Annotated in this window: 53 protein-coding genes and 2 pseudogenes (1 of these 55 only partly in view); 14 read left to right on the top strand and 41 right to left on the bottom strand. The window is 71.2% G+C overall.

The annotated features are described in order from the left end of the window. From ACIBF8_RS22665 to paaA, 12 genes and pseudogenes are all read right to left on the bottom strand, one after another. Positions 1 to 517: the 5' portion of an NADH-quinone oxidoreductase subunit B family protein gene (locus tag ACIBF8_RS22665; RefSeq protein ID WP_145785918.1), read on the bottom strand. Its footprint begins 161 nt before the window's first position; 517 of the gene's 678 nt are visible here — the first part of the coding sequence; it begins with the start codon at positions 515 to 517; its stop codon lies beyond the left edge, outside the window. A gap of 14 nt (positions 518 to 531) precedes the next feature. Next, the gene (locus tag ACIBF8_RS22660) at positions 532 to 897 is read right to left on the bottom strand and encodes an NADH-quinone oxidoreductase subunit A (protein WP_007454588.1); all 366 of its coding nucleotides are present in this window, start codon (positions 895 to 897) and stop codon (positions 532 to 534) included. Positions 898 to 1,031: 134 nt separating this feature from the next. Then, positions 1,032 to 2,309 (bottom strand): geranylgeranyl reductase family protein, encoded by a 1,278-nt coding sequence (locus tag ACIBF8_RS22655; RefSeq protein WP_396785371.1) that lies wholly within the window; start codon positions 2,307 to 2,309, stop codon positions 1,032 to 1,034. A 139-nt stretch (positions 2,310 to 2,448) separates the two neighbouring features. Next, positions 2,449 to 2,673 carry a hypothetical protein gene (locus ACIBF8_RS22650; protein ID WP_030334118.1) on the bottom strand — a complete coding sequence of 75 codons (225 nt, stop codon included), beginning with the start codon at positions 2,671 to 2,673 and terminating at the stop codon, positions 2,449 to 2,451. Positions 2,674 to 2,791: 118 nt separating this feature from the next. Then, on the bottom strand, positions 2,792 to 3,502 hold the full coding sequence (locus ACIBF8_RS22645; RefSeq protein WP_396785370.1) for a demethylmenaquinone methyltransferase: 711 nt from the start codon (positions 3,500 to 3,502) through the stop codon (positions 2,792 to 2,794). Positions 3,503 to 4,188: 686 nt separating this feature from the next. Next, positions 4,189 to 5,244 (bottom strand): annotated as a pseudogene (locus ACIBF8_RS22640) (cell wall anchor protein); the annotation flags it as partial. A gap of 374 nt (positions 5,245 to 5,618) precedes the next feature. Beyond that, a complete protein-coding gene (gene mqnC, locus ACIBF8_RS22635; RefSeq protein WP_396785368.1) occupies positions 5,619 to 6,809 on the bottom strand; it encodes a cyclic dehypoxanthinyl futalosine synthase in 1,191 nt (396 codons plus the stop codon). Positions 6,810 to 6,899: 90 nt separating this feature from the next. Beyond that, positions 6,900 to 8,009: a 1,2-phenylacetyl-CoA epoxidase subunit PaaE gene (gene paaE, locus ACIBF8_RS22630; RefSeq protein WP_396785366.1), complete on the bottom strand. Its 1,110-nt coding sequence runs from the start codon at positions 8,007 to 8,009 to the stop codon at positions 6,900 to 6,902. After that, positions 8,006 to 8,527, bottom strand: a complete 522-nt coding sequence (gene paaD / locus ACIBF8_RS22625; RefSeq protein WP_396785365.1) for a 1,2-phenylacetyl-CoA epoxidase subunit PaaD — start codon at positions 8,525 to 8,527, stop codon at positions 8,006 to 8,008. The genes paaE and paaD overlap by 4 nt, the downstream gene beginning before the upstream one ends. Next, complete coding sequence (gene paaC / locus ACIBF8_RS22620) at positions 8,524 to 9,249, bottom strand: 1,2-phenylacetyl-CoA epoxidase subunit PaaC (RefSeq protein ID WP_396785364.1); 726 nt, start codon at positions 9,247 to 9,249, stop codon at positions 8,524 to 8,526. Before paaC ends, paaD begins: the two co-directional genes overlap by 4 nt. Then, entirely contained in the window at positions 9,246 to 9,566 is a 321-nt protein-coding gene (paaB, locus tag ACIBF8_RS22615; RefSeq protein ID WP_396785363.1) for a 1,2-phenylacetyl-CoA epoxidase subunit PaaB, read from the bottom strand. Before paaB ends, paaC begins: the two co-directional genes overlap by 4 nt. Next, positions 9,563 to 10,639, bottom strand: coding sequence for a 1,2-phenylacetyl-CoA epoxidase subunit PaaA (gene paaA, locus ACIBF8_RS22610; RefSeq protein WP_396785362.1), 1,077 nt, complete (start codon positions 10,637 to 10,639; stop codon positions 9,563 to 9,565). The genes paaB and paaA overlap by 4 nt, the downstream gene beginning before the upstream one ends. Positions 10,640 to 11,011: 372 nt before the next feature. On the opposite strand from paaA, the gene ACIBF8_RS22605 reads away from it, so the two are divergent. Both ACIBF8_RS22605 and ACIBF8_RS22600 read left to right on the top strand, forming a co-directional pair. Continuing rightward, positions 11,012 to 12,001 (top strand): hypothetical protein, encoded by a 990-nt coding sequence (locus tag ACIBF8_RS22605; protein ID WP_396785361.1) that lies wholly within the window; start codon positions 11,012 to 11,014, stop codon positions 11,999 to 12,001. After that, positions 12,001 to 12,963 carry a hypothetical protein gene (locus ACIBF8_RS22600; protein ID WP_396785360.1) on the top strand — a complete coding sequence of 321 codons (963 nt, stop codon included), beginning with the start codon at positions 12,001 to 12,003 and terminating at the stop codon, positions 12,961 to 12,963. The genes ACIBF8_RS22605 and ACIBF8_RS22600 overlap by 1 nt, the downstream gene beginning before the upstream one ends. A gap of 14 nt (positions 12,964 to 12,977) precedes the next feature. Here the strand turns inward: ACIBF8_RS22600 and ACIBF8_RS22595 are convergent, their stop codons facing one another. The 3 genes from ACIBF8_RS22595 to ACIBF8_RS22585 all read right to left on the bottom strand — a co-directional run bounded on the left by ACIBF8_RS22595 (position 12,978) and on the right by ACIBF8_RS22585 (position 15,892). Further along, a complete protein-coding gene (locus tag ACIBF8_RS22595; RefSeq protein ID WP_396785358.1) occupies positions 12,978 to 13,829 on the bottom strand; it encodes a menaquinone biosynthetic enzyme MqnA/MqnD family protein in 852 nt (283 codons plus the stop codon). 83 nt (positions 13,830 to 13,912) lie between these two features. Beyond that, positions 13,913 to 15,265 (bottom strand): MFS transporter, encoded by a 1,353-nt coding sequence (locus tag ACIBF8_RS22590; protein ID WP_396785357.1) that lies wholly within the window; start codon positions 15,263 to 15,265, stop codon positions 13,913 to 13,915. Between the two features lie 42 nt (positions 15,266 to 15,307). Next, on the bottom strand, positions 15,308 to 15,892 hold the full coding sequence (locus ACIBF8_RS22585) for an ArsR/SmtB family transcription factor (RefSeq protein WP_396785355.1): 585 nt from the start codon (positions 15,890 to 15,892) through the stop codon (positions 15,308 to 15,310). Positions 15,893 to 16,327: 435 nt separating this feature from the next. Here ACIBF8_RS22585 and ACIBF8_RS22580 point away from each other — a divergent pair, with 435 nt between their 5' ends. Beyond that, on the top strand, positions 16,328 to 17,578 hold the full coding sequence (locus ACIBF8_RS22580; protein WP_396785353.1) for a DUF222 domain-containing protein: 1,251 nt from the start codon (positions 16,328 to 16,330) through the stop codon (positions 17,576 to 17,578). 742 nt (positions 17,579 to 18,320) lie between these two features. Continuing rightward, complete coding sequence (locus ACIBF8_RS22575; RefSeq protein WP_396785351.1) at positions 18,321 to 20,555, top strand: HelD family protein; 2,235 nt, start codon at positions 18,321 to 18,323, stop codon at positions 20,553 to 20,555. On the opposite strand, the gene ACIBF8_RS22570 is transcribed toward ACIBF8_RS22575, so the two are convergent. The 4 genes from ACIBF8_RS22570 to ACIBF8_RS22555 are packed head-to-tail and all read right to left on the bottom strand — an operon-like array spanning position 20,544 to position 22,827. Then, a complete protein-coding gene (locus ACIBF8_RS22570; protein WP_396785350.1) occupies positions 20,544 to 21,155 on the bottom strand; it encodes a hypothetical protein in 612 nt (203 codons plus the stop codon). The genes ACIBF8_RS22575 and ACIBF8_RS22570 overlap by 12 nt on opposite strands. After that, on the bottom strand, positions 21,152 to 21,499 hold the full coding sequence (locus ACIBF8_RS22565; RefSeq protein ID WP_396785348.1) for a YbaB/EbfC family nucleoid-associated protein: 348 nt from the start codon (positions 21,497 to 21,499) through the stop codon (positions 21,152 to 21,154). Before ACIBF8_RS22565 ends, ACIBF8_RS22570 begins: the two co-directional genes overlap by 4 nt. A 9-nt stretch (positions 21,500 to 21,508) precedes the next feature. Beyond that, positions 21,509 to 22,435 (bottom strand): WXG100 family type VII secretion target, encoded by a 927-nt coding sequence (locus tag ACIBF8_RS22560; RefSeq protein ID WP_396785347.1) that lies wholly within the window; start codon positions 22,433 to 22,435, stop codon positions 21,509 to 21,511. Then, on the bottom strand, positions 22,432 to 22,827 hold the full coding sequence (locus ACIBF8_RS22555; RefSeq protein ID WP_396785345.1) for a type VII secretion target: 396 nt from the start codon (positions 22,825 to 22,827) through the stop codon (positions 22,432 to 22,434). The genes ACIBF8_RS22560 and ACIBF8_RS22555 overlap by 4 nt, the downstream gene beginning before the upstream one ends. Before the next feature lie 280 nt (positions 22,828 to 23,107). On the opposite strand from ACIBF8_RS22555, the gene ACIBF8_RS22550 reads away from it, so the two are divergent. Next, entirely contained in the window at positions 23,108 to 23,872 is a 765-nt protein-coding gene (locus ACIBF8_RS22550; RefSeq protein ID WP_396785343.1) for a VOC family protein, read from the top strand. A 24-nt stretch (positions 23,873 to 23,896) separates the two neighbouring features. Here ACIBF8_RS22550 and ACIBF8_RS22545 read toward each other — a convergent pair whose 3' ends face one another. The 4 genes from ACIBF8_RS22545 to ACIBF8_RS22530 form a co-directional block, all read right to left on the bottom strand. Continuing rightward, positions 23,897 to 24,700, bottom strand: a complete 804-nt coding sequence (locus tag ACIBF8_RS22545) for an ABC transporter ATP-binding protein (RefSeq protein ID WP_396785342.1) — start codon at positions 24,698 to 24,700, stop codon at positions 23,897 to 23,899. Continuing rightward, entirely contained in the window at positions 24,697 to 25,794 is a 1,098-nt protein-coding gene (locus ACIBF8_RS22540) for a FecCD family ABC transporter permease (protein WP_396785340.1), read from the bottom strand. Before ACIBF8_RS22540 ends, ACIBF8_RS22545 begins: the two co-directional genes overlap by 4 nt. A gap of 13 nt (positions 25,795 to 25,807) precedes the next feature. Continuing rightward, positions 25,808 to 26,737 (bottom strand): ABC transporter substrate-binding protein, encoded by a 930-nt coding sequence (locus ACIBF8_RS22535; protein ID WP_396785338.1) that lies wholly within the window; start codon positions 26,735 to 26,737, stop codon positions 25,808 to 25,810. Positions 26,738 to 27,093: 356 nt separating this feature from the next. Then, the gene (locus ACIBF8_RS22530) at positions 27,094 to 28,971 is read right to left on the bottom strand and encodes a M14 family metallopeptidase (protein WP_396785337.1); all 1,878 of its coding nucleotides are present in this window, start codon (positions 28,969 to 28,971) and stop codon (positions 27,094 to 27,096) included. A gap of 210 nt (positions 28,972 to 29,181) precedes the next feature. Here ACIBF8_RS22530 and ACIBF8_RS22525 point away from each other — a divergent pair, with 210 nt between their 5' ends. Continuing rightward, the gene (locus ACIBF8_RS22525) at positions 29,182 to 30,519 is read left to right on the top strand and encodes a C39 family peptidase (RefSeq protein ID WP_396785336.1); all 1,338 of its coding nucleotides are present in this window, start codon (positions 29,182 to 29,184) and stop codon (positions 30,517 to 30,519) included. Positions 30,520 to 30,600: 81 nt separating this feature from the next. Here ACIBF8_RS22525 and ACIBF8_RS22520 read toward each other — a convergent pair whose 3' ends face one another. The 3 genes from ACIBF8_RS22520 to mqnE all read right to left on the bottom strand — a co-directional run bounded on the left by ACIBF8_RS22520 (position 30,601) and on the right by mqnE (position 32,631). After that, entirely contained in the window at positions 30,601 to 30,927 is a 327-nt protein-coding gene (locus tag ACIBF8_RS22520) for a DUF4229 domain-containing protein (protein ID WP_396785533.1), read from the bottom strand. 73 nt (positions 30,928 to 31,000) lie between these two features. Next, a complete protein-coding gene (locus ACIBF8_RS22515; protein ID WP_396785335.1) occupies positions 31,001 to 31,438 on the bottom strand; it encodes a hypothetical protein in 438 nt (145 codons plus the stop codon). A gap of 23 nt (positions 31,439 to 31,461) precedes the next feature. Continuing rightward, complete coding sequence (gene mqnE / locus ACIBF8_RS22510; RefSeq protein ID WP_396785333.1) at positions 31,462 to 32,631, bottom strand: aminofutalosine synthase MqnE; 1,170 nt, start codon at positions 32,629 to 32,631, stop codon at positions 31,462 to 31,464. A 239-nt stretch (positions 32,632 to 32,870) separates the two neighbouring features. Here mqnE and ACIBF8_RS22505 point away from each other — a divergent pair, with 239 nt between their 5' ends. The 4 genes from ACIBF8_RS22505 (at position 32,871) to ACIBF8_RS22490 (ending at position 38,839) form a co-directional block, all read left to right on the top strand. Next, positions 32,871 to 34,442 carry a C40 family peptidase gene (locus ACIBF8_RS22505; RefSeq protein WP_396785332.1) on the top strand — a complete coding sequence of 524 codons (1,572 nt, stop codon included), beginning with the start codon at positions 32,871 to 32,873 and terminating at the stop codon, positions 34,440 to 34,442. A gap of 114 nt (positions 34,443 to 34,556) precedes the next feature. Beyond that, entirely contained in the window at positions 34,557 to 35,996 is a 1,440-nt protein-coding gene (locus tag ACIBF8_RS22500) for a hypothetical protein (RefSeq protein ID WP_396785330.1), read from the top strand. Between the two features lie 197 nt (positions 35,997 to 36,193). Next, positions 36,194 to 38,116: a DEAD/DEAH box helicase gene (locus ACIBF8_RS22495; protein ID WP_396785329.1), complete on the top strand. Its 1,923-nt coding sequence runs from the start codon at positions 36,194 to 36,196 to the stop codon at positions 38,114 to 38,116. Between the two features lie 102 nt (positions 38,117 to 38,218). Then, entirely contained in the window at positions 38,219 to 38,839 is a 621-nt protein-coding gene (locus ACIBF8_RS22490) for a putative glycolipid-binding domain-containing protein (RefSeq protein WP_396785531.1), read from the top strand. A gap of 34 nt (positions 38,840 to 38,873) precedes the next feature. On the opposite strand, the gene ACIBF8_RS22485 is transcribed toward ACIBF8_RS22490, so the two are convergent. The 4 genes and pseudogenes from ACIBF8_RS22485 to ACIBF8_RS22470 form a co-directional block, all read right to left on the bottom strand. Beyond that, complete coding sequence (locus ACIBF8_RS22485) at positions 38,874 to 39,965, bottom strand: PLP-dependent cysteine synthase family protein (RefSeq protein ID WP_396785328.1); 1,092 nt, start codon at positions 39,963 to 39,965, stop codon at positions 38,874 to 38,876. A 31-nt stretch (positions 39,966 to 39,996) separates the two neighbouring features. Further along, on the bottom strand, positions 39,997 to 40,305 hold the full coding sequence (locus tag ACIBF8_RS22480; RefSeq protein ID WP_396785544.1) for a hypothetical protein: 309 nt from the start codon (positions 40,303 to 40,305) through the stop codon (positions 39,997 to 39,999). A 37-nt stretch (positions 40,306 to 40,342) separates the two neighbouring features. After that, positions 40,343 to 40,564: pseudogene (locus ACIBF8_RS22475) on the bottom strand (SDR family NAD(P)-dependent oxidoreductase); the annotation flags it as partial. A gap of 49 nt (positions 40,565 to 40,613) precedes the next feature. After that, complete coding sequence (locus tag ACIBF8_RS22470; protein ID WP_396785327.1) at positions 40,614 to 41,072, bottom strand: Lrp/AsnC family transcriptional regulator; 459 nt, start codon at positions 41,070 to 41,072, stop codon at positions 40,614 to 40,616. 270 nt (positions 41,073 to 41,342) lie between these two features. Between ACIBF8_RS22470 and ACIBF8_RS22465 the strand changes: the two genes are divergently transcribed. Then, positions 41,343 to 41,609, top strand: coding sequence for a BldC family transcriptional regulator (locus ACIBF8_RS22465; protein ID WP_007454516.1), 267 nt, complete (start codon positions 41,343 to 41,345; stop codon positions 41,607 to 41,609). Between the two features lie 125 nt (positions 41,610 to 41,734). Here ACIBF8_RS22465 and ACIBF8_RS22460 read toward each other — a convergent pair whose 3' ends face one another. Beyond that, entirely contained in the window at positions 41,735 to 42,364 is a 630-nt protein-coding gene (locus ACIBF8_RS22460) for a UbiX family flavin prenyltransferase (protein ID WP_396785326.1), read from the bottom strand. Between the two features lie 150 nt (positions 42,365 to 42,514). Here ACIBF8_RS22460 and ACIBF8_RS22455 point away from each other — a divergent pair, with 150 nt between their 5' ends. Beyond that, positions 42,515 to 43,498: a terpene synthase gene (locus tag ACIBF8_RS22455; protein WP_396785325.1), complete on the top strand. Its 984-nt coding sequence runs from the start codon at positions 42,515 to 42,517 to the stop codon at positions 43,496 to 43,498. Positions 43,499 to 43,552: 54 nt separating this feature from the next. On the opposite strand, the gene mqnP is transcribed toward ACIBF8_RS22455, so the two are convergent. Next, positions 43,553 to 44,527: a menaquinone biosynthesis prenyltransferase MqnP gene (gene mqnP / locus ACIBF8_RS22450; RefSeq protein WP_396785323.1), complete on the bottom strand. Its 975-nt coding sequence runs from the start codon at positions 44,525 to 44,527 to the stop codon at positions 43,553 to 43,555. Beyond that, positions 44,527 to 45,987 carry a menaquinone biosynthesis decarboxylase gene (locus tag ACIBF8_RS22445; protein ID WP_396785321.1) on the bottom strand — a complete coding sequence of 487 codons (1,461 nt, stop codon included), beginning with the start codon at positions 45,985 to 45,987 and terminating at the stop codon, positions 44,527 to 44,529. Before ACIBF8_RS22445 ends, mqnP begins: the two co-directional genes overlap by 1 nt. 277 nt (positions 45,988 to 46,264) lie before the next feature. On the opposite strand from ACIBF8_RS22445, the gene ACIBF8_RS22440 reads away from it, so the two are divergent. Further along, positions 46,265 to 46,624: a hypothetical protein gene (locus ACIBF8_RS22440; RefSeq protein ID WP_396785320.1), complete on the top strand. Its 360-nt coding sequence runs from the start codon at positions 46,265 to 46,267 to the stop codon at positions 46,622 to 46,624. On the opposite strand, the gene ccsB is transcribed toward ACIBF8_RS22440, so the two are convergent. The 6 genes from ccsB to hemL are packed head-to-tail and all read right to left on the bottom strand — an operon-like array spanning position 46,606 to position 52,574. Then, positions 46,606 to 47,577 carry a c-type cytochrome biogenesis protein CcsB gene (gene ccsB / locus ACIBF8_RS22435; protein WP_396785319.1) on the bottom strand — a complete coding sequence of 324 codons (972 nt, stop codon included), beginning with the start codon at positions 47,575 to 47,577 and terminating at the stop codon, positions 46,606 to 46,608. The genes ACIBF8_RS22440 and ccsB overlap by 19 nt on opposite strands. Continuing rightward, a complete protein-coding gene (locus ACIBF8_RS22430) occupies positions 47,577 to 49,202 on the bottom strand; it encodes a cytochrome c biogenesis protein ResB (RefSeq protein WP_396785317.1) in 1,626 nt (541 codons plus the stop codon). The genes ccsB and ACIBF8_RS22430 overlap by 1 nt, the downstream gene beginning before the upstream one ends. Next, complete coding sequence (locus tag ACIBF8_RS22425; protein WP_396785316.1) at positions 49,199 to 50,014, bottom strand: cytochrome c biogenesis CcdA family protein; 816 nt, start codon at positions 50,012 to 50,014, stop codon at positions 49,199 to 49,201. Before ACIBF8_RS22425 ends, ACIBF8_RS22430 begins: the two co-directional genes overlap by 4 nt. After that, the gene (locus ACIBF8_RS22420) at positions 50,014 to 50,583 is read right to left on the bottom strand and encodes a TlpA family protein disulfide reductase (RefSeq protein WP_396785314.1); all 570 of its coding nucleotides are present in this window, start codon (positions 50,581 to 50,583) and stop codon (positions 50,014 to 50,016) included. The genes ACIBF8_RS22425 and ACIBF8_RS22420 overlap by 1 nt, the downstream gene beginning before the upstream one ends. Continuing rightward, positions 50,583 to 51,230, bottom strand: coding sequence for a histidine phosphatase family protein (locus tag ACIBF8_RS22415; RefSeq protein WP_396785312.1), 648 nt, complete (start codon positions 51,228 to 51,230; stop codon positions 50,583 to 50,585). The genes ACIBF8_RS22420 and ACIBF8_RS22415 overlap by 1 nt, the downstream gene beginning before the upstream one ends. 6 nt (positions 51,231 to 51,236) lie before the next feature. Beyond that, entirely contained in the window at positions 51,237 to 52,574 is a 1,338-nt protein-coding gene (hemL, locus tag ACIBF8_RS22410; protein WP_396785311.1) for a glutamate-1-semialdehyde 2,1-aminomutase, read from the bottom strand. Positions 52,575 to 52,752: 178 nt separating this feature from the next. On the opposite strand from hemL, the gene ACIBF8_RS22405 reads away from it, so the two are divergent. Next, the gene (locus ACIBF8_RS22405; RefSeq protein ID WP_278136944.1) at positions 52,753 to 53,088 is read left to right on the top strand and encodes an STAS domain-containing protein; all 336 of its coding nucleotides are present in this window, start codon (positions 52,753 to 52,755) and stop codon (positions 53,086 to 53,088) included. A 13-nt stretch (positions 53,089 to 53,101) separates the two neighbouring features. Here ACIBF8_RS22405 and ACIBF8_RS22400 read toward each other — a convergent pair whose 3' ends face one another. After that, positions 53,102 to 53,656, bottom strand: coding sequence for a two-component system response regulator (locus tag ACIBF8_RS22400; RefSeq protein ID WP_396785309.1), 555 nt, complete (start codon positions 53,654 to 53,656; stop codon positions 53,102 to 53,104). Continuing rightward, the coding region (locus tag ACIBF8_RS22395) for an ATP-binding protein (protein WP_396785307.1) at positions 53,653 to 56,099 on the bottom strand (2,447 nt) is incomplete at its 5' end. The genes ACIBF8_RS22395 and ACIBF8_RS22400, both read right to left, overlap by 4 nt.

The following is a 56,099-nucleotide window of genomic DNA, read 5'->3' as shown; positions in this document are numbered from 1 at the left end:
GAACGTCGCCGCGCTCCTGGCGGGCCGCCAGCATCTTGCGGCCGTTCGGGCCCAGCGGCTCATACATGATCTTCTCGCGGAGCTTGAGGATCGCGTCGATGAGCATCTCCGGCCGGGGCGGGCAGCCGGGCAGGTACATGTCGACCGGCACCACGTGGTCGACACCCTGCACGATCGCGTAGTTGTTGAACATGCCGCCGCTGCTGGCGCAGACGCCCATCGAGAGCACCCAGCGCGGCTCGGCCATCTGGTCGTAGATCTGGCGCAGCACCGGGGCCATCTTCTGACTCACCCGGCCAGCCACGATCATCAGGTCGGCCTGCCGGGGCGACGCCCGGAAGACCTCCATGCCCCAGCGGCCCATGTCGTAGTGCGGACCACCGGCGGCCATCATCTCGATGGCGCAGCAGGCCAGGCCGAAGGTGGCGCCCCACACGGACGACTTCCGGGACCAGTTGACCAGCTTCTCCACCGAGGTGAGCAGGACGCCGGCCGGAAGCTTCTCCTCGATGCCCATCTGACGTTCCTTCCTCAGTCCCAGTCCAGGCCGCCGCGCCGCCACACGTAGGCGTACGCAACGAAGACCGCGACGATGAACAGGACCATCTCCACGAAGCCGAAGATCGGCAGAGCGTCGAACGAGACCGCCCAGGGGTAGAGGAAGATGATCTCGATGTCGAAGACGATGAAGAGCATCGCCGTCAGGTAGAACTTGATCGGGAACCGCCCGCCGCCGACCGGCTGCGGGCTGGGCTCGATGCCGCACTCGTAAGCCTCGAGTTTGGCCTTGTTGTAGCGACGGGGACCGGCGAAGCGGGCGGCGCCAACGGAAAACAGCGAGAACGCCGCGGCGAGGGCGAACAGCCCGATGATCGGTGCGTAAGGCGAGAGCGACATCGTTTTCTCCTGCTCGTCCTTCCCTGCCCTCGGTGCTTGACGAAAATCACACTATTCACGTCCCTCGCAGTGGCAGTCGGCGGGGGTCGATCTTTGTCAGCGTCGGGGCCGTGACCAGCCACGACGCCAGTCATCTAGACGGCTGGCGCGGCCTTCGTCATCGCGTTGATGACCCGGTCCATCGCGTCCCCGCCACGCGGGTCGGTCAGGTTGGCCAACAGCTTGAGCACGAAACGCATCAGCGTTGGGTGCGGCATGCCGTGTTTGGTGGCGATCCGCATGATCTCGGGGCGGCCGATCAGTTTCACGAAGATGCCGCCCAACCGGTAGTAGCCGCCGAGCCGGGCCTTCAGCTCGTTCGGGTACGCCATCAGGGCCCGCTCCCGCTCCGGGCCAGCCGGCCGGGCGAGGGCCTGGACCGCGACCTCGGCGGCCAGCTCGCCGGACTCCATCGCGTACGCGATGCCCTCGCCGTTGAACGGGTTGACCATGCCGCCCGAGTCGCCGACCAGCAGCACACCGCGGGTGTAGTGGGGCACCCGGTTGAAGCCCATCGGCAGCGCGGCACCGAGAATCGGGCCGTCGGCGTTGGTCTCGTCGGTCATCCCCCAGTCTTCCGGGGTGTTGGCGAGCCAGTCGGTGAGCAGCCGGCGGTAGTTGGTCTTGCCGAACGCGGAGGACGAGTTGAGCACCCCGAGGCCGACGTTGACCCGCCCGTCACCGAGGCCGAAGATCCAGCCGTAGCCGGGCAGCAGGTTGTCGCCGCTGTCCTTGCTGCGCAACTCCAGCCAGGACTCCAGGTAGTTGTCGTCGTGCTTGGCCGGCGACCGGTAGTAGCGGCGGACGGCCACCCCGATCGGCCGGTCCTCCCGCTTGGCCAGCCCGAGCGCGAGCGGGAACCGGCCGGAGACGCCGTCCGCCGCGACGACCAGCGGGGCGTGGAAGGTGGTGGGCTCCTTGCCCGGCCCGACCTCCGCCTCGACGCCGACGACGCGGCCGTCGTCGTCCAGCACCGGGCCCAGGACGTTGACGTTGGTCCGCAGCTTGGCGCCGGCGGCCACCGCCCGCTGGGCGAGCAGGTCGTCGAAGTCCAGTCGCGTTCGCACCAGACCGTAGTTGGGGAAGCTGGCGAGCTCCGGCCAGTCCAGTTCGAGGCGTACGCCACCGCCGATGACCCGCAGGCCGCGATTGTGCAGCCAGCCCGCCTCGGGCGAGGTGTCCACACCCATCCGGATGAGCTGGCGCACCGCGCGCGGGGTCAACCCGTCGCCGCAGACCTTCTCCCGCGGGAACTCGGTCTTCTCCAACAACAGCACCCGTACGCCGTGCCGGGCCAGGTGGTACGCAGTCGCTGATCCACCGGGACCGGCGCCCACGACAATGACGTCGGCGTCGTGTTCCACCGCGGTCATTCGCGCCTCCTCCCGCACGCTCGTGAAATGCTTCACAAGCCAGACGGGACGAGTGTATGACCGGCGTCATACCAGCGCAGGATCAGGGGTACCTAACTCGCCGATGTGACAGTCGACGATCGTCCACAGCGGTCAGGTGTCAGGCCGGGCTGGAGGCGTCCAGGCCCGCATCGACGCGAATGGTCTCCGGCAGATGCTCACGGAGCGCACCACCCGCCGCCCGGTCCAGCGCCGCCAACACCTCGGCGACCACCTGCCGGACCTCCACCGGGTCGGCCCCGGCCAACTCGCGCAACTGCGCGATGAGTTCGGCCGCGTCGTCGTCGGTGGCGGCCACCGGGTCCGCCGGGTCTGCTCCGGTCATGCGATCGAGCCTACGGGGCAAAGTGGACTAAAAGCCGATATTCACGAAACCTGAATAATGTCCGTGCTGCGCGGATCCGCCGGGCCTGTCCGGTGGACGAGCTGGCGCGAGCCGTCCGCTACTCGCGGATCCCCCGGTGCAGCGCCACCACGCCACCGGTCAGATTGCGCCACGCCACTCGACCCCACCCGGCGGCGGCCACCCGCCCGGCCAGCGCGGACTGCGCCGGCCAGGCCCGAACCGACTCGGCCAGATAGACGTACGCCTCGGGGTTGCTCGACACCGTGCGGGCCACCACCGGCAACGACCGCATCAGGTACGACAGGTAGACGGTCCGGAAGACCGGGTTGACCGGGGTGCTGAACTCGCAGACCACCAGCCGACCGCCCGGCCGGGTCACCCGGGCCAGCTCACGCAAGGCCGCGTCGGTGTCGTTGACGTTGCGCAGCGCGAAGGAGATGGTCACCGCGTCGAAGCTGGCGTCGGCGAACGGCAGCCGCAGCGCGTCCCCGGCCAGCAGCGGCACCTCGGGGCGGGACCGCTTGCCCGCGTACAGCATGCCCAGCGACAGGTCGACCCCGACCGCGTACGCCCCGGACTGGGCCAGCTCGCGCGTCGAGACGCCGGTGCCCGCGCCCACGTCCAGCACCCGCTCGCCCGGCCGCAGCCCGAGCGCCGCTCGGGTGGCCCGGCGCCAGGAGCGGTCCTGACCCAGCGAGATCACGGTGTTGGTCAGGTCGTAACGCTCCGCCACGCCGTCGAACATCGCGGCGACCTCGTGCGGCTGCTTGTCCAGGCTGGCTCGCTGGCCCTGCGGGGTACGGCTCACCCCTCCACTCTGCCAGCCGCCGGCCAACCGACGCGCGCTGGGTGGTGACGACTCGCACTCGGTACGGGAAGGGGCAGGGTGGTCGCCCACCCCGCCCCTTCCCGTCGTGCCGTTCACCTGCGTCAGTCGGTCGACTTCTCGTCGGTCGGGGAGACCAGGACGACCTTGCGTCGGCGGGAGAGCACCAACAGCGCCCCACCCACGAGCAGGATGATCACGCCGATGCCGCCGATCAGGCCGACCTGCACACCGGTCACCGGCAGGCCGCCACCGCCCGAGCCGCCACCGTCGGAGCCACCACCGGCACCCGGCGAGACGGTCGTGCCCGGCGTCGTCGTACCGCTCGGGGCCGGCGTCGGGGTAGCCGTCGCGGTCGGCGTCTGCGTCGGGGTCGGCGTTGCCGTAACGGTCGGCGTGGGCGTCGGGGTTGCCGTCGGCGTCGGGGTCGGAGTGACCGTCGGCGTGGGCGTCGGGGTAGCCGTCGGCGTCGGGGTCGGCGTCTCCGTCGGAGTCACCGTCGGCGTCGGAGTCGGCGTCTCCGTCGGAGTCACCGTCGGAGTCGGAGTCGGCGTCTCCGTCGGAGTCACCGTCGGAGTCGGAGTGGGCGTCTCCGTCGGAGTCACTGTCGGCGTCGGGGTCGGCGTCTCCGTCGGGGTAGCCGTCGGAGTCGGAGTGGGCGTCTCCGTCGGAGTCGGCGTCACCGTCGGCGTTGGCGTTGGCGTCGGCGTCACCGTCGGCGTGGGCGTCGGGGTCGGGTCCACGGCCAGGTCGACGAAGACGTCGAAGATCGCCTGGTTGTCGCCCTCGTCCACCTCGGTGAAGGTCTTGCGCTGAGCGCTGCTGGCCCGCGCGGACTGCTTCTCGGGCTTGCCGGCGGCCGCGTCCAGACCGTGCGCCACCAGTTCTCCGACCCGCAGCACCTGCTCGGTGACATCCTTGCCGACGGTCACCTTGATGTCCGCCGTGTAGTAGTCGCCGGGCCGGATCACCGCGCCGTCGTCCTGACAGAGCGCCTGGGCGACGCCGAAGGTCTGCGCGGTGCAGGTGACCGGCAGGGTGTCGAAGGTGACGCCCGGCGGGAGGGTGAGCACGTAGGCGAGGCCGGTGGCCTTGCGGCTGCCGTCGTTGTAGACCGCCCAGTCGACCGGCACCGTCTCGCCCGGCCGCACCGGCCGAAGGTCGGGGTCGTCCCCGCTGACGCCGTTCACGACGACGTTCGCGTTGACGTCCTGCACCCAGCTGGTCAGGTCGTACCCGGGCTCGGTGACGGTGATGTCGTGCTCGACCTTGTTGTCTTCCTTGTTGGGGTCCTCGGTGGCGGAGCGGATGGTGACCACCAGAGTGCCCGCGGCGCCCTTACCACCGGTGGAGAAGATCGGGATACCGAAGTCCTCACTGGTGCCGGCGGGCAGGTCGCCGAGGCGGCAGGTGAACTTCTTGCCGTTCACCCGGCAGCCGTCGGGCACCACGACCCGGACCTTGTTCATCTTCAGTTTGCTGGTGTCCACGGTGTAGCTGACACCCTTGGCGTCTTCCTCGCTGCGGGTGTTGTCGACCGTGAACTTGAACGGCTTGCTCTTGGCCTCCGTGACACCCTTGGCCAGGTGGTAGCTGAGCGGCACCAGGGCCAGATCGGCCTGCTCGGCCGCCAGCACTGGGGCGGCCACGGCGGCGATGCCACCGGCCGCGAGCAGCGCCACGACACTGGCGCGCACCAGCGTCGAGCGGTGGAACGCTGTCATCAGTCCCCCGGGGGTAGGGAAGAAAGAATGGTTGCGGAACGAGCGGACGCTATCGAAGGCCGATCTTCCACGCCAGCATGCGGACCCGTTTTCATCCGTCCGGCCCGAGCTGGGCAGACAGTACGGGCGGGATGGTCACCCATCCCGCCCGTACCGCCGTGCGTTATATGAACGACCCGCAACGGGCCGATGGAGGACAGCCCTGTCCGTCGACGGTCGTGACGGATATGAGCCGGGACGCTAGCCGCCGACGATCATCTCCACCAGCCCCGCACCGGACAGCCTGACGCTGTGACGACGGGGACCACCCGTACCGCCGGGGTGAGCCGGCGGGAGCATGAGCGGCGGTCAGCCGAACGGCCGGGCGTCGACCGTCAGCTGACGTCGACCAGGGGCAGGGATCGGCCCGCGCCGCCGCCGGGCAGCGCGATCGAGGAGAAGTGCGAGACCACCCGCTCGTCGGTCGGGTCATCGGCCGGGGTGTGGTGCACGGCGAGCCGGTTGTAGAGGGTGTCGCGCTGCGCGGGGATCCGGTCCGCCGAGCGGATCATGCCGATCAGCTCGTGCAGGTTGGAGCGGTGCCGGGCACCGGCGGAGGAGATGACGTTCTCCTCCAGCATGATCGAGCCGAGGTCGTCCACGCCCATGTGCAGCGCGAGCTGCCCGACGTCCTTGCCGGTCGTCAGCCAGGACGCCTGCAGGTGCGGCACGGTCTCGAAGAAGAGCCGGGCCACCGCGACCAGTCGCAGGTATTCCAGCGTCGTCGCCTGGGTGCGGCCCTTCAGGTGGTTGTTCTCCGGCTGGTACGTCCACGGGATGAAGGACCGGAAACCCCGGGTGCGGTCTTGCACATCCCGGATCATGCGCAGGTGCTCGATCCGCTCGGCGTGCGTCTCGCCGGTGCCCATCATCATCGTGGCGGTCGACTCGATGCCCTGCCGGTGGGCCAGCTCCATGACCTCCAGCCAGCGCTCGCCCGACTCCTTCAGCGGCGCGATGGCCTTGCGGGGCCGCTCGGGCAGCATCTCCGCGCCGGCGCCGGCGATCGAGTCCAGGCCGGCGGTCTTGATCCGGGCGATGGCCTCGTCCAGGCTCACCCCGGAGACCTTGGCCATGTGCAGGATCTCGCTCGGGCCGATCGAGTGGATGACCAGCTGCGGGTACGCCTGCTTAACCGAGGAGAACAGCTCCTCGTAGTACTCCACGCCGTAGTCCGGGTGGTGCCCGCCCTGGAGCATCACCTGGGTCGCGCCCAGCTCGACCGCCTCGCCGCACCGGCGCAGGATCTCCTCGGTCGGGTGGGTCCACCCTTCCTTGTGCTTGGGCGCCCGGTAGAACGCGCAGAACTTGCACGCCGTCACGCAGACGTTGGTGTAGTTGATGTTGCGATCGATCAGGTACGTGACGACGTTGTCCGGGTAGCGCCGCCGGCGCACCGAATCCGCCGCCTCGCCGAGCGCGTGGAAGGGCGCCTCGGTGTAGAGCAGCAGCGCCTCCTCGGGCGTGATCCGCCCGCCGTCCGCGCCGCGCTGCAGGATGTCGTCGATCTCCCGGCTCACCGTCACACCCCGAGCCTACGCCGACGACGCGCCCCTGCCCGGAGGGGTGCTCGGGGCTGTGACTCGCTCCGCACACCCGCGGCTCGGGCGTCGCGGTCAGGCGTCGTAGTCGACCGTGAGCTTGTCCGTGGTCGGGCTGGACTGGCAGGTCAGCACGTAGCCAGCGGCCAGCTCGTCGGGCTCCAGCGCGTAGTTGCGGGCCATCGTGACCGCGCCGTCCACGACCTTCGCCTTACAGGTCGAGCAGACGCCACCCTTGCAGGCGTACGGCAACTCGCCGCGCACCTTCAACGCGGCGTCCAACACCCGCTCCTCGCGCCCCATGGTGAAGCTCGACGACCGGCCGTCCAGCACGATGGTGACGTCGGCTCCGGCACCCGCCTGGTCGGCGGGGCGGCGCATCGGCTCCGGCGGCGCGTCGACGTGGAACAGTTCGGTACGCACCGCCGATTCGGGCAGCCCACGCCCGGTCAGCACGTCCCGGACGTCGACCACCATGCCGTACGGGCCGCAGAGGAACCACTCCTCGATGACCTCGCCCGGGACGATCGTGTCCAGCAGCCGGCTCAGCCGTTCGGCGTCGATCCGACCGGAGAGCAGCGGCGACTCGCCCTGCTCCCGGGACAGCACGTGCACCAGGTGCAGCCGGGTGGGATAGCGGTCCTTCAGGTCGGCCAGCTCCTCGGCGAACATCACCGTGTTCGCCGTGCGGTTGCCGTACACCAGGGTGAAGGTGCTGGCCGGCTCGACGGCCAGGGCCGTCGCGACCAGCGCGAGCACCGGCGTGATGCCGGATCCGGCGACGACCGCGCCGTAGTGCCGCACCCGGTCCGGCGCGAACGCCGTGGTGAAGGTGCCCAGCGGCGGCAGCACCTCGACCGTGTCGCCACCGCGCAACGCCCCGCAGGCGAACGCCGAGAAGGCGCCGCCGGGGATCTCCCGCACCCCGATCCGCAGCCGCCCGTGCCGGGCGAGGTCGTCGGGGGTGGAGCAGATCGAGTACGACCGGCGCACGTCCGCGCCGTCCTCCGCGGCTCGCCGCACGGTGAGGTGCTGGCCCGCGCGGAACGCGAAGGTTTCCCGCAATTCCTCGGGTACGGCGAAGGTCACCGCCACGGAGTCGTCGGTGAGCCGGTCGACGGCGGCGACGGACAGCGGGTGGAAGACCGGCCGGCGGCGGACCGGGCGGGTGATCGTGACAGTCACAGGGCCTTCAGGTGATCGAAGGGTTCGGAGCAGGAGCGGCACCGCCACAGCGCCTTGCACGCGGTGGAGCCGAACCGACTGACCTGCTCGGTGTCCGGCGAGCCGCACTGCGGACAACGGACCGCGAGGGTCAACGACACGGCGCCGGCGGCGCGCACCGGGGCCGGCGGGGCGATCCCGGCGGCGGCGAGCTTCGCCCGCCCACCCGCGGAGATCCAGTCGGTGCTCCACGGTGGGCTGTAGACGGTCTGCACCTGCGCGTCCGGGTGGCCGGCGGCGGCGAGCGCACGGCGGATGTCGGCCCGGATCACGTCCATCGCCGGGCAGCCGGTGTAGGTCGGGGTGATGGTGACGGTGACCCGCCCGCTGGTCGGGTCCTCCTCGACCGCCCGCAGGATGCCCAGCTCGTCGATGGTGATGACCCGGATCTCCGGGTCCACGACGCTCGCGACGGCCTCCCAAGCGCTCGCCCCGTCGGTGCCGTTCGCGACTGCCGGGCTTGCACTTTTCGCGCTCACCAGTGCGCTCCGGGGTGGGCGCGGTGCAACACCTGCATCTCGGCGAGCAGGTAGGCCAGGTGCTCGGTGTGCACACCGGCCCGCCCGCCGGCCGGGACCCAGGCACTGGCCGGCTGGGTGAGCGTCGCCTCGGTCAGCACCGGGCCGACGACCTCGTCGAACGCGGGCCGCAGGGTAGCCGGGTCGACCGGCGCCGCCGGGTCCGCGGCGAACAGCTCATGGGTGTACGGCCACACCTCGTCGACGGCCGACTGCATCCGACGGTGCGACTCCTCGGTGCCGTCACCGAGCCGCTTCACCCACAGCGCGCCGTGGTCCAGGTGGTACGCCGACTCCTTGCGCGCCTTCGCGCCGATCGCGGCCAACCGCTCGTCGGCGCAGCCGGCCAGCGCCGTGTACAGCGGCAACTGGTACGCCGCCAGGAAGAACAGCTTCGCCATCGTCACCGCGAAGTCGCCATTGGGCAGCTCGACCAGGAGTGCGTTGCGGAACTCGCGGTCGTCGCGCAGGTACGCCAACGCGTCCTCGTCGCGGCCGGCGCCCTCCAGCTCACCCGCGTACGACAGCAGCAGGCGCGCCGCGCCAAGCTGGTCGAGGGCGATGTTGGCCAGCGCGATGTCCTCTTCCATCTCGGGGGCGCGGGTGGTCCACTCGGCCAGCCGCTGGGCCGCGATCAGGGCGTCGTCGCCGAGGGCGAGGGTGAAGGCGAAGGGCCCGTTCACAGGTGTGCCACCCCATCCGGCACCTGGTAGAAGGTGGGGTGGCGGTAGACCTTGTCGGCGGCCGGGTCGAAGAAGGCGTCCTTCTCGTCCGGGCTGGACGCGGTGATCGCGCCGGCCGGCACCACCCAGATCGACACCCCCTCCTGGCGGCGGGTGTAGAGATCGCGGGCGTTGCGCAGGGCAAGCTCGGCGTCGGGGGCGTGCAGGCTGCCCACGTGCGTGTGCGACAGCCCGCGCCGGGCCCGCACGAAGACCTCCCACAACGGCGAATGACTCGTCATGCTGGGTTGCTCGGCTTGCTCGCTACGCTCGCTCACGCGGCCACCGTCTCCTTCTGTCCCGCCCGCTTCGCGGCGTACGCCGCGGCGGCCTCGCGTACCCAGCTGCCGTCGGTGTGCGCGGCCCGGCGGTGGGCCATCCGCTCGCGGTTGCACGGCCCGTCGCCGGAGATCACCCGCATCAGCTCGTCGTAGTCCGGCTGGGTGTAGTCGTACGCCTGCCGCTCCTCGTTCCAGCGCAGGTCGTCGTCGGGGATGCGCAGCCCGAGGATCTCGGCCTGCTGAACGCACATGTCCACGAAGCGTTGCCGCAGCTCGTCGTTCGAGAAGCGCTTGATCTTCCAGGCCATCGACTGGGCGGAGTGCGTGGAGTCGCCGTCCGGCGGGCCGAACATGGCCAGCGACGGGTACCACCAACGATCCACCGCGTCCTGGGCCATCGCCTGTTGTCCGGGGGTGCCGTGCGCCAGGGTGTGCAGGATCTCGTAGCCCTGACGCTGGTGGAACGACTCCTCCTTGCAGACCCGGATCATCGCCCGCGCGTACGGGCCGTAGGAGCAGCGGCAGAGCGGCACCTGGTTGACGATCGCCGCACCGTCCACCAGCCACCCGATCGCACCCACGTCGGCCCAGCTCAGGGTGGGGTAGTTGAAGATCGAGCTGTACTTCTGCCGGCCGTCGAGCAGCAACTGGACCAGCTCGTCGCGGCTGATGCCGAGGGTCTCGGCGGCGGCGTAGAGGTAGAGGCCGTGGCCCGCCTCGTCCTGCACCTTGGCCAGCAGGATCGCCTTGCGCTTGAGCGACGGCGCCCGACTGATCCAGTTGCCCTCCGGCTGCATGCCGATGATCTCGGAGTGGGCGTGCTGGGCGATCTGCCGGATCAGGGTCCGGCGGTACGCGTCGGGCATCCAGTCTCGCGGCTCGATCTTCTGCTCGGCGTCGACCACCTCGGTGAAGTACGCCGCCAGGTCCTCGTCCGGCCCGGGTCCACCACGCCGTCCGCGCGCAGCCGCCGCCCGCAGCTCGGCCTCGGCGGCCTCGACCTCGCCCAGCAGGCCGCCGGGCGCCTCTTCCGAGGGACCGTTCGGGGCGGAGAAGTCGTTGCCATACATGAGGCTAAGTGTTACAGCTTGCGCCGCGTTGCACCAGGGGGTGTAACAGGAAAGCGGACGCCCCATCTGTAACCGGATGAGCGCTTTGCGCTACCTGGACGTCGCCATCTCGCCGTGACTTAGGCCACGAAACAAAGGTGAATCCCCACAAGAACCTCATACCGGCCCCATATCCCGCCTTTATCGCAGGTTGCCTAGTGTCGAGTCCTGGCGTCTGGCCGGTCCGGACGTAGACTTCTGCCGGACAACCGATCGAGTGCCACGCATCGACATCTCCACCGAGGCCACCTCCCCCGGCCTCGGCGATCGCACCCGATTCGTCCCGACGACAAGCCGGTCCCCCCGGCCCTGACACCTGGAGCTCACCCACTCATGCGATCTCGCGTGACCCTGGTGCTCGCCATCACGGCGGTCGTGCTCGGCGGCGTCCTACTGGTCCCCACCGCGTACGCCCGACTTGCCAGCGACGACAGCAGCGGAGGCGGCGGAGGCGGTTCGTCGAGCGTCGCCGCGCCCGCACCCACCCCTCCGCCACCGCCCACCCTGGCGGCCGGTCCAGTGTCGGTGAGCTTCAAGGGTGAGTTCTTCTCGTGGGCTCTGCTGGACCGTAAGACGGGCAAGATCTCCGGGTCGCCGAACATGACCGCGACCAGCTCCACCGAGTCGATGATCAAGGCGTGGATCGTCTCCGACTACCTGCGGCAGCTCGGTGACAAGCAGCCGACCGCGACGTTGAAGGAGGCCGCGCGGCTCGCCATCGTCGACAGCAACGACAAGGCCGCCAACGAGGTCTACGCCGCCGCCGGGGGCTCGTACCGGGTACTGCCGAACGGGCAGCCCAGTCCGGTCATCCAGCGGGCGATCAAGATTTGCGGGCTGACCGACACCAAGCGCGGCAACGTACCGAAGTACGAGGGCTACTGGAGCTTCACCCGGATGTCTCCCCGGGACGCGGTCCGGGTCGGCGACTGCATCGCCGACGGCAAGGCCGCCGGCCCGAAGTGGACGAAATGGGTGCTGGACCAGATGAGCAAGGTCACGGGCACCACCGCGGCCAAGGACCAGAAGGCCTCGTCCGGTGGTGGCCGCTGGGGGATCATCGACGGCCTACCGAAGTCCATTACCGCCCAGGGCCCGGTCAGCATCAAGAACGGCTGGACCCCCATCTACGGCGACGGCAACTGGCACGTCAACTGCCTCGCCGTCACCGGCAAGTGGAGCCTCGCGGTGATGCTGCGCTACCCGATCAGAACGGGTCTGGACTACGGCGCGAAGGTCTGCGCCAGTGTGGCCACCCAACTGGTGACCCCGCAGCCGGGCGCCGCGCTCAAGGTGCCGCAGCAGCCGGTCGGGAAGCTCTGATGGCCGGCAACCGTCGGCAGGACCGGCGCGGCGGCGGCGAGGCGTCACCGCTTCGGTTGATCGCCATCGCGGTCATCCTGATCGGGCTGGTGCTGGTGTCGCTGCGGCTGCTGCCCGGCTCACCGTTCGAGTCCCCCGCCGCGGCCAAGTGGGGTGACGCCGGTTCCAGCACGAGCGACCGTCCCACCGGGGCGGGCACCGACCGCAGCGCCCGCCAGCCGTCCTCGCCGTCACCGAGCCCCAGCCCGTCGCTGGAGCCGCTGCCGTTCGTGGCCAAGGACCTCAACCTGGACATCGAGGGCTGGTACTCGTGGAGCGTCCTGGACCGCCGAACCGGAAAGATCATCGGCTCCAAGAACATGGGCGAGACCAGCACGACCGCCTCGATGATCAAGTCCTGGATCGTCGCCGACTACCTTCGTCGCGCGGCTGACGCCGGCCAGACCCCGAGCGACGCGAAGCTCGCCGACGCCACGCGGATCATCCGGGACAGCGACAACACCCGGGCCGAGCAGTTCTACAACCTGGTCGGCCGGGACGCCTCGATCAAGCGGCTGATCTCCATGTGCAAGCTGACCGACAGCAGCGTCGCCCCCGACGGCGGCTGGAGCCGGACGGCACTCTCCCCTCGGGACACCGCCCGGATGGGCAACTGCATCGCCACCGGCACGGCCGCCGGGCCGAAGTGGACCAAGTGGCTGCTCAACGAGATGAAGCTGGTTCGCGGCGCGGGAGACTTCGGTATCCGCAAGGCATTCCCGGCCGCCGAGCAGAAGCAGATCGCCATCAAGAACGGGTGGATCGACCGGACCAGGGAGCAGGAGATGCACATCAACTGCCTGGCCATCGGCGACACCTGGACGATGGGCGTGATGGTCAAGTACCCGATCAACATGGGCTACGACTACGGCATGAAGAACTGCGAGAAGATCACGGAGGCGCTGCTCCGCCCCGGCACCTGAGCCGCCGGCAGCGGTCAGCCGGCGAAGAACTCCGGGCCGCCGTCCGGCAGTGCCGGGGCCTCGCCGATGGCGGCGGCCCGCCGGGCCCACTCGCGCAGCCCGGCGACCTGCCGGTCGCCCAGCGAGAAGTCGAGAGTCCGGAAGTACGTGGCCAGCGTCGCCGCGTCGAACGTCTCCCAGCGGGCCGCCGCCTCGGCGACCTGGTCCAGCTCCGCCAGGCACAGGTCGCGCGAGCGCAGGAAAGCCTCGTGCACCTCCTTGACCAAACCCGGGTGGGCGGCGGCGAAGTCGCGGCGGACCGCCCAGACGGCGAAGACCATCGGCAGTCCGGTCCACTCCCGCCACGCCTGCCCGAGGTCGGTGACGGTGAGGCCCTTCTGCGGCGCCTCGTAGTACGCCCGCAGCGCGACGTCCCCGATCAACACCGCGGCGTCGGCCTCCAGCAGCATCTGGGTCAGATCCGGCGGGCAGCGGAAGTAGTCGGGGCGCACGTCGTACCGCTCGGCGAGCAGCAACTGCGCCAGCATCACCCCGGTGCGCGAGGTCGAGCCGAGCGCCACCCGCGCGCCGTCCAACTCGGCGAGGGGTCGGGTGGAGACCATGTTGACCGAGAGCACCGGCCCGTCGCTGCCCACCGCCAGGTCCGGCAGGAGCAGCAACTCGTCGGCGTGCTTCAGGTACTCCAGCAGCGTGATCGGGCCGATGTCGAGGTCGCCGGCGACCAGTGCCGCGCTCAGCCGGTCCGGCGAGTCCTTGTGCAGGTCGACGTCGAGCAGGGCACCGGAGCGCATCAGACCCCAGTAGATCGGCAGGCAGTTCAGGAACTGGATGTGCCCGACCCGCGGGCGTGCGATGCGCTCAGCCATGGCCCGACGGTATCCCCGGTGTCCGGCTTCGGCTCGGCGGGCCGGCCCGGAGTGGCCAAGCCCGCACCTGACCCGGCTGCTGGTCAGCTGACCCGGCTGCCCGTCGGTGCCTCGACCGACCTGGCCGCCGGCCCCGGCCGGGCTTCGTTCGGGTCGACCAGCGACGACCGTCGTACCACCCGGGTCACGACCGGCACGAAGACCAGCACCACCAGCACCCCGACCAGACCGGCACCGGCGATCAGTGGCCGAGGTGGCACGGCCGCGAGCAACGCGCCGCCGATCAGGAAACCAGCCATCGAACCACCCTGTACCGCCGCGCCATAGCTGGCGTACGCCCGAGCGCGCATCGCTTCCGGCACCCTCCGGGCGGTGAGCAGGTTGGCGAAGACGTTGTCGCCGCCGTTGGCCGCGCCGCCCACCAGCCAGAGCGGCACCAGCACACCCGCCGCCGGTACCGTCGCCGCGAGCAACACCATCAGGCTGCACACGGCCAGGGTGGCCAGCACCCCACGCACCAAGGCGCCGTCGTCGTCGAGCCGCTTGGCCAGTCGGGCGGCGAGCCAGCCACCTGGCAGCATGCCGGCCATCCACGCGGCACTGACCAGGCCGTACGTGGTGGGCGAACCGTCCAACGCCTCCCGGATGAAGAAGACCTCGATCACATTGATCCCGCCGATCGCCGCGATCACCACGGCGGTGCTCACCACCATGACGAGCATCAGCGGGTCGCGTCGCAACCGCCAGTCGAGCTGCGTACCCCCGGGAGTCGCCACGCCGCCCGGCACGGCCTGGCTGATCACGACGGCCCGGCTACTCCCGGCGGTCCGGCTGCTCCCGGCGGCCCGGCTGTCGGGCCGCCGGCCGCCGCGTCGGGTCCGCAGCAGCAGGCCCGCGACCACGAGCGCCAGGTAGGTCGCGGCATCGATGAGCAGCGGTACGCGGGTGCCGAACTGCCCCACCAACAGGCCGGCCAGCACCGGGCCGCCGAGCGCGCCGAGCGAGACGGCGGTCTGACTGATCGCGCTTGCCCTCGGCAGGTCGGCTGGTCGGACCATCGCCGGCAGCAGTGCCGCCAGGCAGGGTTGAGTCACCGCGAGCCCGCAGGCCAGCAGCGCGACGAGCCCGACCACCAGGACCGGTTGCTCGACGACGGCGAGGAGCGCGCAGACCGCGGCCTGCACGACGCCGACGGCCACCAGCAGGGTACGGCTGTCCGCCCGGTCGGCGAGTCGGCCCGCGAGCGGGGCGAGCACCACCAGGGGCAGGGTTGCGGCAAGCAGCAGCCCCGAAACGGCCAACCCCCCGGCGCCGGCACCCTGCAAGGCCAGCGCCAGAGCGGTCGCGGCCAGGAAGTCGCCACAGATCGTGGTGCCCCGCGCGGCGGCCGAGAGCCAGACATCCGACCAACGCGATTCCCCAGTTGCGAAGGACATGCTTCGAAAAGAATCCTTCACAACTGGTTCATGCAAGCTCAGCTATGCCAGCGGCACCGTCCGGTACTGCACAGCGACAGTGCGCGCCCCCGGCGGCACGTCACCCTGCCGGCGTCGCGGGTGGTACGGCCGGATCAGCGCCAGGACCGCCGCGTTCAGCTCGGCCAACTCCTCGGCAGTGAGCAGCAGCAGCGTGTCGTTGAACAGCGCGTTGTCGTACCACTCGGCGGGCTCGTCCCCGGCCCGCCGCGACCAGTCCCGAATCCGTTCCATGGCCCGGACCGCGTGCGCCTCCACCAACGCCTGCTCGGCCGCACGCGCCGCCGGCCCGGCCGCACGCCCCGCGTCGACCATCCAACTCGCACTCGGCACGCGCCATACCCGCTCGCGGGCATCCCCCCTGCTTGGCGCCTGCTCGACCAGGCCGAACTTGGCCAGGGCCCGGAGGTGGTAGCTGGTCGCACTCGGCGACAGCCCGACGATCTCCGCGCACTCGGTGGCGGTGCCACCGTTCTCGCCGCTGCTCAGGTATTCCATGATCGCGATCCGAGCCGGATGAGCCAGCGCCCGCATCACCTGCGGGTCACTGATCGTCATCCGGGGCGGATCGGGGCGGGCCTCGGTCATAGGCCCATGATCCCGGCAGGCCCGCCAACCTGCCATCACCCCCACGTCCCGCTCGGACCACCGCGCGTCGGCCACGCCAACAATCGCCGTCCGGAAGGCAGGTGGATGGGCCGCTGCGCCGGGCGGCGCGTTTTGCCTCGGCGGCGGCCTACACAGCGGCCAACCTGGCACGGCGGCCAACCGGGGCACGGCGATCGACCTGGCACCTACACAGCGGTCGACCTGGCACGGCCGTCGACCTGGCGGGCGCGGCTCGCCTCGGCGCGCCGCCCGCCACAGGCAGGCGGGTCGGTAGCCGGCTTGATCAGTCCGTAGGACACCTCGACGCGGACCCACTGGCGCAAGGTGGACGGCCCGCAGCGATCGACGAAACCCGTCTCCATTAATCGATCAACGCCAACTAAAAGTGTCGTACATCAGTTCTATTCTGTCGTCATGTTGAGAGCGTTGGAGCAGGTGGGCGGTGCGGTCGACGACTGCGCCGAGACTGCGCTCTGGGGGCTCTCCGACGGCGAGCTGCTTGCTTCCCTCGACGCGACTCAGGTGCTGGCGCAGCGGTTGGCCGCCGTTCAACTCGGTCTGGTCCGCGAGTTGGACGCTCGCGGGGTGGCGGTTGCCCAGGGCGCCTCGTCCACAGCCGTCTGGCTGCGGGATCGGCTCCGGCTCTCCGGTCGCAGTGCGCGCCAGCTGGTTCAGCTCGCCGCCACCATCGACGCTGCCCCGCCAGCAGTGCGCGAAGCGCTGCTCAGCGGTGCGATCACCGTCGAGCAGGGTCGGGTGGTGGCCGAGACGATCGCCGCGCTCCCGGCGGAAGCCGGCCCCGCAGTGGCGGACAAGGCCACTCAACTGCTGGTCGCCTGGGCCGACCGTTTCGATCCGACGAGTTTGAGCCGGCTCGGCGAACGCGTCCTCACGCACGTCGCCCCGGAGCTGGCCGACCAGGCTGAGCTGAAGGCTCTGGAACGGGCCACCGAGCGGGCCGAGGCCCGCCGGCATGTCACGCTCTCCGAGCAGCAAAACGGGCAGGTACGCCTCAGCGGCAACCTCGACACCGAAACCGCGAGCCTGCTGCGCGAGGCGATAGATCCGCTCTGCGCCCCAGCCGGTGAGCACGATGACCGCAGTCCTGGTCAGCGGCGCGCCGACGCGTTGGGCGAGGTCTGTCGACTGGCGCTGCGCACCGGTCAGCTGCCCGACAACGGGGGCGATCGTCCTCAGCTGGTGGTGACCGTGTCGCTGGACGAGCTGGTCAACGGCGTACGCGCCGGGACGCTGGAGACCGGCACGCGCCTCACCCCCGGGGCGGTCCGCCGCCTGGCCTGCGACGCCGGCGTACTGCCGGCAGTGCTGGGCGGCAACGGCCAGGTCTTGGACGTTGGTCGCCAACGCCGGCTCTTCACCGGTCCGCTGCGGCGCGCGCTGGTCCTTCGGGATGGCGGTTGCGCCTTTCCTGGCTGTGATCGGCCGCCGAGGTGGTGCGACGGTCACCACATTCGCCACTGGGCCGACGGTGGTGCGACGGCGCTGGGCAACGCGGTGCTGCTCTGCGGCTACCACCACCGGTTCATCCACCGCGGCGACTGGACGGTCCGGATCGCGGCGGACGACCGACCCGACTTTCTACCGCCCAGCTGGCTCGACCCGCTGCGCACACCACGTCGCAACCTCTACCACCGGCGCTGCTGACATCGGCGGCAACGCCAACGCCGCCCCGTCACCACGACCGCCGCCACGACCAGCCAGACGGCTGGCCGCCGCCTGCGCGCCAACAGTGGGCGGCCAAGCAGGCCGGCAGGCCGGCAGGCCAACGGCCCACCGGCACAGCGCCCAGGGGCACCGCAGTCCAGCGGCACTGCGGCCCAGCGGCCCAGCGGCGCTGCCGCCCAACGGCCAGCGGCACCGCAGCCCACCGGTGCGGCCCAGCGGCCCAGCGCCCAATGACCAGGCTTGTCGTGCCCGGCGGTCCGATCTACCGGTACGGCGACACCTCGGCGCTCCGCGACACAGGATCTAACCCATCCGCCACCGCTCCGCGTGCGCTCCCGCCACGCCCAGAAGGCCGCAACAGATCAGCGGCACAGCAGGCCAGCAACCCAGCAGGCCGGCAGCACCGCAGCACCGCAGCACCGCAGCACCGCAGCACCGCAGCACCGCAGCACCGCAGCACCGCAGCACCGCAGCACCGGCATGACACCACCTCACGCACGCTGCCTGGGGAACCTGCAGCCGCTCTCACCTGTGACACGCCAGCTCGGATGGGTGGTCGCATCGGTAATTCGCTGGATGCGGCGGGCTGGGAAGCGTAGGGTTGCAGGCCGCTTGACGGCCGAGGTGAGCTGCACCGGAACGGACGTCTTCGCGCCGGGCGGCCGGCCATCCGCCCCCGGACACGCGAGCGCGCAGCAGATGTGAACGATGGGACGTCAGCATGCCCGCACTTGATCTCGACGGCCACCGCGACAGCCACCTCGACACCAACCCTGACATCCACCTCGACGCGGATCTGGCCGCCGAGCGCGCGCACCTCGCCACCTCACGGGCGGCGCTGGGCCGGATGCGGGAGAGGGCCGAGTCCCTCTTCGCCACCGGCGATCAGGTGGCCGGTGACGCGTACGCGGCGGAGACGCTTGGTCGCACCCTGGCCCGCCGGGTCGCCGAACTGGCCGACGACCCGACCACGCCGCTCTTCTTCGGCCGCCTCGACTTCGCCGGGCACACGCACAGCCGGACCACCGACAGCCGCGCCACCGACAGCGGGCCCACCGACAGCCGCGCCACCGACAGCGGGCCGACCGACAGCCGCGCCACGAACGACACGACATCGACCGGCACCAGCCCGCATGACACCACCTCGCACGACAGCAGCGGTGGTCATGACGGTCGGCGGTATCACGTGGGGCGGCGGCACGTGACCGACGAGCGGGGCGAGCCGTTGGTGCTGGACTGGCGGGCGCCGGTCTCCCGGTCGTTCTACCGGGCCAGTGCGCGGGATCCGCAGGGGGTGGCGGTCCGGCGGCGGTTCGGGTTCAGCAACGGTGTGCTGACCAGCTTCGAGGATGAGCGGCTGGATCGGGGCGAGGAGCTTGGTACGGCAAGTCGGATCCTCACCGCCGAGATCGAACGTCCGCGTGTCGGGCCGATGCGGGACATCGTCGCCACGATTCAGCCGGAGCAGGACGAGTTGGTCCGGGCTGATCTCGCCGACTCGATCTGTGTGCAGGGTGCGCCGGGCACCGGCAAGACGGCGGTGGGCCTGCACCGGGCCGCGTACCTGCTCTACCTGCACCGGGAGCGGTTGCGGCGGGCGGGCGTACTGATCGTCGGGCCGAACCGGGCGTTCCTGTCGTACATCGCGGCGGTGCTGCCGGCGCTGGGTGAGATCGAGGTCGAACAGGCCACGGTGGAGGAGTTGATCGCCCGGGTGCCGGTCCGGGCGGTCGAGGCGCCGGCGGTGGCCGCGCTCAAGCACGACGTACGGATGGCGAGCGTGCTGCGGCGCGCGGTGCAGGCACAGATCGGCGCGCCGGCCGACTCGATCACCGTGTCAGACGGCTCGTTCCGGTGGCGGATCGGGCTGGAGCCGTTGCATCGGATCGTCGAGGAGACCCGCCGGGAAGGGCTGCCGTACGGCACGGGTCGGGAACGCGTCCAGGCGCGGGTGGTGAGCCTGCTGCAACGGCAGGCCGAGGCGCGGCGCGCGGAGTCGCCCAGCGATGCCTGGCTTCGCCGGATGAGCCGCTGCCGGCCGGTGCTCGACTTCCTGGACGCGGTCTGGCCGGCGCTCACCCCGGAAGGGCTGGTGCACGGCCTGTTCTCTGACCCGGGCCGACTCGCCGCCGCGGCGGATGGCCTGCTCAGCGACGCCGAGCAGGCGCAGCTGCTCTGGGCCAAGCCGCCCCGCACCCCGAAGGCGACCCGCTGGACCGCCGCCGACGCGGTGCTGATCGACGAGGCAACCGGGCTGCTGGAGCGCCCCTCCGGTTTCGGGCACGTGGTGGTGGACGAGGCGCAGGACCTCTCCCCGATGCAGTGTCGGGCCATCGCTCGGCGCAGCGAGCACGGCTCGATCACGCTCCTCGGTGATCTGGCCCAGGGCACCGCGCCGTGGGCCGCCACGGACTGGCGGGAATCCCTTGCCCACCTGGGCAAGCCGGACGCCGTGGTGGTCCCGCTGACGGTCGGTTTCCGGGTGCCCGCCGCGGTGGTCTCGTTCGCGAACCTGCTGCTCCCGGCGCTCGCGGTGGACGTACCGCCGGCTGAGTCGCTGCGCCACGACGGCGGCCTGGACGTGCGTACCGTGACCGACCTGACCTCGGCGACGGTGGCCGAGGTGCGCGCGGCGCTCGCACACGACGGCTCGGTCGGTGTGATCGCCGCGGACGACGCGGTCGACGGCCTGCGCGCGGCGCTGGCCGACGCTGGCGTCGAGACCGCGACCGCCGACGACGTGGCGGCCGCGGAGCGGGTCACCGTGGTGCCCGCGACGCTGGTCAAGGGCCTTGAGTACGACCATGTGGTGGTGGTCGAGCCGGCCGCGATCGTCGCGGCCGAACCACGCGGGCTGCACCGGCTGTACGTGGTGCTCACCCGGGCGGTGTCCCGGCTGGCGGTGCTGCACCAGGAGCCGCTGCCGGCACCGCTCGTCGGCGGGTCAACCGGCTGACAGGGCCGCCGCGACCTCCCGCAGCGGGCGACCGGAGTCGGCCAGCGACACGTGGAACGACAGCCAGGACCCGTCGGCGAAGTCGATCCGCAGCCGCTTCCAGTTCAACCGGTACCGGCCGAACCGGGCGGTGGCGGTGGTGCGCGGCACCGACCCGAGCAGTTCGATGTCGGCCTGCGCCCGTTCGTCCGCGGCCGAGTTGGCGAGCAGGCCGACGGGCGCGGTCGCGCCGAGCAGCAACCGCTGGTCGGTGACCGCCAGCACGATGCCCCGGACGCCGGAACCCTTCGCCGCCACGGTCAGGGCGTGGTGCAGCAGGGACGCCTGCGAGCCCGGTTCGCCTCGACCCCCGACACCGAAGAAGAGCCAGTCCACGGCGCTGTCCGCCCGGCCGAAGGTGATGTTCGGCGACAACACGTTGAGCAGAACGCCCAGGAAGCCGGGCCCACCTGAGGCCGGGGGCGCCGTCGGTTGCGGGGGTGGCGCCGGGGTCAGCCCGCCGCCCGCTCGAACCTTGGCCACCGCCTGCACCCGCTCTCCGGCCGGTAGCAGCTTGGTGATGCCCTCGACGTACCGTTCCTGACTCCCGTCGACCGTCATCGGTGCCCCTCGTGGTCGCCGGATCGGCGCGGGCCGGCTCCCGGCTCGCCGATGACCTCACCGACCAGCTCACGGACCCGGGCCGCGGCGGCCTCCTGCGCCCGGTTGGCGGCTGCGGTGAACTCCTCGGCGAGGCTGTAGGAATCCAGTCGCATCGCCCGTGCGTTGAGCTCCGTCGAGACGATCTTGCCGTCCGCGGCGGCGGTGACCCGCACCAGGCCGGAGTCGCTCGCCCCCTCGGCGCTGGTCTGCTCCAGCTCCCCCATCCGGTCGGCGAGTTGCCGCTGCCAGCCGTCCAGGTTACGAGCCAACGCCTCGATTCGGTCCAGGCCGGGAAAGGTCATGGCTGCCTCTCAGTTCAGGATGGAGTCGAAGACATTCTGCACACCCACGGTGTACGGGCCCAGGTCCTCGCTGTACGTGCCGTCCACCAGGTAGTTGCGGTCCTTGTGCCCGTCGGAGATGTCGTGCAGACCCACCCCGGTGTCCAGCAGTGCGCCGCCGAAGCCGGGGATGTTGACCGGCGAGACCTGGTTGATGACGAACTTGCCCGGAAAGAGGGTCTTGAACTTCTCGACCTGGAAGGCCCGCCCCTCGGCCGTCCAGCCGCCCTTGCTGAGCAGCTTGTACTGCTTCTTGCGCTTCTTGAGCTCCATGACGGTGTCCGCGTACTTGCGGAGCTGCGCGGCGACCTTGCCCAACCGGGTGGCGAGGCGGGTGAGCACCTCGGCGAAGCGAGCAACGATCTTGACCATCCGGCCCACCGTGGTGGCCAGCCGGGCCAGCACCCGGACCACGGTGGCGGCCAGCGAGACGCCGGCACTCAACGCCGCGGCAACCGCCGCGATGATCACCTCGGTGAGGAACCAGAGCAGGAACTCGAGGATCAGCTCGACCAACAGGTTGAACGCGTCGACCGCCGCGTTCGCGGCCTCGACCAGCACGTCCTTGGTGCCGTCGAGCCCCTGGGCCAGCTCCTCGATCGCCGCCTCCACCGACTCCATCGAGGCATGGAAGCTGTCGGCGGCGTCGCCCGTCCAGGCGCCGCGCAACCGAGCCCGGTCGGCGATCTGGTCACCGGCGATTTCCCGCACCGCCGCGCCGGTGTCCAGGCAGACCTGCGCCGCCCGCATCAGGTCGTCTGGTTCTCCGGCGACCAGCTCGAGTAGTTGCTCGAACGGCCAGAGCACCGCGTTGGAGAGCGGCTTGAACGGGTCGGGCGTGCCCGACACGATCTGCTCGAAGTAGGTCTTGTTGCGCTGCAACGCCTCGGTGCTCACGCGGGCACCTGCCCGCTCGGAGCGCCGGTGCCACCCGACCAGGGGCCGGGCGCGATCACGTCGGGGGCGGGCGGGCGACCAGGCACGAACAGGTCGGTGTTGGCTACGTCGGTGCCGGTGTAGGCGCCGGCGGTGTCGCTGAGCCCCTCCGCGATGTCCGCCATCATCTCGGCGCCGTCGGCGAGCCCTTGCAGGCACGCCTCGAACTGCTCGGCGTAGGCCGCCGCGAGGCCGAAGGACGCCGGCATCACCCCGAAGGCGTGCCGGGGCACGTGCCCGTCGCCGAAGGAGCGGTGCAGCTCGCGAAAACGGGCCGCCCGATCCTTGGACCCTGCCGCGAATGCCAGCAGAGCCTCCGGCTGGACCTCCAGCTCATTGTTCGGGCTTGACACGGACCCTCCCCAGTGGCCTGTGCGACGGATCAGTCGCCACGACTTCCCACCATAGGCACTGCTGACCGCGATCGGGGGACCCGTCCCCGAGCAAGGCGGCGATCGTGGCGCAGGTGGTCTTCCGGCCGCTGGCGTTCGGCGGCCGGCTGGGCGTATCGGCGGGACGAGGGTCGCCGGTTTAGCTGACGATTCGTCCGTTTCCACCCCGGGCCGCGGCGGGACGGTGCCAGGATTCCGGCAGGGGGCCGCCGTGGCCGCCCGGGCCGAGAGGGGTCTTGACGTGAGCACCGTCCCGCCGGGTACGCCCTGCTGGGCCGACCTGGCCACCCCGGACCTGACCGACGCGCGGCGCTTCTACCCGCAGCTGTTCGGTTGGACCGGCCAGGTCACACCGGAGCCCGAGGCGGGTGGCTACACCGTCTTCCTGCTCGACGGTAAGCCGGTGGCCGGCGCCGGCCCGCCCGCGATCCCGGACCAGGTGCCGATCTGGTCGACGTACCTCGCCACCGACGACGCCGAACTGGTCGCCGGGCGGGTCGAACGGGCCGGCGGGCAGGTGGTCGTACCACCGTTCGAGGTCTTCGACCGAGGCTGGATGGCGGTCTTCGCCGACCCGGCCGGCGCGACGTTCAGCGTCTGGCAGCCGCTGGCGATGGCCGGTGCCGAGGTGTTCAACGTGCCGGGCGCGATGAGCTGGAACGAACTGGTCACGCCCGATCCCGAGGGCGCGAAGGTCTTCTACGAGCTGGTGTTCGGCTGGCAGCCGGACGACCAGGCGGTGGGCGCGATGACGTACACCGGGTGGCGGCTCGGAACGCAGATCGTCGCCGGGATGATGCCGCCGCTGGCCGACGACTTCCCGGCCGACCTGCCCGCGTACTGGACGGTGTACTTCGCGGTCGTCGACGCGGACGCCGCCGCGGCCCGCGCCTCCGAGCTGGGCGGCACGATCCTGGTCCCGCCCCGCGACATCCCGGCGGGCCGCTTCGCCGCCCTCCGCGACCCGCAGGGCGCGCTCTTCTCCGTCATCGACCTGGGCCCCTGACCCAGCCACCCAACCCGGGCAGGCTCACGGGCGGGTGGGGCGGACCGGGACCACCAGGGGGCCATGGGCGCCGGGAACCACCCGGACGCTGGCCCGGTAGTGGGTGGCGAGCAGCTGCTCGGTCAGCACCTCGGACGGCGTCCCAGCGGCCACCACCTGGCCGCCGGCGAGCATCACCATCCGGTCGGCGTACTCGCCGGCCAGGGAGAGGTCGTGCATGGTGGCGAGCACGGTCAGGCCGTGCTCGCGGCGCAACTGGTCGACGAGTTCGAGCACCTCCTGCTGGTGCCCGATGTCGAGCGCGCTGGTCGGCTCGTCGAGCAGCAGCAGCGTCGCGCCCTGGGCGAGCGCGCGGGCGAGGAACACCCGCTGCCGTTCACCTCCGGAGAGGGTGGCCAGCTCGCGACGGTGGAAGCCGGCGAGATCCAACCGCCGGAGCACCTCGTGCACGGCGTCCACGTCGGCGGTCGACTCCCGGCCCAGCGTCGGGATGTACGGCGTGCGGCCGAGCAGCACGTAGTCCAGCACCGACATGCCGGCCGGCACCACCGGGGACTGCGCCACCGTGGCGACCACCCGAGCGCGGTCCCGGCGACGCAGCGCGGCACTCGGCGTACCGAACAGGGTGATCGCCCCCGGCGCGGGCAGCAGGCCGCCGACGGCGCGCAACAGGGTGGATTTGCCGGCGCCGTTCGGGCCGATCACGGTGACCCACTCGCCGACGGCGACGGTGAGGTCGACGCCGGTCAGGATCGGCGTGCCGCCGAGGGCGACCTGCAACCCGCGCACCTCGACGGCCGGCGCACCGACGGCGGGCTCGCGGCTCACGTGAGCGCTCGCCGGGCGGTACGCAGCACCAGGACGAAGAACGGGCCGCCCAGCAGGGCGGTCACCACTCCGATCGGCATCTCGGCTGGCGCGGCGGCGGTGCGGGCCACCACGTCGGTCAGCGCCAGGAAGGCGCCGCCGAACAGCAGTGACATCGGCAGGATCACCCGGTAGCTGGACCCGGCGAGCAGCCGGACGGTGTGCGGCACGATGATGCCGACGAAGCCGATCAGCCCGGTCGCGGAGACCGCCGCCGCGGTGCCCAGGGAGGCGGCGGCGATCAACAGGTACCGGGTGCGCTGCGGGTGCAGGCCCAGACTCCTCGCCTCGTCGTCGCCGACCGCGAGGACGTCCAGCTCGCGGCGGTGCAGCAGCACGACCACGGTGGTCAGCGCGGCGTACGGCAGCACCAGCAGCACGTCGTGCCAACCGGCGGTGGCCAGCCGGCCGAGCAGCCAGGAGTAGACCGGCTGGATGCTGTCGGCGTTTCGTTGCAGGAGATACGTCTGCCCGGCCGAGAGGAACGCGGAGACCGCCACCCCGGCCAGGATCAGCATCGCCGGTGACCCGCGTCGCCCGCCGGCCGCGCCGAGCACGTAGGTCATCGTGACCGCGAGCAGGGAGCCGGCGAACGCCGCCAGCGGAATGGTCAGCGGCAACCCGGAGAGCGTGCCCTCCCGGCCGGCGCCGCCGAGGGCGATGGCCGCGGTGACCGCGAGGCCGGCGCCGGCGGCCACCCCGAGCAGGTACGGGTCGGCCAGCGGGTTGCGGAAGACCCCCTGGTAGCAGGCGCCGGCGAGGGCGAGCAGGCCGCCGACGAGCAGGCCGAGCACCACGCGGGGCAGGCGCAGTTCGGTGACGATCGCGATCTCGCGCTCGGTCAGCCCACTGTCGAGGTGCACCCCGGGAAACAGGTTGAGTAGCTCGACGGCGACGCTGCCCGGGGGCAGGCTCACCGGGCCGAGCGACACCCCGACGACGAGCGCGACGAGCACCGCGAACAATCCGGCGACCAGCCAGCGCTTGCGCAGCCCGGCCGGCCGGGCCACGGAGAGCGGCTCGGCGGGCCGGGCCACGGGCAGCGGCCCGGTCACCGACGGACGACGGTCACGCGGGCACCTTGGCGACCGCGTCGATGATCACCCGGAGCAGGTCCACGACCCGCGGGCCCCAGCGGGAGGCGATGTCGTCGTCCAGGGCGACCACCTGGTTGTTCTTCACGGCGGTGAGGCCGGACCAGCCGCTGCGCGCCTTCACCGTGTCGGCGCTCTGCTGGCAGCACTTGGCGTCGGCCAGGAAGACGAAGTCCGGGTCGGCCTTGACGATGAATTCCTGGGACAGCTGCGGGTAGCCGAAGTTCTTACCGTCCGCGTCGGCGGGGTCGGCGATGTTGGTCAGGCCGACCTGGCTGTAGAGCGAGCCGATGAAGGTCTTGCTGGTGGCGCTGTACAGCTCCGGGCCCAGCTCGTGGAAGTAGGTGAGCTTCTCGGCGCGCTGCGGCAGGTCCTTGACCAGCTTGGTGATGTCGTCCTTCATCCGGGTCACCACGTCGGTGGCCTGGTCGGCGTGGCCGGTCAGCGTGCCCAGTTCGGTGATCTGCTGGTACGAGTCGTCGAGCGTGGTCGCCGCCGGGGTCCGGTACACCGGGATCTTCAGCTTGCCGAGCTGGTCGACGATCTTGTTGCGGTCGTCGGAGAGCACCACGAGGTCGGGGTTCTTACCGGCGATCGCCTCGGCGCTCGGCTGGAAGGCGGAGAGATCGGTCTTGGGCGCGTCGGCCGGGTAGTTCGACTGGTCGTCGACGGCGGTCACCTGCGGGCCGGCACCGATCGCGAAGAGCATCTCGGTGGCGCTGGGCGACAGCACAACGATCTTCTCGGGGCGCTTGTCGAGGGTGAGCGCGCCCACCGTGACCGGGTAGGCGGCGGCCGCGGTGCCGGCGCTCGGCTTGTCGTCGGCCTTCTCGGCGCAGGCGCCGAGAGCGAGCGCGGCGACCGCGAGGGTCGCCGCGAAGAGCCGAGGGGTACGTCTGAACATGGGGGCCTCCTGTCGGTCGAGGAGTGTGGTGCTTCGCCGACAGGGACTTTCGTACGCCCGCCCACGAGGCGCCCTTCCTCGAGAGCGCGTATCGCGACCGATCCGTAGGCGACCTGGCTCGTCCCCACCGGCTGGTGGGGCATCACAGTTGCGGGACAGCGCCGGGTTACGCACCGGCTTCGCTGCGGACTGGTCGCTAAGACGGTAGCGCACCGCCGGGACGTGCCGGATCGATCAAGGATCGATCGGCGCTGGACGATCGGTTGGACCGCCGCAGAGTGCGGGATATGTCCCGGATCAGGGGGCTCGGGAGCGGGTGGTGGGGCCCCGCCGGGGCGGGACGGGGCCCCACCCGATCAGGAGGACGTGATGGTGACGTTGTCCACAGCCGCCTCCACCAGGCTCGCCCCGGACGCGTCCGCCGCCTCGACCAGCACGCGCACCGACTGGCCGGCGTACGGGGTGAGGTTGAGGTTGGCGACCGCCCAGCTCCCGTTGCGGTTGCTGGCCGCGCCGGACTGGGTGAGCAGCGCGGTGGTGCCGCCGTTGTGCACCACACTCACCCGCAGGTAGTCCGCCGACGAGGCGTTCGAGCCGTGCGCCAGGTACCAGGCCAGCGAGAGGGTCAGCGTGCCGGACGACGGCAGGGTCACCGCCGGGGACCGGGCGCTGGTCACGCCACCGTCGACGTCGTAGTCACCGGCCGCCGAACCGGCCAGCCGGCCGGTGACCAGATCGTTGGAGCCGGCGTACGGGGTGAGCTGCTTGGCTCCGCTGGACGTGGTCGCCTGGGCGGCACCCCGCTCGAAGGCGCCGACCGTGGCGGTGTCGGTGCCGGACGGGTTGACGGTCCAGCCGGTGGCCGTCTCGAAGGTGTCCGACCAGACCGTGGTGCCGCCACCGCCGCCGCAGTACTGCGCCTGCTTGCCGATGGCCCGGTACGGGCAGTCGGCGTACTCGCTGAGGATCAGCACCGCCTCCCGGTTGCGCGAGGTCTGTGCCGGGATCACCTCGTCGGGCGGGTAGAAGCCCCCGCCGCCGGACGAGCCCGGGTACATCTCGAAGGTGTACGCCCAGATGTTGTGAGTGGCCCACATCCAGTCGATGCTGTCCCCGTCAGTGATGTAGAGGTCGCTGGACTGTTGCGGGGTGTAGCTGTTGGTGGCCGCCATCTGCTGACCGATGGTGGCGAAGGTGTTGTACTGGTCCGCGTTCATCCCGGTCGCGGTGTTCGCGGTGGTGTAGCCGTACGGCCAGAGCACCAGCTCGGAGTACGTGTGGAAGTCGATGTTGGCCTTGATCTGCTGTACGCCGCCGACCACCCGACCGTTGACGAAGTTGCGCAGCGCCTGCGTCTCCGGGGCGGAGAAGGCCGACGGGCCCCGGTAGGTGTCCGACGAGGTGCTGCCGGACGAGCCGCCGCAGCATCCCCAGTTGTAGCCCCAGTTGCGGTTCAGGTCGGTACCGACGTTGGACGAGCCGCTGTTGGGCTGCCGGTTCTTGCGCCAGGACCGGTACGACCCGGTGGCGATGTCGTACTCGCTGCCGTCCGGGTTGACCGTCGGCACGATCCAGAGTTCCCGGCTGTTGACGATGTTGGTGATCCGGGAGTCGCTGCCGTAGCTGTCGGTGAAGAGGTTCAGCAGGTAGATCGCCATCTCGACGGTCAGGTGCTCACGGGCGTGCTGTTGGGAGTTGAACAGGATCTCCGGCTCACTCTCGTCGGTGCCGACGTTGTCGGAGATCTTCACCGCCATCAGGTCGCGGCCCTCGTACGAGGAGCCGATGCTGATCTTGCGGGCGATCGCCGGATGGTCGGCGACGACCTGGTTCACGACGGCGGTCAGTTCCGCGTAGTCGTGGTAGTTGGAGTCGGCGGGCGGGAAGGCCAGCGTGCCCACCTCACCGGCGCCGCGCTCGGCGTTGGGCGGTGGGGCGAGCGGTTCCAGCCGGAAGCCGAGCTTGCCGATCGCGGCGGCCTCGGTCGCGGTGGCCGAGATGTGCAGCACCCCATGTTCGGAGTAGTCGATGGCCGCTCCGGTGCGGGCCACCGCGTTGCGGTCGGCGAGGGTCCGGGGCCCGAGCACCCGGTAGCTGGCGGCGGCCGGCTCGGCGGTCCGGTCCGGTGCCGGCCGGGCGGCGACCGGACCGGCCGCGACGGTGACGATTCCCAGCCCGGTGACGACGGCGAGCACCAGGACGCGGCGGAGGGGGATGGGCGTGCGGAGGGCCATGGACTACCTCCTCGGAGGGCGGGAGATCCCGCTCGGTGAAGGACACTTCACCACCTGTCACATGGTCATATCAATATCGATCGGCGCCCTATGCATCCCAGGCAGATCATCACGGCGGCAATGATTTTCTTCCCACCAACATATGGCGAAACTTCCCTCCAAGCGGAAAACTGACCAGCGACGATGCCCCCTCGACACCGCGGAGCACCCATGGCCAGACCCCGCCTGCGCGCCGCCGCCCTCGCTGGCGTCACCGCGCTCACCCTGCTCGCCACCGCCGCGCCCGCAATGGCGGCCCACCCGCCCGCCACCGTCCACGACGAGCAGATCACCTTCCAGGACTGGTCCGGACCCGCCGACTGGCACCGGGGCAGCAACGCCGGCACCCGCGTCGGGCCCGGGGCCCGAGCAGGCGTCACCCTGGCCCGCCCGGCCGGCACCATCGAGTACGCGGACCCGCACACCGGCACCACCCGCACCTGGGAGTACGGCACCTGGACCTCACCGGTGACCCGGATCGGGTTCGACGCCACCGAGCTGATCGCCTCCTGGAACGCGGAGACCCCGGCCGGCACCTGGATCCAGGTCGAGATGCAGGGCAGCTACACCAGCGGCGACCAGACCCCGTGGTACGTCCTGGGTCGCTGGGCGTCCGGTGACACCGACATCAAACGGACCAGCGTCAACCGGCAGGGCGACCCCTGGTCGACGATCTGGACCGACACCTTCAGCATCGACGACGCCACGGCCGGGGTGCTGCTGCGGTCGTACCAGCTGAAGCTGACCCTCTACCGCGCACCGGGGCAGAGCGCCGCGCCGGTAGTCCGGATGCTGGGCGCGATGAGTTCCACCGTGCCGGACCGGTTCACCGTGCCGCCGAGCGCCGGGCACATCGCCTGGGGCCGGGAGCTGCCGGTGCCGCGCTATTCGCAGAACGTGCACTCCGGGCACTACCCCGAGTACGACGGTGGCGGTGAGGCGTGGTGCTCGCCCACCTCGACGGAGATGGTGGTCGAGTACTGGGGTCGCCAGCCGTCGGCGGCCGACACCTCGTGGGTGGACCCGACCTACCCCGACCCGACGGTGAACCACGCCGCGCGGATGACCTACGACTACGCCTACGACGGCGCGGGCAACTGGCCGTTCAACACCGCGTACGCGGCCAGCTTCCCCGGACTGGAGGGCCGGGTGACCCGGCTGCACTCGCTGGACGAGCTGGAGCGCTTCATCGCCGCCGGCATCCCCGTGGTGACCAGCCAGTCCTTCCTCGCCAGCGAGCTGGATGGGGCGAACTACGGCACCTCCGGGCACCTCTTCGTGGTGGTCGGCTTCACCGCCGACGGCGACGTGATCGTCAACGATCCCGCCTCGTCCAGCAACGACGTGGTGCGCAACGTCTACAAGCGTGCGCAGTTCGAGCAGATCTGGCTGCGGACCAAGCGCACCAACGCCAGCGGCGGTGTCTCCGGTGGCTCCGGCGGCATCGCGTACCTGATCAAGCCCACCGCAAAGCCCTGGCCCAAGGTCCCCGGCTCCACCAACTGGTAACCCGCCCACCGCCCGCTCGAGCACATGTTGATCAAGAGGTTTGCGTCACCGGAAGCCGTCCTGGTGACGCAAACCTCTTGATCAACGCTGGGAGTCGGGGGCTTGGGTGGGAGGGTCGGGGGTGGTGGGAGGGTCGGGGGTGGGGTTCGGGGTGGGGGTGGGCTGGTCTTCGCCGGCCAGGGCGGAGCGGAGGCGTTCCTTCTCGGTCCGGCGGCGCTCGGCTGCCTCGGCGATCTCACCGGCCATTTCGTCGCGCCAACCGCGCAGCAGGAAGAAGGAGAGCGCGGCCGAGAACACCAACGCCAGCATCAGCTTCAGGAACACGTTCATGTCGATCAGCCAGAGGCCCGCCAGCACGGCGACGAACAGCCCGATCCGGCCCAGCGTGTACTTGAGCGCGGCGCTCACCTGCACCACTCCGTTCTCTCCCTCGACCGCCACTGCCGGCGGAAGTATCGATCCGCCCGGCGGGCGGACGCGGTCAGCCGGTCCGGCGGGCCAGCCAACGGACGCCCGGGAACCACACCGTCGCGTACGCCACCGTGAACGCCGCCGCGGCCAACGCGCCGGAGAGCAGCGGCGGCAACCCGGAGGCCAACCCGGCGATCAGCAGCCCGACGAACACCCCGACGGCAGCGGCGACCACCGCCGCCATCACCCGGGCCGCGCCGAACTCCCAGGCCCGGAAATCGTCCCAGAACAGCCAGGCGGGCAGGATCACCGCCAGCCAGCCGTTGGTCTGGCCGAAGTCGCCGCTGCCGATCGAGGCGAACGCCCACTCGAACAGCACCAACGCCAGCACGCCGATGACCAGGCCGGCCAGGCACACCCCGAGCAGATCGCCCAGGGTGCGGATGCGCCCCTCGGCGTCCCGGCGGGGAAATCCGCCCTGCTGCTCAGGTGCTCGTTGCTCGGTCATCGACTGCGAGGGTACGTGGTGGCTCAGGCCCAGACCTGCTGCGGCTCGGCGCGCCGCTCGGCCAGCGACGGGGCCTTGTCGTACTCCCGGACCACGTTGTAGCGGGTGTCCCGCTCGACCGGCTGGAAGCCGGCATCCCAGATCAGGTTCAACAGGTCGTAGCGGTGCATGGTGTTCGGGGTGCCGTACGAGTCGGCGTCGTGAGTGATCTTGTATTCGACGACGGAGCCGTCCAGGTCGTCGACGCCGAAGTTCAGCGACAGCTGGGCCACCGACAGCCCGTGCATCACCCAGAAGTTCTTCAGGTGCGGCACGTTGTCGAAGAGCAGCCGGGAGACCGCGAACGTCTTCAGCGACTCGGCCGGCGAGGCCATCGTGGTGCGCGCCTGGATCCGGTTACGGATCTTGCCGTCCGCCGAGTCGACGAAGTCGTGCTGGTAGCGCAGCGGGATGAAGACCGCGAAGCCGCCGGTCTCGTCCTGCAACTCGCGCAGCCGCAGCACGTGGTCGACGCGGTGCCGGGGCTCCTCGATGTGGCCGTACAGCATCGTCGCCGGGGTCTTCATGCCCTTGCTGTGCGCCAGCGCGTGGATGCGGGACCAGTCCTCCCAGTGGCAGGCGTGGTCGACGATGTGCTGCCGGACCTCCCAGTCGAAGATCTCCGCGCCACCGCCGGTCAGCGACTCCAGGCCGGCGTCCATCAGCTCGTCGAGGATCTCGTCGGCGCTCAGACCGCTGATCTTCTCGAACCACTGCACCTCAGTCGCCGTGAAGCACTTGAGCTTGACCGTCGGCAGCGCCGCCTTCAGCTCGCGCAGCACCTTCGGGTAGTAACGCCAGGGCAGCGTGGGGTGCAGGCCGTTGACGATGTGCAGCTCGGTGAGCTGCTCGTCCTCCATCTCCTTGGCCTTGCGGACCGCCTCGTCGATGCGCATCGTGTACGCGTCCTTCTCGCCCGGCTTGCGCTGGAACGAGCAGTACGCACAGGACGCCGAACAGACGTTGGTCAGGTTGAGGTGCCGGTTGACGTTGAACATCACCCGGTCGCCGTTGAGCTCGGTGCGCTTGTGGTGCGCCAGCCGCCCCAACCAGGTCAGGTCGTCGCTCTCGTAGAGGGCGACCCCGTCCTCCCGGGTCAGCCGCTCACCGGCGTACACCTTCGCTTCGAGCTCACGCTTGAGTCCGGCGTCCATGGCACGTCCCTTCCACCTGCGGTCCGGATCGAGCGTACGTCGCGCGGCCGATGGGCCCGCCGGCACGGTCGCCGGCAGCGACCCACTTCACCAGACTCTCAGCCTCCCGTAACCCGGCCACGCATCGACATGAGTGGCGAGGTGCGGTAGTAACAAGGTGGGGCGGAACACACACACTGGTACCGTCCCGACGGTCGCGCCCACCGAGCGCGGCGACGAGCAGTTGGACGGGGAGCGGCATGGTCTACAGCGGGCGCGGGCGACGGCAGCGACGACGGAGCCCGGTGATCTCGCCGGTCCTGCGTCCGAAGCTCTGGGCCGCCCTGCTCGGCGCGATCGCCGCAGCCGTGCTGGCCACCCCCGCGTACGCCGAGCCGGGTGTGCCGACCACCGTGCCGGACACCGGGTCGCGTCCGGCGGTCACCGGCTCGCTTCAACTACCCGGCGGCGCACCGGTCGCTGGCGTGCCCGTCCCGCCGGTGGTCAACATCGGCAACGGCCCGCTCGCCACCGCGATCTCCGCTGGCGAGGTCCAGGTCGGCGCGCTCGGCGAGGCGTTGTTGGTGAGCCGGCAGAAACGCGTCGACGCGCAGGCGCAGCTCGACGCGGCCGGCAAGGCGCTGGCGACCGCGCAGGACGCGCTGCTCCGCGCGCAGCAGACGGCCGACGCTGCCGCCGCCGAAGCGGTCAAGGCAGCCGCCGCGCTGCCGCCCGGTGATCTCGCCCAGGACATCCGTGGGCTGAGTCGCCTCCAGCAGATCACCCGTGGCGAGAAGGTCGACGGCGGCACCACCGGAGTGGCCGGGGAGCTGTCCCGTGCCCGTGCCGGCGAGCAGGCCGCCTACCAGAAGCACACCGAGGCCAAGGCGCTGCTCGCGGCCGCCGAGGCGGAGTTCACCGCGGGCGAGACGGCGCTGCGCACCGCCGAGGAGAGCCTGCTCAAGCTGCGCCGGGACAACGCCGCCGCGCTGATCGAGATCGAGCGCCAGCAGGAAGCCGCCGAGCAGCAGATCGGTGCCGGGTACGTCGCCAACCAGAGCAGCAGCGGCATGGCCGCGCACCCCCGGGCACTGGCCGCGGTCCGGTACGCGCTCGCCCAGCTCGGCGACCCGTACAAGTGGTCCGAGGAGGGGCCGGACCAGTTCGACTGCTCCGGCCTGATGTGGGCGGCGTACCGGTCCCCCGGCGCCGACTACTTCGACCTGCCCCGGGTCTCCCGCGACCAGTACGCCGCCACCCGCGGCCGCACCGTCCCGCAGAGCGCGCTGCTCCCCGGCGACCTGCTCTTCTTCGCCTCGGGCAGCAGTTGGACGACGATCCACCACGTCGGCATGTACATCGGCAACGGCAAGATGGTGCAGGCGCCCACCACCGGCGACGTCGTCAAGATCTCGGTCGTCCGCTGGTCCCGGCTGTACGCCGCCACCCGGGTGATCGGTGCGGTTCCGGCACCGGTGGTGACCGTTCCGACCCCGCCCGCTTCGACCCCGAAGCCGACGCCCACCCCGACTCCCACGAAGACCACCACGCCGACGCCCACCCCCTCGCCCACGAAGACCACCACGCCGACGCCGACGCCCACGCTGACACCGACGACCACCCCGACGCCGACGCCGACGACCACCCCGACGCCGACCCCGACCGGCAGCACGACGCCGAGGCCGTCGAACACCCCGAGCAACACTCCGACGACCCTGCCCTCGGCGCCGACCAGCGCGCCGGCCAGCACGTCTCCGACGACCACGCCGACGGCCAGCACGAGCGCGACGGGCAGCGGCAGCGCGACGGGCAGCCCCAGCACCGCAGACTGATCCGCCACGACCCGCTCCGGCTGTCCGCTCGGGAAGATCTGTGGCACCGTGACAACCAGGCACATCCGACTCGACGTCACGGGTCCGGGTGCGAGCATGGCGCGGAGGGCGGAAATGGCCGAGCAGAGAGATCAGGCGGAGACTGTCGACCCCGTGGTCGACCAGGCCGGCCCACCAGGGCCGGGCACCGCCGACCCGGCGGCCGGCACCGACGCCAGCCCGGCTGACAGCGTCGCCGACTCGGCCCCTGGCGACGCGACCCCGGTCGCCGCCGCAGACACCGCAGACACCGCAGACGACGGTGACGACGGTGACGACGACGCATCCGCCGACGACCACCCGGGCCAGGCCGCCGCACCGGTACGCGCACGCGCCAGCGTCGCCACCGCCGGGGCTCTCCCTGGCGACCTGCCGGCCAGTGCTCCGGTCACCGCAACCACCTACCGCGCCACCGGCTCGGCCAGCCCCGTCGACGTGTCGGTGCCCGGGCAGCGCAACGACTCCACCGCGCCGGCCCGGGCCAGCGCCACGGTTCCCAGCAGCAGCCGGGCCACGGCCGGTGCCGTGGGCAACCCGGACCCTCGGGCGAGCACGCCTGCCGTCTACCGGGCCGCGCCGGTGAGCCCCGAGCCGGACCAGCCACCAACGCCGTCGACTCCCGAACCGACGCCGGACCCCACGCCACCCGGTCCCGGGCCGACCCAGCCAGCGCCCCCGGAACCGGAGCCCGCGCCAGCTCCCGGCCCGTACCCGCCCGGCCCGACGCCGACGCCGGGCCCCCGGCCCACGCCGCCGCCCGGCCCGGTCCCGCCCGTTCCTGGCCCGCCCGCTCCACCGCCCTCGCCGGTGCCACCCATCCCCGGCCCGCCTTCGCCGCCCGTTCCGACCCCGCCGCTGCCGCCCCCCGGTCCGCCGGTGCCCGCGCCGCCGTCCCCGCCCGGCCCGATGCCGGCACCGCCGTTCCCGCCGCCGCCGGCGATGACCGACACGCCCGGCGTACGGGCCAGCGCCTCGGTATCCGCACCGCCGGCCGGATGGCCGTCCAGCACCCAGGGGGCACCCCCGACGTCCGGCGCTGGTTGGACCGGCACAGCCACCCCCGCGCCGCCGGTGGTGCCCGCGCCAGCGCTGCCCAATTGGCCGCCGTCCACCACCGCGGCGCCTTCGCCGACCGGGCACGGCACCGCCAGCTCCCGCATGACCGCAGCGACGGGCAGCCCGTCGGGCGGTTCCACCGGACGGGACGCGACCGGCACCCGTGGCCGGCGGCACGACAGCGGCTCCGACCTGGCCGGCACCGTCTACGGCAACGGCGAGGGCGCCGGTTTCACCACGATCGCGATACCCGCCAACGCGGTGGAGACGTCCGGCTCGCTGACCGGGCACATCCTGGCCCAGGGCTGGTCGGACACGCCGACCGAGCGGTCCAGCAACGCCCGGGTGATGATCGTCCTGGCCGCCGCTCTCGGGCTGCTGGTGGCGATCAGTGTCATGGTCGTTCTGCTGGCCGGCGACGCCCTGGACGGTCTGGTGGGCAGCGTGCTCAAGGGGTGAGCCAACGAGCGGCAGCGATGGTGAGTCCGCCCACTACCGTCGGGCAACCGGCTGGCGGCTTCGCCAGACCGCCGTACACTGGCTGAGATCACTGACCCGGCGCGCGTGGTGTGCGCCCCTGGGCGATCTTGCGGGCGATCCGGCGGTACAGCCGCGGCAGGCCATCGCGAAGATGCGCCCCGCTCGAAAGGCTTTTGTTGACCACCTCTGCTGACCCCAGCACCGTTACGTCCGTTTTCAACTCAGTCCCGGCTACCGACGCAGCTCAGAGCGAGGCCGGCAGCGCGCCGGCAGCGACCGCCGAACCGATCAGCTTCGCCTCCCTCGGCCTGCCCGAGCCGGTGGTCCGTGCGCTGGCACAGCAGGGCATCACCAGTCCGTTCGAGATCCAGCGGGCCACCCTCCCGGACGCGCTCGCCGGCCGCGACGTGCTGGGCCGTGGGCAGACCGGTTCCGGCAAGACGCTCGCCTTCGGCCTGCCGGTGATCGCCCGGCTGGCCAGCCGCAACCGGGCCCGGCCGATGCGTCCGCGCGCCCTGATCCTGGTTCCCACCCGCGAGTTGGCCATGCAGGTCAACGACGCCCTGGTGCCGCTGGGCAAGGCCGTCGGCATCTTCCTCAAGACCGCCGTCGGCGGCGTTCCGTACGACCGTCAGATCGACGCGCTGCGCCGCGGTGTGGAGATCATCGTGGCCACCCCGGGCCGGCTCGGTGACCTCATCGAGCGGGGCATCTGCCAGCTCGACGACGTCGAGGTCACGGTGCTCGACGAGGCCGACCAGATGGCCGACATGGGCTTCCTGCCCGAGGTGACCGAACTGCTGGCGAAGACGCCCGCGAACGGTCAGCGGCTGCTCTTCTCGGCCACCCTGGACGGTGACGTCGACGCGTTGGTCAAGCGGTTCATGACCGACCCGGTCACCCACTCCACCGCGCCGTCCACCGCCTCGGTGTCCACCATGGACCACCACATGCTGCTGATCCCGCCGCACGAGAAGTTCCCGGTGGCGGCCTCGATCGCCGCCCGGGACGGCCGGACCATGGTCTTCGCACGTACCCAGCTCGGGGTCGACCGGCTGGTCGAGCAGCTCGCGGCCGTCGGTGTACGCGCCGGTGGGCTGCACGGCGGCAAGACCCAGCGGATGCGCACCAAGACCCTCGCCGAGTTCCGTGAGGGCCGGATGAACGTGCTGGTCGCCACGGACGTGGCGGCCCGGGGCATCCACGTCGACGGCGTCACCCTGGTGCTGCACGTCGACCCGCCGAAGGACCCCAAGGACTACCTGCACCGCGCGGGGCGTACCGCTCGGGCCGGCGAGTCGGGTGCCGTCGCCACGCTGGTGCTGCCCAAGCAGCGCCGCACCACCCTGGCGATGATGGAGAAGGCCGGCGTCGCGCCGGCCGAGACCCGGGTCCGGGTCGGCGACGCGGCGTTGGCCGAGTTGGTCGGTGCCCGCGAGCCCAGTGGCGTTCCGGTTCGCGTCGAGGCGGAGCCCCGGGGCTACGGTGACCGCTCCGGCGGCCCGCGTCGGTTCGACGACCGCTCCGGCGGCCCGCGTCGGTTCGGTGACCGCCCACAGGGCGAGCGCCGCTACGGCGACCGACCCACCGGCGAGCGGCGCTTCGGCGACCGGCCGCAGGGCGACCGCCAGTACGGCGACCGTCCGCAAGGCGAGCGCCGCTACGGCGACCGCCCACAAGGCGAGCGGCGCTTCGGCGACCGACCCACCGGCGAGCGGCGCTTCGGCGACCGGCCGCAAGGCGACCGCCAGTACGGCGACCGCCAGTACGGCGACCGCCTACAGGGTGACCGCCGCTATGGCGACCGGCAGCACAGCGACCGCCCGCAGGGCGACCGGGGCTTCGGCGACCGGCCGACCGGCGAGCGGCGGTACGCCGACCGGGACACCCGGGGATACGGTGACCGGCCGCAGGGTGAGCGCCGGTTCGGTGACCGGCCCACCGGCGAGCGGCGCTTCGGCGACCGGGACGCTCGGGGCGGCTTCCGCCCGGAGAGCCGGGTCCGGGACGACCGGCCCCGCGACGACCGGCCGCGCGACGATCGTGCGCGTGACGATCGGCGCGGTTTCGGCGGGCGACCGCCGGCGCGTACCCACTGATTGATCCACCGAACGCCGTCGCGAAGCCCATGCTTCGCGGCGGCGTTCGCGCATGCCCTGCCGATGCCGGTCCGGTCGCGTAACGTCCGGCTCATGCCGACCATGCCGAAGTCAATCTTCTGGTCCCGGACGGACACCGCCGGCAGCGAGCAGGTCCTGCTCGACGACGGCCACGGGTTGGCGGCCCGGGGCACCCTGCTCGCCGTGGACCCGATCCCCTGGACCGCCCGCTACCAGCTGACCACCACACCGGACTGGGCCACCACCCGGGTCGAGGTCGAGGCCGAGGGGCTCGGCTGGCTGCGCCGGGTGACGCTGGAGCGGGCCGCCGACCGGTGGCGGGTGACCACGGCCGAGCAGGGTGACCTGGACGCGGCGCTGGTCGCGGCCGGTCATCCCCGGGCCGGCCTACCGGGCACGGACGACCCGGACCGGCTGGCCGACGCGCTCGACGTCGACCTGAGCGGTTCGCCACTGTTCAACACCCTGCCGGTCCACCGGCTCAGGATGGCGGCCGAGCCGGCCGATGTGGCACACCGGATCACCGTGGCCTGGGTGCTGCTGCCCGGCCTGGAGGTGGTGCCGGCCGAGCAGATCTACACCGGGCTCGGGCCGGGTCGGGTGCGCTTCGCCAGCGGCACCTTCACCGCCGACATCGATCTGGACGACAGCGGCTACGTGGTGCGCTACCCCGGGCTGGCCGAGCGGATCGACCCGCGCTGAGCGGCGCCCAGCCGGGCAGGCCGCGCTGGGCGGTTCAGGCGGGCCAGACCCCAGTGGTCAGGAAACGGTCGATCGTGGCCAGGTGCGGGGCCAGGTCGAGGCCCTGGGCGGCCACCCAGTCATCGGCGTAGTACGTGTCGGCGTACCGGTCGCCGGGGTCGCAGATCAGGGTGACCACCGAGCCGGTCTGACCCTCGGCGAGCATCGCGGCGATCAGGCCGAACGCGCCCCACAGGTTGGTCCCGGTGGACCCGCCCACCCGACGGCCGAGCAGCGCCGATCCGGCCCGCATGGCAGCCAGGGACGCCGCGTCCGGCACCTGGACCATCCGGTCCACCACCGAGGGCAGGAACGACGCCTCCACGGTGGGCCGGCCGATCCCCTCGATGCGGGAGCCCTTCCCGGTGCGTACCGACCAGTCGGCGGCCAGCCAGGCCGGGTAGAACGCCGAGTTCTCCGGGTCGACCACGCAGAGCTTGGTGGCGAGTCGGCGGTAACGGGCGTACCGGCCGATGGTCGCGCTGGTGCCCCCGGTGCCGGCGCCCACCACGACCCAGGCGGGGATCGGGTGCCGCTCCAGCTCCAACTGCGCGTAGATCGACTCGGCGATGTTGTTGTTGCCCCGCCAGTCGGTCGCCCGCTCGGCGTAGGTGAACTGGTCCATGAAGTGCCCGCCGGAGTCCTCCGCGAGCCAGCGCGCCTCGACCACCACGCTCGCCGGGTCGTCCACCAGGTGACACCGGCCGCCCTGGAACTCGATCTGCGCGATCTTCTCCGGTGAGGTGGAGGCGGGCATCACCGCGATGAACGGCAGGCCGAGCATCCGGGCGAAGTACGCCTCGGAGACCGCCGTGGATCCCGACGACGCTTCGACGATCGTGGTGCGCGGCCCGATCCAGCCGTTGCAGAGCCCGTAGAGGAACAGCGAGCGGGCCAGTCGGTGCTTCAGCGAACCGGTGGGGTGCGACGACTCGTCCTTGAGGTAGAGGTCGATCCCCCACTCCCGGGGCAGCGGGAACGGCAGCAGATGGGTGTCGGCGGACCGGTTCGCGTCCGCCTCGACGGTGGCGATCGCCTCCGTCACCCAGGTCCGGCTGGCCTCGTCGCACCGGTCGAGATGAGTCACGCCGGAAACCTAGCAAGCAGGCCAGCGGTGGTCAGCGCCGGTCCGGCGGCGCTGACCGGCGGCGTTGACGGCGTTGACCGGCGCGGCCGGCGGCCCGGACCAGCGGGGTCAGCGCGACGGCCAACCTGGGCAGCGCGTCCAACAGCCGCACCTGTGCTCCCCGCCAGCGGGGCAGGCTGACCACCGGGCGTGGCCGGCGGGCCAGCCGGATGACCCGGGCCGCCACCCGCTGCGCGGCCAGCATCGACCCGGTGAACGAGGCCACCGCCCCCGGGTCGTCCAGCCGGTCGTGCAGCATCGGGGTCCAGATGCCGTCCGGGCAGAGGCAGGAGACGTGCACCCGCGGCGTTGTTGACCCAGAGGGCGAGGTCACCCCGGCTCGCCGCGGCGGTGGCGATGGCGGCGCAGGCGTCCTCGTCCCGGACGTCCAGGGCGGCCGACCAGCCGCCGAGCGGTGCCGCGGCGGTCTCGACCGCTGCCGGGTCGAGGTCGGTGAGCAGCACCGACCAGCCGTGGGCGTGCAGCGCGGTGGCGATGGCGCGGCCGAGGCCGCCGGCAGCGCCGGTCACCACGGCCACGGGACGCGCCGGCGGAGTCATCGGCGCACGCTACCGCCGGCCGACGGGCGACACCAGGGGTACGCGGGGGTCAGGCGGGGGGCGGCCCGACCGGCTGGGGGCGGTTCTCCCACTTGGTGGAGAGCGCGATGGCGGTGCGGGTGGAGGCGACCCCGGGGGTCCGGTTCAACCGCACGATCAACTGCTCCAACTCGGCGATCGTGCCCACCCGCGCCTTGAGGAGGAACGACTCCACCCCGGCCATGAAGTAGCAGGACTCGATCTCGGGCAGCACTCGCAGCGACTCGAGCATGTCGTCGGTGTCGGCGCCGGAGTCCTCGACGATGCCGATCAACGCGGTGACGCCCAGCCCGATCGACTCCGGAGCCACCTCCGCGCGGTAGCCCCGGACCACGCCGCTGCTCTCCAGCTTGCCGACCCGCTCGTGTACGGCCGGGGCCGAGAGGCCGACCTGTCGGGCCAGCTCGGCGTACGAAAGGCGGGCGTTGCCGCGCAGCAGGTCGACGAGGCTCAGGTCGATGGCGTCCACAGAGAGTGACCTTAACCGCTGAGACGTAACGTGCGGCCTTCGGCATCCGTTGGGCTGAGCGGTGAGTCACTGTTCACAAACCGCCGGTCAAGGCTGAGGTAGCACCAGTAACATTACTAACTCCCCACTCAGTGCATTTTTCGCGTTTGGGCGGACAGGCCATGTCCCTGGTGCTGTAATTGCCATACGTCCCTCATGACGGCTCTGGGCTACGCACCAGCCGGGGGCAGTGTGTTCAGCCGGGGGCTTCGTCGACGCGAGGAGGGGGCTGTGGACACTGGAGATCGCCTGCTGACACCGGGTGAGGTCGCCGCGCTGTTTCGGGTAGACCCGAAAACTGTGACGAGATGGGCGGCGGCCGGCCGGATAGGAAGCATCCGGACTCCAGGCGGGCATCGCCGGTTTCGGGAATCCGAGGTGCGAGCCCTGCTTGAGGGGGAGGGCATGCTGGACGAGGTGGATGAGGTCGGAAAGCCACGCAATGTGGGACCGGCCGCCTCCACGGGGCCGGGTCCGGCCAACGCCGGCATGTACTGAACTGGTGCGGACAACGCCACGCGGACCGGACACCAGTCCGGTCCGCGTCCCGCTTTGGCCAACCGCCGGGCGGCAGTACCGCTCGCGCTGAGCGGACCACCGGTGCTCAAGCACGGGCGGACGGCTCAGCCGCGAGCCGCCCCGAGCTGGCCGGACCACCGCCGGAACAGGGTGTGCGGCACGCCGAGCGCGTCCAGCACCTTGCCGGCCACGAAGTCGACCAACTGCTGGGCGCTGGCCGCCGCGCCGGCCCCGTAGAAGCCGGGACTGGCCGGCAGCACCACCGCGCCCGCGTCGTGCAGGGCGATGAGGTGCTCCAGGTGGCTGCGGGTCACGGGTGTCTCCCGGGGGACCATCACCACCGGACGCCGCTCCTTGAGGCTGACCTCGGCGGCGCGCTGCAACAGGTCCTTCGAGAGCCCGATGGCGATGCCCGCACAGGCCGCCGTGCTGGCCGGGACCACGGCCATGCCGCGTACCCGGTAGGAGCCGCTGCTCGGCCCGGCGGCCAGGTCGCCGGCCGGCCAGTGCCGCACATCCGCCGTGGTCAGGTCCCGGTCGAGCCAGGCGGCGAGGTCCTCGGCCCAGTGGCCGTCCCGAAAGGGCCGGCCGGTCTCGTCGAGCACGGTGAGTCGTGCCGCCCGGGACACGATCAGGTCCACCGGCTCGCCCGCGTCGAGCAGTCCTCCGATGACGGCCGCCGCGTACGGCGTACCGGAGGCACCGGAGACCCCGACCACCCATGGTTCCCGCATACCCCCCAGCCTGCCTGGTCCAGGCGGTCCGCTGCTGGGCACCCCCAGGTTGGCCGGTCCGACATGTTCCTGGGGTACCTGCACATCCCGCCGACCTGAGATGCTGCCGCTGGCGAATCGCACCGGCACCATCTCGCAGAGGAGGCATCGGTGACGACCGGCGAGATCCTCCGGGCGCTGCGCGCTGAATGTCCGATCCCGTCCCGGCTCCCACCACACGCCGACCGGGTGCAGGAGTGGCTGCTCGGCCTGCTGCCCGAGCTTGGCCTCCCACTGGACGACGCCGCACTGCGTCGGCTGTCCCGAGGAGCGTTCGCCCGGTACGCCGGACGGCTCTACCCGGAGGCGACCGAAGCCGACCTGCGGGTGCTGACCGCGCTGTTCACCTGGTTTTTCCTGGTCGATGACGCCTGTGACGGGCCGGATCGGTTGACCCCGGCGCAGATCCGGGCGCTGCGCGACGGCACGCTGGCGCTGCTGCACGACGACACCCGGGCGGGTCCGGCCGGGCTGACCGGCCCGCTGCGGCGACTGCTGGTGCTGGCCTGGCGGGAGCCACGCCGTCGGATGCCGGCCCACTGGCGGCAGCGTTTCGCCGACGCGGTGGCTCGACACTTCGATGGCACCTGGCAGGAGGCGGTCAACAAGGAGGCCGGCCGCCGCCCCAGCGTCGACGAGTACGTCGAGCTGCGTCGGTCGACCTCGGCAGCGGAGGTGTCGTACCCGCTGGTGGAGTTCGCCAGCGGTCGGACGCTGCCCGATCCGGTCTACCACCACCCGCTGTTGCGTCAGCTCGCCCGCACCGGCAACGACCTGCTCTCCTGGTACAACGACATGGCCTCGTTGGAGCGGGACCGGGCGACCGCCGGGGGGCACAACCTGGTCCTCGCCATGCAGGCCGAACTGGGCCTTCCGGAGGCGGAGGCGGTCGAACGGGCGGCCGAGCACTGGCGGGAGGCTTTGCGGCGCTTCCTCGCGTTGCGCGCCACGGTGCCGTCGTTCGGCCCGGCGTTGGACGAGGCGGTCGCCGACCATCTCGACGGGGTCGCGTTCGCCGTGCGCGGCACCGTCGACTGGACCTTCGAGAGCGCCCGCTACCCGGTCAGCACCGCGCCGCCAACCTCAGGGCGGTAGGCCGAGCCGGATCACCCAGCCTCAGGGCCGTAGGCCGAGCCGGATCACCCAGCCTCAGGGCCGTAGGCCGAGCCGGATCACCAGGTCGAGCAGGGCGAAGACGAACAGCGCGATGCCGACGAACCCGTTGGCGGTGAAGAACGCCCGGTTGACCTTGCTCAGGTCGGTCGGGGTGACCACCAGGTGCTGGTAGCCGAACGCCACCGCGGTCAACGCCAGCCCGATCCACCAGAGCCAGCCGAGGCCGATCAGCGCGCCGAACCAGATGAACAGCGCGAAGGTCACCACGTGCGCGACCGTGGAGGCGTGCAGCGCGAAGCGTCGACCGTACCGGGCCGGCACGCTGTGCACGCCGATCTCCCGGTCGATCTCGGAGTCCTGGCAGGCGTAGATCAGGTCGAAGCCGCCGATCCACAGCCCGACGGCGGCGCCGAGCAGCCAGGCCGGCCCGGAGCCGGCCAGGGTGCCGGTGACCGCCAGCCAGGCGCCGACCGGGCCGACCGCTTGGGCGATCCCGAGGATGGCGTGCGGCCAGTTGGTGAACCGCTTGGCGTAGGGGTAGACGACCAGCGGGACCACGGCGAGCGGGGCGAGCACCAGGCAGAGCGGGTTGAGCAGGGCTGCGGCGACAAGGAAGACGACCAGCGCGACGGCCGCGCCGGTCCAGGCCGTCCGCACGCTCACCGCCCCGGTGACCAGTTCCCGGCCGGCGGTACGCGGGTTCCGCGCGTCGATCCGGCGGTCGAGGATCCGGTTGGCGGCCATCGCGAACGTCCGCGCCCCGACCATCGCCACGGTGATCAACAGCAGGTCGAGCCACCGCACCCGCCCGCCGTTGACCTGCATGGCGGCCAGCGCCGAGAGGAACGCGAACGGCAGCGCGAAGACGGAGTGCTCGATGGCCACGAGCCGCAGGAAAGCCCGCACCCTTGTCCGCGATCTTGCACTTTCTGTCGGTGCAGAGGGGGAGGAAAGGGAGGAATCGGCAACCGGAAGTGCAAGATCGCGGGGGTTGTTGGTGGTCGCCATCAGATCCCGTACTCCTTCCAGCGCTTGTCGACCAGGGCTGTGACTTCCGGACTCATGCTCATCTCCTCGGGCCAGCCGCGGGTGTAACCCTCGGTGGGCAGCTTGCGGGTCGCGTCGACGCCAGCCTTGCCGCCCCAGAACTGCTGGTACGACGAGTGGTCGAGGTGGTCCACCGGCCCCTCGGTGAGCAGCAGGTCGCGGGCGTAGTCGACGTTGCCGAAGGCTCGGAAGGCGACCTCGTTGTAGTCGTGCACGTCGCAGTCCTCGTCGACGATCACGATCAGCTTGGTCAGCGACATCAGGTGCGCGCCCCAGATCGCGTTCATCACCTTCTGCGCGTGCTTCGGGTAGCGCTTGCGGATGGAGACGATCGCGCAGTTGTGGAAGACGCCGGCCGCCGGCAGGTCGTAGTCGACGATGTCCGGGATCATGAGCTTGAGCAGCGGTTGGAAGATCCGCTCGGTGGCCTTGCCGAGGCCGTGGTCCTCCTGCGGCGGCTTGGAGGTGACGATCGAGTGGTAGACCGGCTTGCGCTGCATGGTCATCGCCTCGATGTGCAGCACCGGGAACGGCTCGACCGGCGTGTAGAAGCCGGTGTGGTCGCCGAACGGCCCCTCGGGCAGCCGCTCACCCGGCTCCAGGTAGCCCTCCAGCACGATCTGCGCGTGCGCCGGCACCTGCAACGGCACGGTGAGGCAGTCGACCATCTCCACCCGCTCGCCCCGCAGGAACCCGGCGAACAGGTACTCGTCGATGTCACTGGGCAGGGGCGCGCTGGCGGCGTACGAGACGACCGGGTCGCAGCCGATCGCGACCGCGACCGGCAGGCGCTGCCCGAGCCGCTCGGCGACCGCGTGGTGCGCCGTCGAGTCCTTGTGGATCTGCCAGTGCATGCCCAGGGTGTTGCGGCCGTGCTGCTGGAGTCGGTACAGGCCGAGGTTGCGCTTGCCGGTCTCCGGGTGCTTGGTGTGGGTCAGCCCGTAGTTGTGGAAGATCCCGCCGTCGTCGGGCCAGACCTGCAACCCCGGGAGCCGGTTGAGGTCGACATCGTCACCCCGGTAGACGACTTCCTGGCAGGGTGCGGTCTTCACCTTGCGCGGCGGCACCGACTTGAGCTGCATGACCTTGCCGAGGCCCTCCCGGATGCCGGACCAGCCGACCGGCAGCTCCGGCTTGATCAGCGCGCCGATCCGGGCACCGACCTCGTCCAGCGAGTCGACGCCGAGCGCCATCGCCATCCGCTTCTCGGTGCCGAACAGGTTGATCGCCACCGGCATCTCGCCCCGGGTCGGACGCTCGAAGAGCAGCGCCGGGCCGCCGGCCCGCACCGTGCGGGTGACCACCTCGCTGATCTCCAGGGTGGGGTCGACCGGGACGTCGACCCGGCGCAACTCCCCCGTGCGCTCCAGCGCCGCGAGAAAGTCCTTGAGATCGGTGTACGGGAAGCCACGAGCCGCCATGTCGCCCAGTCTCCCGCACCGGCTCCCGCCCGGCCCAAGCCGGGTGCTGTGACGCTCGCGATCGCCCAACACCACCAGTGCACGCCAAGATCGACTCGGATTTCAGGAAGTCGGGGTGTCCTGCGCCCGCAGATAGGCCGACTTCATGGAAACCGAGTGGATCAACGGTCGACCGGGCGCGGGAGACGGCCACATTGCCGACCAGGGCCGGGCAAGCCCGGCGGACACCTCTCACCCTGCCTGGCCGAACGGCGGGACGCGGGAGCAGAGTGGACCCATGTCGGACGCGTACGTCGTCGGCGACCCGGACGGGTTGTCGCCCCTGCAGGTCGAGCTTCGCGATGCCGTCGCCCGGGAGCTGCACGCCCAACTGGCATTGCGCGGCGAGCGGATCGAGCTGGCCGATCTACCGGAGGTGTCCTACCAGGTCACGATCCAGGTCGAGCGGGCGTTGCGCGCCTGGCGACCGGCGCGGCCGTCACCCACCGAGACCGCCGGGCTGCCCGTCGACCGGGCGTTGAGAGGGACGGCGAGGCAACCCCACGGACGTGGCACCGCGCCGGGCGGGAGCGGTCTTCCGCGCACCGTTGACCGGGTCAGTCCAGCCCGCTTACCGGGTCAGTCCAGCCCGCCGTAGGAGTGCAGGCCGGTGAAGAAGATGTTCACACCGAACAGGTTCATCAGCATGGTGAGGAAGCCGAGCACCGCGATCCAGGTGGCCACGTTGCGCTTGACGCTGGGCGTGGCGCGGGCGTGCAGGTAGCCGGCGTACACGACCCAGGAGATGAACGCCCAGGTCTCCTTCGGGTCCCAACCCCACGGCCGACCCCAGGCCGCCTCCGCCCAGATGGCACCGGCGATCACCGCGAAGGTGAAGATCGGAAACGCGAAGGCGTGCAGCGCGAACGTCAGCCGCTCCAGGCCGGCCGCGCCGGGCAGCCGCTTGGCCAGGGTGTACGGGAAGCTCCGCTTGCCCTGCTCGTACCCGTTGCGCATCAGGAAGCCGACCGCCGGCACCACACCGAGCAGGAAGATGCCGGACGCGAAGACGATCGTCGAGACGTGGATGACGAACCAGTACGAGTTCAGCGCCGGCACCAGCGGCACGATCGGCACGTACAGCACCAACTCGGCGGTGGCGACCAGCAGCACCATCACCAGGGTGAGGAAGAGCCCGAGCTTGCGCAGCGACGGCCGCTTCCAGAGCACCACCAACCAGGCGGCGACCCCGATGAACGTCACCGTGAGCACGAACTCGTACATGTTGCCCCAGGGCATCCGGTCGGCGGCGAGCCCCCGGGTGACCAGCGCGGCCAGGTGCAGCACGGCGGCGACCGCGGTGGCACCCACCCCGATCAGGCCGGCGAGCCGGGCCCGCCAAGCGGAGCGGTCGGCCGTGGGCGGCGCCGGGACCGGCGCGGGCGGCGCCGGGACGACACCACCGCCGGCACCGACCAACTCGCGCACCGGAGCCACCACGGCGACCCGGGTACGCACATTGCCCAGCGCGTACTCGACGGCGTGGCCGATCATCGCGACCAGGTACGCCAGGATCGCGAAGGTCACCAGATTGTCGGAGAGTGCGGACATCACTCGGCTCCTTCTCGCACGCCGGCCCGTTCGACCTCTGCGTCCTCGCCCTTGACCGCGGCGACGAGCTGGGTGAACTCCTCGGCGAACCCGGGATAGTCGGTACGCGGCAACCCGCCGACCTCCATCAAGCTACTACCGCTCGTCGGAGATCCTTCCCCGGGGTCGGCCGGCACCACCCGGAAGAACACCCGGCGGCGCTTCCCGAACAGCGAACCCATCAGCCCGACCAGCAGGACACCGCAGCTGACCAGCAGCATCGTCGAACCTGGGTCGTGCCGGATGGAGAGGGTGACGTACCGCTCGGTGCCCAGGAACTCGACGGTCGTGCCGTCGTCGAGCGTCCAGGTCTCGCCCTTGCGGAGCAGCTTGGTGCCGACCTCCTTGACCTTGCCGGTCCGCACCTGCCGCTGGTCGAGTTGGTAGACCGAGCCGGGGATGCCGGCGTCCAGGCCGAGGTTGCCCCGGTAGGCCACCAGGTTCAGCGCCGGGTTGCGCTCGGTCGGGTACTGCGAGCGGACGAACGGTGCCTGCTCGGGTGCCGTGGGCAGGTAGATCCCGGTGAACGCGACCTGCTGATCCGGTGCCCGCTGGCCGGTCGCGGGGTCGACGTTGGCGTCCGGGAAGGCGGCCAGCCCCTCGCTGGTCAGGCCCATGTCGCCGGTGGTCAGGAACGGCTCGTCGCTGATCTGGCTGTTGCCGAACCGGTCGGTGTAGCGGATCACCGGGGCGTACCCGTGGCCGAGCAGGTAGACGCTCGCGTCGTTCAGTCGCAGCGGCGAGTTCACCGAGAAGTCGGCGCGGCGGGTCGGCTCGTCCGGGCCGTCGACGGTGACCGTGGCGTTGAAGAACTCCGGCTGACCGCTGTCGAGGAACCGGGCCTGGAAGTCGTCCAGCCGCAGGCAGAAGCGGGGCAGGTCGGCGCTGTCCACCCGGGGGCCGAGCTTGGCCTCGGCGTACTGCTGGCGGGTGTTGCAGAACGCGTTGTCCGCGCCCGCCACGAGCAGCCGGTTGCCGCTCCAGCCGTACCACGAGCCGAGCGCGACGCCGATCAGCACGGCGATCAGCGACGTGTGGAACAGCAGGTTCCCGGTCTCCTTGAGGTAGCCCTTCTCGGCGGAGACCTCGTCGCCGCGCACCTCGACGCGCCAGCGGCGCTTGCGCAGCACCTCGGCGACGGCGTCGACGCCACCGGGCGGGGCGGGCAGCACGGTGTGCTGCGGCAGCCGGGCCATCCGCTTGGGCGCGACCGGTGGCCGGGACCGCAGCGCGCGGACGTGGTCGCGCAGCCGGGGCGTGATGCAGCCGATCAGGGAGGTGAACAGCAGCAGGTAGATCGCCGAGAACCAGACCGAGCCGAACACCTCGAACGCGCCGATCCGGTCGAGCCGGGGGGCCCAGTCCGGGTGGTCGACGAAGTACTGGTTGACCTTCTCCGGGCTGATCCCGCGCTGCGGCAGCACCGAGCCGGGAATGGCGGCGATGGCGAGCAGAAAGAGCAGGATCAGCGCCGTACGCATGCTGGTGAGCTGCCGCCACGAGTTGCGCAGCAGGGCCAGCAGCCGGTTGGGCCGGCGCCGTGGCGCGGGGGCCTCGGCCTCCGGGCGCTCGTCGACGACCGTCATATGCTCACCTCGCCCACCCCGACGGTGGTCTGCAACCAGATCACGAAGCTCTGCCATCCGCCGGTGACCAGCGCCAGGCCGATCAGGATGAGCAGGGCGCCGCCGACCCGGGTGACCCAGCGGCTGTTGCGCCGGACGGCGCGGAAGACCCCGAGCAGGCGTTCGAAGCCCAACCCGAAGACGACGAACGGTATCCCCAACCCGAGGCAGTACGCCACGGCGAGCACCACGGCGCGGTCAGTCTGGCCGCTGGCGGTGGCCATCATCATGACCGCGCCGAGCGTGGGGCCGGTGCAGGGGACCCAGCTGAGCGCGAAGACCGCCCCGAAGACCGGTGCGCCGAGCAACCCGGCGGACGGCAGCCGGGAGATCCGGAACTCCCGTTGCAGCGCGGGGATCATCCCGAGGTAGCCCAGCCCGAGCACGATGATCAGCACACCGACACCGACCTGCAGCTCGCGCTTGTAGTCGAAGAACACCCGACCGATGCCGGCGAAGAGGATCGCGGTGGCCACGAAGACGACTGTGAAGCCGCCGATGAAGAGCAGCGTCCCGGCGAGCACCCGACCCTTGACGGCCACCGTCGCGGCCCGCTCCTTGACGGCGACACCGCCGGTGGCCGGCGCGGAATCGACCGTCGTCCGCCGGCCTTCCAGGTCGGCGCCGGCCAGACCGGTGACGTACGACAGGTAGCCGGGGACCAGCGGAAGCACACACGGGGAGAGGAAGCTGACCAGGCCGGCGAGCGCCGCCGCGCCCAGCGCGAGCAGCAGTGGCCCGCTGAGGGCCAGCTCCCGGAAGGTCTCGCCCATCAGTTCGACGCCGGCTTCTCGGCGGCGATCCGTTCGACGATCGGTTGCAGGCCCTCCTGCTTGACGGCGGCCCGGATCACCGCCGCGATCCGCCCCTCCCGGTCGAGCACCACCGTCGCCGGGACGGTGTTCGGCGGGATGTCCAGGTTGAGCGCCAGCCGGCTGGACGGGTCGAAGAGGCTCGGATAGGTGACCCGGCCCTCCTCGAACGCCTTGGCCTTGTCCCGCGAGTCCTGCACATTGATGCCGAGGAAGCTCACCCCGGAGGGCTTGGTGGCCTGGTAAGTGGCTTCCAGGTCGTCCGCCTCGGCGCGGCACGGCGCGCACCAGGAGCCCCAGAAGTTGACCACGACCACCTGACCGCGGGCCTCGCTGACGTCGTAGCTGCCGCCGGTGAGCAGCTCACCGGCGAGCTTCGGTGGTGCGGAGCGCTGGTCCGGGGCGCACTCGAAGATCCCGTCGGTGGTGGCCGTGCAGGTCTTCTCCTGCCCCTTCGACGACGTGCAGCCGACCAGCGCCACCGCGGCGACGCTGGCGAGCAGACCGGCGGTCCACCTCCGGGCGTTCATCAGGCCCCCTTGGCCGTCCGGGCTGTCGCGGAGAGGGAGACCAGGTGCGCGGCCGGCTCGCTGTAGCCGATGCCCACCACCTTCGCGTCGTCGAAGTGGAACGAGGTGAGGCTCGCCAGCCCGCACTGCCGCTTGCGCGGGTCGTGCCAGAGCCGCTTGCGCTCGACATAGCGGCGCAACGTCCAGATCGGGAGCTGGTGCGACACCAGCACCGCCTCGCGCCCCTCGGCGGCGACCCGGGCGGCGTGCACGGCAGCGAACATCCGCTCGGCGATCACCCGGTACGCCTCGCCCCAGGACGGTGTCACCGGGTCGCGCAGCACCCACCAGTTGCGCGGGTCGCGGAACGAGCCGTCACCCGGGGAGACCTTCTTGCCCTCGAACCAGTTGGCGCTCTCGATCAGCCGCTCGTCCACCCCGACCGGCAGCCCGAACTGGGCGGCGATCGGCTCGGCGGTCTGCTGGGCGCGCTCCAGCGGACTGGCCACCACGTGCACGATCTCCCGCTCGGCCAAGCCCTGCGCGGCGGCCTTGGCCATCTGCACACCCAGCTCGGAGAGGCGGAAACCGGGCAGCCGGCCGTAGAGGATCTGGTCGGGGTTGTACACCTCGCCGTGCCGCAGCACGTGGACCACCGTCTTACTCACTGTTGACTACCCCCCGTGACCGGCCGCTGCCGCCGCGTTCGCCGCCGTCGGCAGCGCGGCGGCGATGTGCTCCAGCGCGGCGTCATCGATCGCCGCCGACACGAACCACGACTCGAACGCGCTCGGCGGCAGGTAGACGCCGGCGGCGAGCATCGCGTGGAAGAACGCCTTGAACGCCGGCACCTGCTGGGTGCGCGCGCTGTCGTAGTCGACCACGTCGGCGTCGGTGAAGAAGATCGAGAACATGCTGCCCGCGTACGACAGTCGGTGCGGGACCCCGGCGGCGGCCAACGCGTCGGACGCCAGCTTGCCCACGACGGCGGCCGTCTCGTCGAGGCGCTGGTACAGCGCGTCGTCGGCCAGCCGCAGGGTCGCCAGGCCGGCGGCGCAGGCGAGCGGGTTACCGGAGAGGGTGCCGGCCTGGTAGACCGGGCCGGCCGGCGCGAGCCGCGCCATGATGTCCGCCCGCCCGCCGAACGCCGCGGCGGGCAGACCACCCCCCATGACCTTGCCGTACGTCCACAGGTCGGCGTCGGAGGCGTCGAGGCCGTGCCACCCGGCGCGGGAGACCCGGAACCCGGTCATCACCTCGTCCACCACCAGCAGGGCGCCGTGGGCGTGCGCGATCCGGGCGAGTTGCTGGTTGAAGCCGTCCCGGGGTGCCACCACGCCCATGTTGCCGGCGGCGGCCTCGGTGATCACCGCGGCGATGTGCAGGCCCTCGGCGGCGAAGACCTCCTCGACGGCCCGGATGTCGTTGTACGGGAGAACGATCGTCTCGCTGGCCGCCGCGCCGGTCACCCCGGGCGAGTCGGGCAGGCCCAGGGTGGCCACGCCGGAGCCGGCGGCGGCGAGCAACGCGTCGACGTGCCCGTGGTAGCAGCCCGCGAACTTGACGATCTTCGAGCGGCCGGTGAAGCCGCGGGCCAGCCGGATCGCCGACATGGTCGCCTCGGTGCCGGAGTTGACCAAGCGGACCTGTTCCACCGGGGTCCGGGCGACGATCTCCGCGGCCAGCTCCACCTCACCGGGGGTGGGCGTACCGAAGCTGGTGCCCCGGGCGGCGGCGGCCTGGACGGCCTCCACCACCTCCGGGTGGGCGTGCCCGAGGATCAACGGGCCCCAGGAGCAGACCAGGTCGACGTAGCGGCGACCGTCGGCGTCATACAGCCACGGGCCCTCGCCACGGACCATGAAACGCGGGGTGCCGCCGACCGCCTGGAAGGCGCGCACAGGGGAGTTCACCCCGCCCGGCACGATGGCGCGGGCGCGGTCGAACAGGGCCTCGGAGGCCGGCGCGTCGGCTGGGTAGCGGCCGGATCCGGCGGGAAAGATGTCGGTCACGATGCCGCCATTGTGTCAGCGTCGGACGGTCAACCAGCAGCCACCCCGTGCTGTGGTTACCCGGCTCACCCATGGCCGACGGCGGTCAGCGGCGTCGGCACGGAGGGCTCTGGAGTGGGACGGCGACGGCTCGCGGCCTCGACAGGCCAGGTCGGTCGGATCGCGCTAGGCTGACCGGGTGGATCGTGCCGAACTGTCCATCACGCTAGACCGGACGGGCGACGAAGCAGTGTTGCGCCTGGCCGGTGAGATCGACATGCTCACGGCGGCGCAGCTCTCCACCGTCGTCAACGAGGTGCTGGCCGACCCGCCCCCGCGGATCGTGCTCGACCTCGGCGGCGTCACATTCTGCGACTCGCAGGGCCTGGGCACCCTGGTCGTGCTCAGCCGCAAGGCCAGCCACGCGCAGAGCCTGCTGATGCTGACGCACGTGGGCGATTTCCTGATCCGCGTTCTGGACATCACGGGGCTCCGCAGCGCGCTGATGATCCGCAACGACCAGCCCACCGGCTGAGCGCGCGGCCGCCTCAGGCGGTGTTGCCCCAGCGAGCCTGTTCGAGGATCTGTACCGCCCGGTCGCGGACCTCGGGGTCGTCGGAGCGGAGCAGGGCGGTCGCCTCGTCCACCGCGTCGGTGAGCCTCCGCCACTGCGTGTCGCGCTCCCGGACCAGGTCCGACTGCGTGGCCAACTGCCGGGTCTTCACCCACAGCTCGACGAAGACCGACACCTTGGCCCGGAGCACCCACGGGTCGAACGGCTTGGTCAGGTAGTCCACCGCGCCGACCTGGTAGCCCCGGAGGGCGAGCTGGGCGTCCCGGTCGGCGGCGGTGAGGAAGATGATCGGTACGTGCCGGGTGCGTTCCCGGCGCTTGATGTGGCTCGCCGTCTCGAAGCCGTCCATGTCCGGCATCTGCGCGTCCAGCAGGATCACCGCGAAGTCGTCCACCAGCAGCTGCTTGAGCGCCGCCTCACCGCTCTCCACCGCCACGGACTGGACCGGCAGGCCCTGGAGGATCGCCTCCAGGGCCGTCAGATTCTGCCGCCGGTCGTCCACGAGCAGCGCCTTGGCCATCTGGGTCACGAAGTCTCCTCGGTCCGGCTGCCGTTGATCCAGGACGACATCAACTCGATCAAATCGTCCAGGTCGACCGGCTTGGTGATGTAGTCGCTGCCCCCGGCGGCGAGCGCCGACTCGCGGTCGCCCGGCATCGCCTTCGCGGTCAGGAAGACCACCGGAAGATCGGCGAACCGATGGTTGCGGCGAATCTGGCGGGTGGTCTCGTAACCGTCCTGGTCGGGCATCATGGCGTCCATCAGCACGATGTCCACCTCCGGGTGCTCGGCCAGCAGGCGGACACCGTCCGCCCCGTTGTCCGAGTACAGCACGGTCATCCCGTGCAGCTCCAACGCGCTGGTCAAGGCGAACACGTTACGGACGTCGTCGTCCACGATCAGCACGGTGGCGCCGTCCAGTTGGCGGGTGGCCGGTGCTTCCGGCCGCTCCGGCAGCAGTTCCAGCGGCGGCATCAACAGCGACGACGGCAGGCCGGCACGCTGCGGAGACGGCGGCTGGGGCGCGACCACCGCATCCGGGGCGAGCACGTGCGGCACGAACAGGGTGAAGGTCGAGCCCTGACCCGGCGCGGACGACACCGTGATGGTGCCGCCGATCAGTCGAGCCAGATCACGGCTGATCGACAGGCCCAGGCCGGTGCCGCCGTACCGGCGACTGGTCGTGCCGTCGGCCTGCTGGAACGCCTCGAAGATGATCGACAGCTTGTCGTCGGAGATGCCGATCCCCGTGTCGATCACGGTGAACGCGATCACCTGCTGGGCGTTGGTCAGCGCCGGAACATCGAAGACCGCGTTCTCCGCCGCCGGGGCGATCCGCAGCGTGACGGCACCGTTGTCGGTGAACTTCACCGCGTTGGAGAGCAGGTTGCGCAGGATCTGCTGCAACCGCTGCGCGTCGGTCACCAGCGCCGGCGGCAGATCCTTGCTCACCCGTACCTGGAAGTCGAGGTTCTTCTCCTCGGCCTGCGGCGCGAACGCCTGCTCGACGAAGCTGCGCAGCTCGGTGAAGCGGATCTCGGTCGGCTCGACGTCCATCCGGCCCGCCTCGATCTTGGACAGGTCGAGGATGTCGTCGATCAGCCGCAGCAGGTCGGAACCGGACCCGTGGATGGTCCGGGCGAACTCGATCTGCTTCGGGCTGAGGTTCTGCTCCGAGTTCTCGGCCAGCAGCCGGGCCAGCAGCAGCAACGAGTTCAGCGGCGTCCGCAGCTCGTGGCTCATGTTGGCCAGGAACTCCGACTTGTACGCCGACGCCCGGGTCAGCTGCTGCGCCTTCTCCTCCAGGCCCAGCCGCGCCAGCTCGATCTCCCGGTTCTTCGTCTCGATGTTGCCCTTCTGCTCGGACAGCAGCGTGGCCTTCTCCTCCAGTTCGGCGTTGGTGCGCTGCAACTCCGCCGACTGCTCCTGCATCTCGTGCGCCAGCCGCTGCGACTGAGCCAGCAGCTCCTCCGTACGCCGGTTGGCCTGGATGGTGTTGACCGCGATGCCGATGGTGAGCACCAGCCGCTCCAGGAACGACAGGTGCAGCTCGGAGAAGGCCGACACGCTGGCGAACTCGATCACCCCGAGCAGCTCACCCTCGAACAGCACGGGGAGCACCACCAGGTCGGTCGGGGGTGTCTCGGCCAGGCCGGACCGCAGCGTGAGCCGGCTGTTCGGCGGGGCGCTGACCCGGATCGTGCGACGGGAGAGCGCGGTCTGCCCGACCAGCCCCTCGCCCGGCCCGAAGGTGACGTCGTGCCCGCGCGCCACGTACCCGTACGAGGAGGTCAGCCGCAGTCGCATGCTGCCGTCGGCGTCGTCGGCCAGGAAGAAGGCGCCGAGCTGGGCGTCGACCAGCGGAGTCACCTCCGTCATGATCATGCGGCAGACCTCACCGAGGTCGCGCTGACCCTGCAACAGGCCACCGATCCGGGCGAGGTTGGAGTCCAGCCAGCCCTGCTCGGCGTTCTTCTTGGTCGTCTCCCGGAGGGTGACGATCATCTGGTTGATGTTGTCCTTCAGCTCGGCGACCTCGCCCTGCGCCTTGACCGCGATGCGCTGGGTCAGGTCACCCCGGGTCACCGAGGTGGACACCTGGGCGATGGCCCGCAGCTGGGTGGTCAGCGTCGAGGCGAGCTGGTTGACGTTCTCGGTGAGATCCCGCCAGGTGCCGGAGACGCCCTTCACCTGGGCCTGACCGCCGAGCTTGCCCTCGATACCGACCTCGCGGGCCACCCGGGTCACCTCGTCGGCGAACGACGAGAGCTGGTCGACCATCGTGTTGACCGTCGACTTCAACTCCAGGATCTCGCCCTGGGCGTCCACGGTGATCTTCTGCGACAGGTCACCCTTCGCCACGGCGGTGGTGACCGAGGCGATGTTGCGGACCTGGCTGGTCAGGTTCGACGCCATCGAGTTCACGTTGTCGGTCAGGTCCCGCCAGGTGCCGGAGACGCCCTTCACCTGGG

This window comes from Micromonospora sp. NPDC050276 (genome assembly GCF_044459545.1).
Classification (GTDB): domain Bacteria; phylum Actinomycetota; class Actinomycetes; order Mycobacteriales; family Micromonosporaceae; genus Micromonospora.
This window is presented reverse-complemented; position numbering and strand designations above follow the sequence as displayed.

What these genes read in the sequence shown, in the direction of transcription:
- ACIBF8_RS22505 (WP_396785332.1), top strand. Translation starts at nt 32,871, where the DNA reads ATGGTCTACAGCGGGCGCGGGCGACGGCAGCGACGACGGAGCCCGGTG.
- ACIBF8_RS22530 (WP_396785337.1), bottom strand. Translation starts at nt 28,971, where the DNA reads ATGGCCCTCCGCACGCCCATCCCCCTCCGCCGCGTCCTGGTGCTCGCC.
- ACIBF8_RS22565 (WP_396785348.1), bottom strand. Translation starts at nt 21,499, where the DNA reads ATGACCTTTCCCGGCCTGGACCGAATCGAGGCGTTGGCTCGTAACCTG.
- mqnE (WP_396785333.1), bottom strand. Translation starts at nt 32,631, where the DNA reads ATGGACGCCGGACTCAAGCGTGAGCTCGAAGCGAAGGTGTACGCCGGT.
- ACIBF8_RS22580 (WP_396785353.1), top strand. Translation starts at nt 16,328, where the DNA reads ATGTTGAGAGCGTTGGAGCAGGTGGGCGGTGCGGTCGACGACTGCGCC.
- ccsB (WP_396785319.1), bottom strand. Translation starts at nt 47,577, where the DNA reads ATGTCCGCACTCTCCGACAATCTGGTGACCTTCGCGATCCTGGCGTAC.
- ACIBF8_RS22420 (WP_396785314.1), bottom strand. Translation starts at nt 50,583, where the DNA reads ATGAACGCCCGGAGGTGGACCGCCGGTCTGCTCGCCAGCGTCGCCGCG.
- ACIBF8_RS22445 (WP_396785321.1), bottom strand. Translation starts at nt 45,987, where the DNA reads ATGGCGGCTCGTGGCTTCCCGTACACCGATCTCAAGGACTTTCTCGCG.
- ACIBF8_RS22605 (WP_396785361.1), top strand. Translation starts at nt 11,012, where the DNA reads ATGCGATCTCGCGTGACCCTGGTGCTCGCCATCACGGCGGTCGTGCTC.
- ACIBF8_RS22425 (WP_396785316.1), bottom strand. Translation starts at nt 50,014, where the DNA reads ATGGGCGAGACCTTCCGGGAGCTGGCCCTCAGCGGGCCACTGCTGCTC.
- ACIBF8_RS22490 (WP_396785531.1), top strand. Translation starts at nt 38,219, where the DNA reads ATGCCGAAGTCAATCTTCTGGTCCCGGACGGACACCGCCGGCAGCGAG.
- ACIBF8_RS22570 (WP_396785350.1), bottom strand. Translation starts at nt 21,155, where the DNA reads ATGACGGTCGACGGGAGTCAGGAACGGTACGTCGAGGGCATCACCAAG.
- ACIBF8_RS22575 (WP_396785351.1), top strand. Translation starts at nt 18,321, where the DNA reads ATGCCCGCACTTGATCTCGACGGCCACCGCGACAGCCACCTCGACACC.
- mqnP (WP_396785323.1), bottom strand. Translation starts at nt 44,527, where the DNA reads ATGGCGACCACCAACAACCCCCGCGATCTTGCACTTCCGGTTGCCGAT.
- ACIBF8_RS22460 (WP_396785326.1), bottom strand. Translation starts at nt 42,364, where the DNA reads ATGCGGGAACCATGGGTGGTCGGGGTCTCCGGTGCCTCCGGTACGCCG.
- ACIBF8_RS22600 (WP_396785360.1), top strand. Translation starts at nt 12,001, where the DNA reads ATGGCCGGCAACCGTCGGCAGGACCGGCGCGGCGGCGGCGAGGCGTCA.
- ACIBF8_RS22515 (WP_396785335.1), bottom strand. Translation starts at nt 31,438, where the DNA reads ATGACCGAGCAACGAGCACCTGAGCAGCAGGGCGGATTTCCCCGCCGG.
- ACIBF8_RS22650 (WP_030334118.1), bottom strand. Translation starts at nt 2,673, where the DNA reads ATGACCGGAGCAGACCCGGCGGACCCGGTGGCCGCCACCGACGACGAC.
- ACIBF8_RS22440 (WP_396785320.1), top strand. Translation starts at nt 46,265, where the DNA reads ATGTCGGACGCGTACGTCGTCGGCGACCCGGACGGGTTGTCGCCCCTG.
- ACIBF8_RS22535 (WP_396785338.1), bottom strand. Translation starts at nt 26,737, where the DNA reads ATGTTCAGACGTACCCCTCGGCTCTTCGCGGCGACCCTCGCGGTCGCC.
- paaA (WP_396785362.1), bottom strand. Translation starts at nt 10,639, where the DNA reads ATGTATGGCAACGACTTCTCCGCCCCGAACGGTCCCTCGGAAGAGGCG.
- ACIBF8_RS22660 (WP_007454588.1), bottom strand. Translation starts at nt 897, where the DNA reads ATGTCGCTCTCGCCTTACGCACCGATCATCGGGCTGTTCGCCCTCGCC.
- ACIBF8_RS22655 (WP_396785371.1), bottom strand. Translation starts at nt 2,309, where the DNA reads ATGACCGCGGTGGAACACGACGCCGACGTCATTGTCGTGGGCGCCGGT.
- ACIBF8_RS22500 (WP_396785330.1), top strand. Translation starts at nt 34,557, where the DNA reads ATGGCCGAGCAGAGAGATCAGGCGGAGACTGTCGACCCCGTGGTCGAC.
- ACIBF8_RS22430 (WP_396785317.1), bottom strand. Translation starts at nt 49,202, where the DNA reads ATGACGGTCGTCGACGAGCGCCCGGAGGCCGAGGCCCCCGCGCCACGG.
- ACIBF8_RS22595 (WP_396785358.1), bottom strand. Translation starts at nt 13,829, where the DNA reads ATGGCTGAGCGCATCGCACGCCCGCGGGTCGGGCACATCCAGTTCCTG.
- ACIBF8_RS22590 (WP_396785357.1), bottom strand. Translation starts at nt 15,265, where the DNA reads ATGTCCTTCGCAACTGGGGAATCGCGTTGGTCGGATGTCTGGCTCTCG.
- ACIBF8_RS22525 (WP_396785336.1), top strand. Translation starts at nt 29,182, where the DNA reads ATGGCCAGACCCCGCCTGCGCGCCGCCGCCCTCGCTGGCGTCACCGCG.
- ACIBF8_RS22585 (WP_396785355.1), bottom strand. Translation starts at nt 15,892, where the DNA reads ATGACCGAGGCCCGCCCCGATCCGCCCCGGATGACGATCAGTGACCCG.